The 57,671-nt window shown below is 40.2% G+C and carries 51 protein-coding genes, 1 tRNA gene, 2 CRISPR repeat arrays and 1 riboswitch (1 of these 55 running past the window's edge); of the genes, 25 read left to right on the top strand and 27 right to left on the bottom strand.

All coding sequences use genetic code 11. The features are described 5' to 3' along the window. Positions 1-352: the 5' end (the start) of a hypothetical protein gene (locus CC97_RS15010; RefSeq protein WP_044975893.1), read on the bottom strand. It extends 782 nt beyond the left edge of the window; only the first 352 of its 1,134 coding nucleotides appear in the window; its start codon is at positions 350-352; the stop codon falls past the left edge of the window. Then, positions 333-2,039, bottom strand: coding sequence for a hypothetical protein (locus CC97_RS15015; RefSeq protein ID WP_044975895.1), 1,707 nt, complete (start codon positions 2,037-2,039; stop codon positions 333-335). Before CC97_RS15015 ends, CC97_RS15010 begins: the two co-directional genes overlap by 20 nt. Before the next feature lie 358 nt (positions 2,040-2,397). On the opposite strand from CC97_RS15015, the gene CC97_RS15020 reads away from it, so the two are divergent. From CC97_RS15020 to cas6, 6 genes are all read left to right on the top strand, one after another. Further along, a complete protein-coding gene (locus CC97_RS15020) occupies positions 2,398-2,598 on the top strand; it encodes a hypothetical protein (protein WP_044975897.1) in 201 nt (66 codons plus the stop codon). Positions 2,599-2,627: 29 nt separating this feature from the next. Then, positions 2,628-2,975, top strand: coding sequence for a hypothetical protein (locus CC97_RS15025; RefSeq protein ID WP_044975898.1), 348 nt, complete (start codon positions 2,628-2,630; stop codon positions 2,973-2,975). Between the two features lie 15 nt (positions 2,976-2,990). Then, positions 2,991-4,730, top strand: coding sequence for a TM1812 family CRISPR-associated protein (locus CC97_RS15030; RefSeq protein ID WP_044975900.1), 1,740 nt, complete (start codon positions 2,991-2,993; stop codon positions 4,728-4,730). Positions 4,731-4,750: 20 nt separating this feature from the next. Continuing rightward, entirely contained in the window at positions 4,751-5,374 is a 624-nt protein-coding gene (locus CC97_RS15035; protein ID WP_044975902.1) for a TM1812 family CRISPR-associated protein, read from the top strand. A 14-nt stretch (positions 5,375-5,388) separates the two neighbouring features. Further along, on the top strand, positions 5,389-6,381 hold the full coding sequence (locus tag CC97_RS15040) for a hypothetical protein (RefSeq protein ID WP_156036931.1): 993 nt from the start codon (positions 5,389-5,391) through the stop codon (positions 6,379-6,381). A 222-nt stretch (positions 6,382-6,603) separates the two neighbouring features. Next, on the top strand, positions 6,604-7,098 hold the full coding sequence (cas6, locus tag CC97_RS15045; protein ID WP_044975906.1) for a CRISPR system precrRNA processing endoribonuclease RAMP protein Cas6: 495 nt from the start codon (positions 6,604-6,606) through the stop codon (positions 7,096-7,098). Positions 7,099-7,163: 65 nt separating this feature from the next. Here cas6 and CC97_RS15050 read toward each other — a convergent pair whose 3' ends face one another. From CC97_RS15050 to cas1, 7 genes are all read right to left on the bottom strand, one after another. After that, positions 7,164-9,026 carry a TIGR03986 family CRISPR-associated RAMP protein gene (locus CC97_RS15050; protein WP_044975908.1) on the bottom strand — a complete coding sequence of 621 codons (1,863 nt, stop codon included), beginning with the start codon at positions 9,024-9,026 and terminating at the stop codon, positions 7,164-7,166. Between the two features lie 17 nt (positions 9,027-9,043). After that, a complete protein-coding gene (csx19, locus tag CC97_RS15055; protein WP_044975909.1) occupies positions 9,044-9,544 on the bottom strand; it encodes a CRISPR-associated protein Csx19 in 501 nt (166 codons plus the stop codon). A gap of 144 nt (positions 9,545-9,688) precedes the next feature. Further along, positions 9,689-10,810: an RAMP superfamily CRISPR-associated protein gene (locus tag CC97_RS15060; RefSeq protein WP_081850145.1), complete on the bottom strand. Its 1,122-nt coding sequence runs from the start codon at positions 10,808-10,810 to the stop codon at positions 9,689-9,691. After that, positions 10,801-12,750 (bottom strand): RAMP superfamily CRISPR-associated protein, encoded by a 1,950-nt coding sequence (locus CC97_RS15065; RefSeq protein WP_044975913.1) that lies wholly within the window; start codon positions 12,748-12,750, stop codon positions 10,801-10,803. Before CC97_RS15065 ends, CC97_RS15060 begins: the two co-directional genes overlap by 10 nt. Beyond that, positions 12,747-14,267, bottom strand: coding sequence for a hypothetical protein (locus CC97_RS15070; RefSeq protein WP_044975915.1), 1,521 nt, complete (start codon positions 14,265-14,267; stop codon positions 12,747-12,749). Before CC97_RS15070 ends, CC97_RS15065 begins: the two co-directional genes overlap by 4 nt. A 92-nt stretch (positions 14,268-14,359) precedes the next feature. Then, complete coding sequence (gene cas2 / locus CC97_RS15075; protein ID WP_044975918.1) at positions 14,360-14,635, bottom strand: CRISPR-associated endonuclease Cas2; 276 nt, start codon at positions 14,633-14,635, stop codon at positions 14,360-14,362. Continuing rightward, positions 14,628-15,581 carry a CRISPR-associated endonuclease Cas1 gene (gene cas1, locus CC97_RS15080; RefSeq protein ID WP_044975920.1) on the bottom strand — a complete coding sequence of 318 codons (954 nt, stop codon included), beginning with the start codon at positions 15,579-15,581 and terminating at the stop codon, positions 14,628-14,630. Before cas1 ends, cas2 begins: the two co-directional genes overlap by 8 nt. A 212-nt stretch (positions 15,582-15,793) precedes the next feature. Next, positions 15,794-16,943: a CRISPR direct-repeat array (repeat unit 37 nt; unit sequence GTTTCAAACACCCATCGGTGAAGGGGGTATACCAAAC). A gap of 275 nt (positions 16,944-17,218) precedes the next feature. On the opposite strand from cas1, the gene CC97_RS15085 reads away from it, so the two are divergent. Both CC97_RS15085 and CC97_RS20330 read left to right on the top strand, forming a co-directional pair. Next, positions 17,219-17,482 (top strand): hypothetical protein, encoded by a 264-nt coding sequence (locus CC97_RS15085; RefSeq protein WP_044975922.1) that lies wholly within the window; start codon positions 17,219-17,221, stop codon positions 17,480-17,482. 933 nt (positions 17,483-18,415) lie between these two features. After that, on the top strand, positions 18,416-18,556 hold the full coding sequence (locus CC97_RS20330; RefSeq protein WP_156036933.1) for a hypothetical protein: 141 nt from the start codon (positions 18,416-18,418) through the stop codon (positions 18,554-18,556). 133 nt (positions 18,557-18,689) lie between these two features. Further along, positions 18,690-19,312: a CRISPR direct-repeat array (repeat unit 37 nt; unit sequence GTTTCAAACACCCAATGGTGAAAGGGGTATACCAAAC). Between the two features lie 371 nt (positions 19,313-19,683). Here the strand turns inward: CC97_RS20330 and CC97_RS20335 are convergent. The 9 genes from CC97_RS20335 to CC97_RS15120 form a co-directional block, all read right to left on the bottom strand. Further along, on the bottom strand, positions 19,684-19,860 hold the full coding sequence (locus CC97_RS20335) for a hypothetical protein (RefSeq protein WP_156036934.1): 177 nt from the start codon (positions 19,858-19,860) through the stop codon (positions 19,684-19,686). Between the two features lie 232 nt (positions 19,861-20,092). Then, entirely contained in the window at positions 20,093-20,518 is a 426-nt protein-coding gene (locus CC97_RS15090) for a PIN domain-containing protein (RefSeq protein ID WP_044975925.1), read from the bottom strand. Next, complete coding sequence (locus tag CC97_RS15095) at positions 20,515-20,730, bottom strand: type II toxin-antitoxin system prevent-host-death family antitoxin (RefSeq protein ID WP_044975927.1); 216 nt, start codon at positions 20,728-20,730, stop codon at positions 20,515-20,517. The genes CC97_RS15090 and CC97_RS15095 overlap by 4 nt, the downstream gene beginning before the upstream one ends. 168 nt (positions 20,731-20,898) lie before the next feature. After that, a complete protein-coding gene (locus tag CC97_RS15100; protein ID WP_044975929.1) occupies positions 20,899-22,035 on the bottom strand; it encodes a PDDEXK nuclease domain-containing protein in 1,137 nt (378 codons plus the stop codon). A 168-nt stretch (positions 22,036-22,203) separates the two neighbouring features. Then, the gene (locus CC97_RS15105; RefSeq protein WP_044975931.1) at positions 22,204-24,174 is read right to left on the bottom strand and encodes a dockerin type I domain-containing protein; all 1,971 of its coding nucleotides are present in this window, start codon (positions 24,172-24,174) and stop codon (positions 22,204-22,206) included. A 155-nt stretch (positions 24,175-24,329) separates the two neighbouring features. Continuing rightward, on the bottom strand, positions 24,330-24,488 hold the full coding sequence (locus tag CC97_RS20340; RefSeq protein WP_156036935.1) for a hypothetical protein: 159 nt from the start codon (positions 24,486-24,488) through the stop codon (positions 24,330-24,332). After that, positions 24,481-24,708, bottom strand: coding sequence for a hypothetical protein (locus CC97_RS15110; protein WP_044975933.1), 228 nt, complete (start codon positions 24,706-24,708; stop codon positions 24,481-24,483). Before CC97_RS15110 ends, CC97_RS20340 begins: the two co-directional genes overlap by 8 nt. A 227-nt stretch (positions 24,709-24,935) precedes the next feature. Beyond that, positions 24,936-25,304 carry a hypothetical protein gene (locus CC97_RS15115; protein WP_044975935.1) on the bottom strand — a complete coding sequence of 123 codons (369 nt, stop codon included), beginning with the start codon at positions 25,302-25,304 and terminating at the stop codon, positions 24,936-24,938. A gap of 150 nt (positions 25,305-25,454) precedes the next feature. After that, complete coding sequence (locus tag CC97_RS15120) at positions 25,455-25,787, bottom strand: helix-turn-helix transcriptional regulator (protein ID WP_044975937.1); 333 nt, start codon at positions 25,785-25,787, stop codon at positions 25,455-25,457. A 221-nt stretch (positions 25,788-26,008) separates the two neighbouring features. Between CC97_RS15120 and CC97_RS15125 the strand changes: the two genes are divergently transcribed. The 6 genes from CC97_RS15125 (at position 26,009) to CC97_RS19100 (ending at position 30,152) form a co-directional block, all read left to right on the top strand. Next, the gene (locus CC97_RS15125) at positions 26,009-26,266 is read left to right on the top strand and encodes a hypothetical protein (RefSeq protein WP_044975940.1); all 258 of its coding nucleotides are present in this window, start codon (positions 26,009-26,011) and stop codon (positions 26,264-26,266) included. Then, positions 26,196-27,461, top strand: a complete 1,266-nt coding sequence (locus tag CC97_RS15130) for a hypothetical protein (protein ID WP_156036937.1) — start codon at positions 26,196-26,198, stop codon at positions 27,459-27,461. Before CC97_RS15125 ends, CC97_RS15130 begins: the two co-directional genes overlap by 71 nt. Positions 27,462-27,479: 18 nt before the next feature. Then, a complete protein-coding gene (locus CC97_RS15135) occupies positions 27,480-27,953 on the top strand; it encodes a hypothetical protein (protein ID WP_044975942.1) in 474 nt (157 codons plus the stop codon). A gap of 77 nt (positions 27,954-28,030) precedes the next feature. Further along, positions 28,031-28,648 (top strand): DUF6591 domain-containing protein, encoded by a 618-nt coding sequence (locus tag CC97_RS15140; protein ID WP_044975943.1) that lies wholly within the window; start codon positions 28,031-28,033, stop codon positions 28,646-28,648. A 77-nt stretch (positions 28,649-28,725) separates the two neighbouring features. Further along, positions 28,726-29,109, top strand: coding sequence for a PH domain-containing protein (locus tag CC97_RS15145; protein WP_044975945.1), 384 nt, complete (start codon positions 28,726-28,728; stop codon positions 29,107-29,109). Positions 29,110-29,432: 323 nt separating this feature from the next. Then, complete coding sequence (locus CC97_RS19100) at positions 29,433-30,152, top strand: helix-turn-helix transcriptional regulator (protein WP_049962955.1); 720 nt, start codon at positions 29,433-29,435, stop codon at positions 30,150-30,152. Between the two features lie 58 nt (positions 30,153-30,210). On the opposite strand, the gene CC97_RS15155 is transcribed toward CC97_RS19100, so the two are convergent. Then, complete coding sequence (locus CC97_RS15155; RefSeq protein WP_044975947.1) at positions 30,211-30,696, bottom strand: hypothetical protein; 486 nt, start codon at positions 30,694-30,696, stop codon at positions 30,211-30,213. A gap of 333 nt (positions 30,697-31,029) precedes the next feature. Between CC97_RS15155 and CC97_RS15160 the strand changes: the two genes are divergently transcribed. From CC97_RS15160 to CC97_RS15195, 8 genes are all read left to right on the top strand, one after another. Beyond that, positions 31,030-33,543, top strand: a complete 2,514-nt coding sequence (locus CC97_RS15160) for a dockerin type I repeat-containing protein (protein WP_044975949.1) — start codon at positions 31,030-31,032, stop codon at positions 33,541-33,543. 311 nt (positions 33,544-33,854) lie between these two features. Continuing rightward, the gene (locus tag CC97_RS15165; protein ID WP_049962956.1) at positions 33,855-35,894 is read left to right on the top strand and encodes an endo-1,4-beta-xylanase; all 2,040 of its coding nucleotides are present in this window, start codon (positions 33,855-33,857) and stop codon (positions 35,892-35,894) included. Positions 35,895-36,189: 295 nt separating this feature from the next. Continuing rightward, complete coding sequence (locus CC97_RS19105) at positions 36,190-38,586, top strand: CotH kinase family protein (RefSeq protein ID WP_049962957.1); 2,397 nt, start codon at positions 36,190-36,192, stop codon at positions 38,584-38,586. Positions 38,587-38,792: 206 nt separating this feature from the next. Further along, entirely contained in the window at positions 38,793-39,377 is a 585-nt protein-coding gene (locus CC97_RS15175) for a hypothetical protein (RefSeq protein ID WP_044975951.1), read from the top strand. After that, entirely contained in the window at positions 39,370-39,792 is a 423-nt protein-coding gene (locus tag CC97_RS15180; RefSeq protein ID WP_049962958.1) for a DUF1893 domain-containing protein, read from the top strand. Before CC97_RS15175 ends, CC97_RS15180 begins: the two co-directional genes overlap by 8 nt. A gap of 83 nt (positions 39,793-39,875) precedes the next feature. Next, positions 39,876-40,856 (top strand): tRNA-dihydrouridine synthase, encoded by a 981-nt coding sequence (locus tag CC97_RS15185; RefSeq protein ID WP_044975954.1) that lies wholly within the window; start codon positions 39,876-39,878, stop codon positions 40,854-40,856. Beyond that, the gene (locus CC97_RS15190; RefSeq protein WP_044975956.1) at positions 40,849-43,920 is read left to right on the top strand and encodes a leucine-rich repeat domain-containing protein; all 3,072 of its coding nucleotides are present in this window, start codon (positions 40,849-40,851) and stop codon (positions 43,918-43,920) included. Before CC97_RS15185 ends, CC97_RS15190 begins: the two co-directional genes overlap by 8 nt. After that, entirely contained in the window at positions 43,917-44,969 is a 1,053-nt protein-coding gene (locus CC97_RS15195) for an aldo/keto reductase (protein ID WP_044975958.1), read from the top strand. The genes CC97_RS15190 and CC97_RS15195 overlap by 4 nt, the downstream gene beginning before the upstream one ends. A 108-nt stretch (positions 44,970-45,077) precedes the next feature. On the opposite strand, the gene dnaJ is transcribed toward CC97_RS15195, so the two are convergent. The 6 genes from dnaJ to ppk1 all read right to left on the bottom strand — a co-directional run bounded on the left by dnaJ (position 45,078) and on the right by ppk1 (position 52,449). Further along, positions 45,078-46,250 (bottom strand): molecular chaperone DnaJ, encoded by a 1,173-nt coding sequence (gene dnaJ, locus CC97_RS15200; protein WP_044975960.1) that lies wholly within the window; start codon positions 46,248-46,250, stop codon positions 45,078-45,080. A 183-nt stretch (positions 46,251-46,433) separates the two neighbouring features. Continuing rightward, complete coding sequence (gene dnaK, locus CC97_RS15205) at positions 46,434-48,293, bottom strand: molecular chaperone DnaK (protein WP_044975962.1); 1,860 nt, start codon at positions 48,291-48,293, stop codon at positions 46,434-46,436. Positions 48,294-48,379: 86 nt separating this feature from the next. Next, positions 48,380-48,964, bottom strand: a complete 585-nt coding sequence (grpE, locus tag CC97_RS15210; RefSeq protein ID WP_044975964.1) for a nucleotide exchange factor GrpE — start codon at positions 48,962-48,964, stop codon at positions 48,380-48,382. Continuing rightward, the gene (locus CC97_RS21110; protein ID WP_347493876.1) at positions 48,957-49,289 is read right to left on the bottom strand and encodes an HrcA family transcriptional regulator; all 333 of its coding nucleotides are present in this window, start codon (positions 49,287-49,289) and stop codon (positions 48,957-48,959) included. Before CC97_RS21110 ends, grpE begins: the two co-directional genes overlap by 8 nt. Further along, positions 49,267-50,004, bottom strand: coding sequence for a heat-inducible transcriptional repressor HrcA (gene hrcA / locus CC97_RS15215; protein ID WP_242848178.1), 738 nt, complete (start codon positions 50,002-50,004; stop codon positions 49,267-49,269). The genes CC97_RS21110 and hrcA overlap by 23 nt, the downstream gene beginning before the upstream one ends. A 291-nt stretch (positions 50,005-50,295) precedes the next feature. Next, positions 50,296-52,449 (bottom strand): polyphosphate kinase 1, encoded by a 2,154-nt coding sequence (ppk1, locus tag CC97_RS15220; RefSeq protein WP_242848179.1) that lies wholly within the window; start codon positions 52,447-52,449, stop codon positions 50,296-50,298. Between the two features lie 213 nt (positions 52,450-52,662). Here ppk1 and CC97_RS15225 point away from each other — a divergent pair. The 3 genes from CC97_RS15225 (at position 52,663) to CC97_RS15235 (ending at position 56,024) form a co-directional block, all read left to right on the top strand. Further along, a tRNA-Leu gene (locus tag CC97_RS15225) sits at positions 52,663-52,744 on the top strand. A gap of 211 nt (positions 52,745-52,955) precedes the next feature. Next, positions 52,956-53,041, top strand: a riboswitch (cyclic di-GMP riboswitch). Between the two features lie 537 nt (positions 53,042-53,578). Further along, positions 53,579-54,289 carry a type II secretion system protein gene (locus CC97_RS19110; protein WP_049962959.1) on the top strand — a complete coding sequence of 237 codons (711 nt, stop codon included), beginning with the start codon at positions 53,579-53,581 and terminating at the stop codon, positions 54,287-54,289. A 628-nt stretch (positions 54,290-54,917) separates the two neighbouring features. Then, complete coding sequence (locus CC97_RS15235; RefSeq protein WP_044975968.1) at positions 54,918-56,024, top strand: vWA domain-containing protein; 1,107 nt, start codon at positions 54,918-54,920, stop codon at positions 56,022-56,024. A gap of 165 nt (positions 56,025-56,189) precedes the next feature. Here the strand turns inward: CC97_RS15235 and CC97_RS15240 are convergent, their stop codons facing one another. Together CC97_RS15240 and CC97_RS15245 are read right to left on the bottom strand one after the other, a co-directional pair. Further along, on the bottom strand, positions 56,190-57,095 hold the full coding sequence (locus CC97_RS15240) for an SseB family protein (protein WP_044975970.1): 906 nt from the start codon (positions 57,093-57,095) through the stop codon (positions 56,190-56,192). A gap of 348 nt (positions 57,096-57,443) precedes the next feature. After that, entirely contained in the window at positions 57,444-57,665 is a 222-nt protein-coding gene (locus CC97_RS15245; RefSeq protein WP_044975972.1) for a hypothetical protein, read from the bottom strand. Positions 57,666-57,671 lie beyond the last annotated feature (6 nt).

The raw sequence follows: 57,671 nt of genomic DNA on the forward strand, positions 1-57,671 counted from the left end.
CAGTTTTGGTGTCAGAAGTAATGCTGGTGTCTGAATTGATTTCTTCTATTATATCGGCGATTGAATCTATTGATTCAGCTACAGCCTTTTCATCTATTGCAGATACAGCAGTGATATCCGCTTCAGGAGTTATTATAGTTTCTTCCGAATCAGAAACTGGTTCTGATGTATGATTATTTTCATCGGTCAGCTCTTCAGAACAGTCATTTGACAATACCGGATTTTTAAGTTCTGTTTTATCAGATTTTCCTGAAGATTTATACTTGGCCTTATGAAATTCTGTAGCCGTTTCTACTATATTTTCAACTGTTGTTTCTTCCACGGATGAAAGATTATAATATTTTTTTTTCATTAACGCTGTATCCATAGAATCTTGTGGATGCAAATATACCATTTAATGATTTCAAAAAGTTCATAAGTGACGTGCATTCATCAAGATTGTCTGATACAAGAAGAGAAAATTCAACTTCATTTTCGTCATATCTCTTAATCTGAAAATCAAGAGTATTCATCAATGAAGTGATATTTTCTTCTTCTGAAAGGAAACATGAGAGATAATAGAATGAAGTTTTGTGTTTTCCGTATATATAGAAAGCAGAAAAATAATCATCAGTCAAATAATCCGTGCCGATAACAATGCCTTTAGAGAAAAAATCTAAATAAAAATTCCTAATCACCAAGTATCCAATTCTTGTGAGTATGATGTTGGAACTGTTTTCTTCATCTAGTGGAATAACATTTGCATGTTCAAGATCCCATGGGTTTTTAGCTGCTGTTGTAAATCGTTTAAACCAGTCAGCATTTGTTTTTTCTTTAAGACAGTTGATAGCCTTGGATGTAAGGCAATATACAGGTTCAAATCCTTCAATTGTGTCTTTGCGAATATATCCCAGTTTAAATAATGAATCCAGCATCAGTTTATAATCAAGATCGACGTTTGCGTATTTATGCCCCTTTTTCAGAATGGATTCAGTTACATAATGGAATTTTGTGAAAGCATAAAGGATAAAACCATTACCTTTCCCGTATTTTTCAATATCTTTCTTAAAGGTTTTCTGCGGCGTTTTCTTTCCGTCATCTTTATCTTCTACGTTCGTGGAATAACCTTCTCTTGGTTTAACTGTGATGTTAAAAGAATTGAATTTTTCAATTTTAAGTCTTTCTGATTCGTCATCCGAAGCATCGCCGGCAGATGACGCAGATTGATCTTCAACAGTTGCTTCCATCGGTTGAGTGGCATTATCATCGATGTCGGTTTCTGTATTCATGGCAGAATCTGAACAATGGGCAGCACTTGTTTCATCTGAAGACTGTTCAGTTATATTGTCAGCTGAATCCAATTGTTCAGATACCGGCACTTTCTCTTCATTTGAATCATCAGTATCTGACATTGATTCGAACGAAAGCTGAAGCGGTTCACCTGAGTTTGCTGCGATAAATTCATCAAGATCTGTCATCAGTGATTTATCAATATAAAGATTATCCTGAAGCAATAAGAGTAATAGTTTTTTACTGTCAGAGAAAATACTTTCTTTTCTGGAATATTCGAGTTTATCATCGCGTGAACTGTCATCGACTATCCGGTAAAACTCTTCATACGGTTCAACAGCCTTGGTGTATTCGTCAAGTGTCAAATCTTTGTCATTCAGTTCTTTAAGCTGTTCTGAATACTCATCAAGATACTTCTGGCATTCTTCAACTTTGGAACGGATGCTTTTGAATTTTATGATAATATATTTCGCTTTGCTAAGAAGCTTTTTTTCTTCGAGCTGTGCTTCGTAACTTTCAACATTTGATATAACTTCATTAAGTGAATCAGAACATTTTTCGCCTGGAAATATCTCAGGATAATCTTTCTTGAGTGTATCCTGAGAATTTTTGAGTTCGAGAAGTGTTTTCATCGTACTCGAAATAACATCCGGATTAACAATGCTTTCAGTCTTTATGTTTTCACTTATGAAATCAATGCTGCGTTTTAGTGAATCAAGACATTTAGCGATAGAATCAAGAGTGTTACGTATTTTAGCTGTGTCTGACATTTATTTATCCCTCCTGTTTATATCATAAAGCGAACGTGCTTTTCTTAATAGAATAATTATAGCATATCGATTATAAAATTTCAATAAAATCGAAATAAAATATGCAAACTGTTGCATTGGAGGTGAAAGCGTGTTTTTGAAAATGACAAATGATTGGGTAAATAGGCGTTAAGTTAAAGTGACTGCGTTGTGAAAAATGAGAAAACTAAAAAAGATTTTTGTATTTATCACTTAACATAAGCAGAAATTTTATATTATATAAACAGAAGCCGATAAGATGGAACGGATCCGAAATATCACTGTCAGCTAAATTAGGAAGTGACAAATCTGAACTACATATTAACAGGAGGAACTTAAAATGATGAAAAATAAAAGTGCGTGCATAACTTGTCCTTTTGCTGTTCAGTCAATGTTAAAAGGAAGCCAGTGCGAACATTGCATACATAATAATGTGGAAACAATGATGATTGTAGGCGAATATACCGCGAAGACTGTAGACAGAATTGTAGAACGAATAAAGGAATTTGCACAAAAACTATTGAAAAATCCGATAAAATAATATATAATATACAGAAAGGATGATGCTGTTTGAAAATATTGTGGGTATCACGTCATAAAATGACTAAAGAACAGATTGATGATTTAACAAGGATCTATGGTGAGGCAGAAATAATTCAGGTCGATCAGACGATAAACAGAGCAGAGGATATATTAGCAATAGATGCAGATGTTTATGCAGTTGTTCTTCCGATTGATATTATTGCTGAATTAAAAAAACAGACAGAAAAAGATGTAATAAGACCCGTATCAAGCAGAGTGAAATCAGATGTAACAAAAATCAATCCGGCAAATGGTCTTATGGAATCAGAGTATATCTTCAGGCATGAAGGCTGGCAGCGTATAAACAGAATAGAAATCGATACTGAAATTTTGTGATAAGGAGTAAATGACATGGCAAATATAATTATTATGAATCTAAGCAAGTTACCGCCAGCTTTGCCGAAGAATTCGACTGATAATAAGGATGACTCCAAGACTCCAAATGAAGTTGATTATGACGGTGGGAAATTTGGCGTGATCAAGGGGTTATATACCGCTGACGCTCCGTTAAAGTATCTTATAGAGTACATAAAAAGTAAAAATGAATCTGTAGATAAAATACTTACTGTTGTAACAGATGAAGCTAAAACTGCTTTTGTTGCGTTAAGGGAAATGTTAAAAGTTTATGATCCAACTGTACCTGAACCAATAGAAATACCAGGTGAGGATCAACTGAAAACTGTACAGGAGATAATTGATAAAGTTGAGCCGAATGATAAAATTTATATTGAATCTACCGGAGGGCTCAGGAACACTACATATACTCTTATGACTATTGTAAGAATTCTTGAATATTCTGGTGTTACATTTGAGAAAGCGGTATACTCAAATGTTGGAGAAAAACGCATAGAAGATATTACATCTACATACCGAATGTTCAACCTCATAAATTCAGTTAATAGTTTTACTTCTTACGGAAGTGCATCTGAACTGGAAAGTCTATTTAAAAATAATGATCATGAAATAATAAGCGAAACCATAGCTGCTATGAAGGATTTTTCAGATGACATTACGTTGTGCCGCACATCACGTCTGGATTCTACTCTTGAAAGGCTTAATGAGTGTTTGATCAGACTGTCAACTACTAAAGTTACCAGTAAGGAAGCAATATTATTCAAATCACTTTCCAAGGTTATCAGAAAAAAATTCTATATGGATAAAGATAACCGGAAAATTGAATATACTGATGTTGTCAGATGGTGTCTGGATAATAAGCTTGTTCAGCAGGCAGTAACGGTTTTTACAGAAAAGATGCCAAAGTATTTTTTTGATCATAATCTTTTTACTGTTGATGAAAACGAACTTGAAGTAATCAGAGAAAAAAATAAAAAAAGCAGCTTCGGACTGGAATACGAATTGTTTTACAGTGGATTGATGACATCAGTTCCTGTTCCAGATTATGCAGATGATTTTCAGAAAATTGTTAAAGCCGCTGACTTTGAAAAGAAATCAGTAGTTTTAAAAAAGAGTGACGAGAGAATTATATATGAGGCTCTGTGTGAATGCGAAAATATAACTACATTCCGAACTCGTATAAGCAGTAAAAAATTCGGGCATAAATATGATATTGATACGCTTAGAGATAATCTGGATAAATACTTCAAAGTTAAAACGTTATTGTATGATTCTAGAGGGAATATCCGAAAAATCAATTTTGAAGAAGAATTAAAGGATTATCCTGAAATAAGTGAATGGTTCTTGAAAATTAAAAATCCTAATACTGTAAAAGGATTCATTTCATCGGTAGTTAATGACGGAAAGATTTGCGAAGAGTTATTAAACTTTAAAACCGAATACAGCGATAATCATTTGAATTTTATTTCATGGATAGACAAAAAAAGTGACAGATGTATGTATTCACTGAATACAAAGGCGACCGTTGATGAATGGAAGTCAATATTTATGGATATATATTATATCAAGACTTTTATCAGAAACAACCTTAATCATGCCAGCGAAGATGAAGTTGATGACGAGAAGATAAAGTTTTTCTCATCCGATTCACGGTATATTATTAACACTGATTTTTCAGTGGAGTATATAATTAAAATTCTTAATGAAGCACTTAATAAAATTGAAAAAATTTCATAACAGAAAAGGAGTAATTAATCATGAAAAAGTTTTATACAATCAGTCCGTTTCAGAATCCGGAAACAATGAAAGAAGGGGTTGTATATACCCCTGAAAACAATCCGGATCTGGAATTTGGCGCAACCTCATTTCCTATTATCCCTGTTATTAATGCCTATGCTCAAAAAGGTGAACAGATTGAGATAATAACTATTACGTCTGAATCTACAGCTGGTTTTGATAATGCAGAGAAAAACAAGGAAATATTCATTCAGTCACTGGAAGATTTAAAAAAGCAAAAAGGTTTTACTTATCATGAGACACCTATTACAATACCTTTTAGCAGTGATATTGATACACAGATTGAAATGTTTTCGAAGCTGATAGATACTGCTGCTGATGAAGATGAGATATATGCAGATATCACCTATGGAACAAAAGTAATGTCTCAGGTGCTGACAATGAGCATCAATTATGCATATAGGCTTCATAGTAATGTTACACTTGGCTGTATAGTATACGGTGAAGTTGTTCATAATCCTGGAGAAAAGAAAGGGAAGATTTATGATGAAACTTCAATGAACTATATGGATGAGATCGTAAGACTGATGGCAGAAACAAAGATCAAGAATCCGACTGAACATATCAAGAGAATGCTTAAGTAATGGTGGTGATTGATATGAATAATAACAATGATGTTGAAAAAACAGTAAACGAGTTTGCTAAAGACTATTATTATGCCCGCAAGTCCGGTAATAAAGCAGTTATGGATAAGTGCAGAAATGCTATTATTTTAAAGATATATGAGCCAAATGCTTTTAGCAATAAGATCGTAAAAATAAGAGAAAATTACAACGAAAGTTCTGTTAGTTTTTCAAGGTTTTCATTTTGTGGTTACGATAGGAATGATGCAGTCAGTGATCTTACTGAGTTATTTATTAAGTTCATTGAAAAATATGACTATGATAAAAATCCAAATTTTGCTGCTGCATTTATTACTGCAATAAAGTGGGATATGAATAATAAGCTATCTAAAGATAAGGAAAGAAATAATTCAGAAAAAACTGACGATAAAGAAGCCAAGAAGCGGATACCAAGGGCAGAAAAGATTTCTGATATCGTTTGCGATGAATCCGGAGAACATTCTCTTTTTGAAAAAGTAGCAGATGAAAGTGAAAACATTGAAAACTTAGACCTTGACAACTCGCTGGAAACAATGAGAATAAAACTTATTTCGGTTATCACACTGTTTTATAAAAGAAATAAAGGCAAATCAGCTAGTCAGGTTAAGTATAGTTATTACAGGATCTTTACTACTGAAACGGTTGTTAAGGATATTCGTGAAAACAGTAATACCGGAATCTATGATTTTATGAACAAAAATGAGATCATGCAGACCCTTGATTGTGATTATATAAAATTCATTGCGTTCACTGATATGGAAAAACTCGAAGATATAATAAGCATGGCAATAAAAAAATACAGCGATATTATCAATGGTGCAGAAGACAAAATAATTATACTTGACAAAGAACCAAGGGTTATAATTGCATACAGAACAGCAGCAAACCTTGATGAAAAACAAGTAACAGCCGCCAATGTTTCTTTAATGAAGAAGAACTACAAGCAGGAAATAGAAGATATATTTAAGGAAAATGAGTTAGCATGTTAAAACAATATGATTTTGTATTCAGAACATCTGAAGTTGATAACATCCAATCAGAACCGGCAGTAAAAATACATGGAATTCTGATGCATAATATTCCCCAGACGGTCGCTCAGAAGCTACACGAAAACAAGTATCATCCGTTTTTCAATTTACTGTGTTCCTTCATCTGATCCGGAAAACGTTATAACTCGTATATCTTCACTTTCTTCAGAAGCAGACAGCGTTTTGTATGCTGCCTATAACCTTGACAAGGTGAAAATATCAGGACTGAAACCGGCAGAAATTATTAAACGCGGAGAAATCCATGAAGCAGATTATTCTGAGATCGCTGACAGTTTGTCAGGCAGTAAATTCAGACTGAATTTTATGACGCCTTCAACGTTTAAAACCGGAGGAACAGAGACAGGTTTTCCGGATATATCAATGCATTTTCTTTCAGTAATAAGGAGAATCAACGAATTTGAAGGTCTGAATATTTCTTTTGAAGATTTCAGAAGAGCGTTTTATAAATGCAGGATATTTGATTGGAATTTTACAAACTGTAAATATAACATCAGCGGTCGTTTGATTTCAGGAATGACGGGATACACTGTAATTGGTTTGCCGTCTGATACGGAGGTCGCTGCGCTTTTGAAGAAGATATTTGTGTACGCTTCTTTTTCCGGTACTGGTGCAAGAACCGGAATAGGTATGGGCGGTTTCTTTTTCGACGCAATGTGATTCACTAATAGTTATAATAGAAAAATGGTCCTTCCGGATTGTGACGTCCGGAATGACCGATTTTTTTATGTCTTATTTTCTTTCGGTGGGTAGTATGTAGGAAGTGAGAGATCATCGGCATCAATAGGCGGAAGCACGTTTCTGATATTCCATGCTGTGCCGGTACCGGTATCTCCGCGTCGGTTGTCAGTAAACCATTGGTGAATAGCGTTAGCGTTTTTATTCGTTGGGGGGGCAAAAACGTTATCAACAACAGGGTAACTGATAGTATAACCTTTTGCGGTATCTGTATTTGTAATAAGCATAAAATCTTTAAAGTATTTTTGTGATGTATCAAAGTGATTTTGCTTGATCAGTTCATCCGGATTTAGCTTATTGATGGAGTAGCTGAGAGTATCTCGTTCGAAGTTTCGGACTTCAACATCATTTACAGTAATTTTTACACTTCCAAGCCCTAATGGTTTGCCATGCCCCATCATAAACTGTTGTTTACTGTTGCTTTGGTTTTCACCAAGAGTTAAAGTCCATACAAGTTTTTCGAGCTGTTCGCTTGTTATATTTTCAAAATAAACATCAAATACAAACACATTTCCTGGTTTAGCAAGTTCCATGGAACAGTTTCTATTAGTTTTAGAACTATCATTATAATCATTCTTTGTAATATTAGGATGATGTAAATAAAATTTACGCCCATTTAGTTCAATGTCACATGACTGTATTTCTTCAGTCAGATTATTTTCATCACCAATATAATTGGTGATTTTGTAATCGTAAGTCCAGTATCTGCAATCACCTGGCTTTCGACTGTAAAATTCAGAAGAAGTAATTTTAGGCGAAGAAAGTTCATACAATAAAACATCTTTTTCTGAATAAAACTTTTCGGAAGAAAGGTAAGCATCGGAAAATCGAATTTTAGAAGCATAAGCCTTTTTGTAGGCTAACGTTCCGAACAGAAAACAAGCTTCGCATATCATTCCATTTATTCCGTGACGACAGCTTTTATGAGTACCTAGGAGATCTGATACACGATTTTTATAAACAGTGCGTCCAGATTGTGAAGGTAACAAATAAACATATGTTTTGCCGTCTTTATCAGTGGCTTCGTAATAAAAAACTGGATAAAGTATCGAACTGCTTGCTTTTTTTAAAGGGATAACCTCTTTTTGGAAATTCGGTTTGTATGGATCTGAATTTAAAACATCTTTTGCTGTTTTATCAGTTGAATTTTTTCTGTATATTTCTAAATTGATATTATAGTCTTTTATTGCTTTTTCAAGGTTGCAGCAGGATACTTGTTTTCCGGCTTTAATGACATAATATTTCTTGATTATTTTAGGATTTGTGTTTGGTTTTAATCCCTTTTTCTTTTCTTTATTGATTCGACTTTCAAATTCAACTTCGGATTCTGTTCCATACCAAGTGCGTTTTAATTCAAGTTCCTGAGGCTTGTATTCATTAAATTCTTTAATATTTTTGTATTTTTTCATTTGAGCACTATAAAGTACATATCGCCCTTTTTCATACTTGATAATTCCGGGTTTTCTTATCGCAGAGCTTCTTGATGACAATGTTTCGAAATCCTCATTATATACTGAAAAACAACCATTGCTTAAAACTTCGTATGCTGATCTGATCGCTCCGCGAATCTGACTTCCAGGAATAACAGGGTTTCTGTTAATACGATAGAACGGATAATGATAATGAGTGATTATTATTTTTTTGCCTTTTTTCTCTATAGGTATTTCTTCCGCTTCTTTCTGTTCTGTATCTGGAATAGCCAAAGGAGTTTTCACTTCAATTTTACAGTTTATCTTTCCGGTTAGAGTACCTTTTTCATATTCATTGTACGGATGCCTTACAACTTCATCACCTAAGCTAACAAAGTTGTAAGGATTAATAAAACGGCTTGGCTTTTTCTTTTCTTCCATTGAAACATCAGCTCCTTTTAAAAGATACTTACAATTCTGAAATCTGTTATTTCTGCGATTCCGTTTTCAGAATAATCGATATAATTTCTTATCTTCAGTTTTTTTGCATCCTCAATAGGCAGTGAATATTCTCCACCGCCTGTAGTTATGTAAGTTTTGCCGGATGATTTGGTTGTATCGATATCAAGAAACTGGGTATCATCCAGTATTCTGTTTTTGAAGTCCTTTTCAAATTCATCTGTCAATGATTCGAGTTTGCTTTTAAAGCAGTGATCATCGATTATACGACATATAAACTCCTGATTTATATCAGGACGTGAATACTTAATTTCACAGTCTGCGTTGAATATACGCATTTCAAGAAGCTTTGAAGGATCGGTGATTATATCATCACATGTAACACATTTAATGCTGTCAGTGTACATGGCGTATATGTAACTACCTTCACATTGATTTTTAACTTCGTTTATTATATCGTCTGCTTTAACTTTTCTGATCTCTTTGACATATAATTTCATGTTCATGCCTCGCTTTTTAATAGTTTATCTATATTCTCAGCATTGAGATACTCAGTACGGTTCTCACCATTGATAAATATATTTGTAACTTTAAACATACCTCTTCCTATTGAGGTAAGACCACCGATTGACAGGTAACCGTAATTAAGATCGAGAATAACTGCAGAGAGTAAGCGTCTGTTTTTTCTCATCTGTGTTTTTAGGTATAGTTATTAATAGGGAGGTAGTTCCGTTACAGCATGTTTCTTCTGTGTATAACGCACGCGATTGTGCTCCGGAGGTGAAGCGGTCAATAGCTGTTCTTGTTATTATCTTTTTCGTATTGTTTTTTATTGTTGATTCAGAAAAAATTATTTTTGAGGGCATAGTTTTTTGAGATTTTGTTATAACATAGCCGAATAATGCTTTGGTCGTTTCGATATCTGATAATTCTTCAAAACGACTTCTGAAGGCTCCAGCCCAGGTCGTGCCTGGGATAACAGCTTCCCCATTTCTAAGTTTCATCATTCTGTAATCCGGAACAGCTTTATACACTTTTTCTCCGTTATCTTTTATTCTTTCTACTTCACCAATTTCCGTAGTATATTCTCTTATTGAGAGTGGTCCGTTCTGTTCGAGACAGATTTTTATAACATCTGATTTTTCGTTTGTATTGCTGATTGTAACTATAGGCATTTCATTCCATGCAGCATTATCAAGAGGATCAAATTCCAGCCATGCTTTTTTTCCTTTAGGATCTGAAAAATCAAATTCAGCTTTCTGCATACGGCTTATTTCCACTATGCCATATCCTCTGTTTGTTTTCCTGCCGAAACGTAAAGCGGAAGATGATACTGCTTCGGCAAGTTTTTCTATATCAGACTGAAGAATTTCATTTTCTTTAGTTAGTTCGATGATGGTAACAAACTCAGCACCTGGTTCTATTACCTGAAAATCAAACTTGGCATTTTTTATAGCTACTTTATTTTTTAGCGCAACACTGTCTCTAACTTTAACAAAAGATTTCTTATCGAGATCAGCATCGTAAAAAATAACATGGCTTGATTCAGAAGAATTTCCGTTAATAAAACCGAAAATGTTTCTGCGCTTTTCTATATCAAACCAGTGTCCCAATACACCAGCGATAGTAGTAGCCGGTATATATGGTGATCCATCAAGTCTGGTGATAACATCGCTGTCAGACTTACGGTTTTCACCTGATCCTACAGAAAGAGGAGAAGTCAGTTTTAACTGCAGTCGATAATAAGTATGTTTCATTATTTCCATTCCCCCTGTTTCTTCATGTATTTAGCGATTGCAAGAATAATTATCAGATACTCTCTAGCTTTTTCCCACCCCTGTTCTTTTACATAGTGTTCAGCATGGGCGTTATTAATTAACCTTATTGCGTTTTTTCGGGTGTTCTCAATTCTGATGCTATTGAGTCTGTTCTTAAGATTATTTAGATTAGAAGCTTCTTCAGTCATAAGAGTTATTCTTCCAATTGCTGAAGGAGTAAGGCTGCGTATTGTCCGGTAATTATCTTTTGCGTATTTTATCGCTTCGCTTCTCATATCTTCTTGTTGCTTAATAACATTAGCAAGTTTGTTGATATTTGCTGCTGTATCTGAGAACGCTTCACGTTTTTTGTTGAGTGAACGACTGTTGTTCAAGAAGTTTTGAGCATCGAATATTCTTACTTTTCCGAATCCTTCATTTAGTTTTTCACCAATGTATATTACAGAATCAAACTCTTTTCCGGAAGCAGAGCATACTATAACAGTTCCGGCTGCAAATACTCTTTCATGTGGTCGCTGCATACGCATAGAAGTATTGAATCCTGATACAGTATGATACTTTATATTGCTTGATCTGTGAATTTCAGTTTGGTTAATGTCAATACCGAGTGCATTTATAAGAACAGCTGGATTTGATGATACAGTTCCGGTCTCATCACGTAAAATAACATCTGATTCGAGTATGAACATTACATTGCTGCTGACTTTAATTTTATCGTTCTTCAGTTCGGTTATTTCAAAAGCTTCAAGTTCGCATTTTGAATACTGAGCTGTCTTGCTTCGGCCAAATCTTATATCTGTTTTTATCAGAAGATCGGCAAGAATATTTATAGTTTCTCCGTCAGCAGTGATCGAACCTCTGAAATACTGACCTTTGGATAAGCAGGTCTGAGTGTATAGACCCTGTCCTTTTGAACTCAGATTATTATGATAAACTATTTCAGTTTCGGCTTTTTTTACTTTCAGCTGTGAATTGATATAACCGTCTTTTAAAGGCTTTAAAATTTTTCCCTCTGTTTTCTCAGTTACGAGATTGTGTATTCGTTTGGTTTCATCTGTTTTATCTTTTGCGAATACACCCGGAACAGGTATGTACTCATTTAATTCTTCATCAGTTACATAAAGATTCGAAAACTTTACATCATTATTCATGAATATTTTTCTGAACTGATCATCAATATTTCCGTTATTGTTTTTCAGGTAAGCCTGTCCTAGCAGTCCCATAACAGATGTGCCGCTTATATAATCCTGAGTTAAATTTACACCCTTACCAGGAATCATCAATGTGTCTGTATTTTTCACAGCATAATTAAGAACATAAGTTTTTTCCTGACTGCATTTGCTGAAACTGAAATTGTTTTTTGATTTTTTACTATCTACAAGCGAACACTTAACAACTCCGAAGCCTCTGTTTCTTTTATACCCTATATGACGCATTGCCTTGCAGATATCATAAAAATCATCTTCATATTCGGGAATTTCAACATCAGAAAAGAAAACAATTTTGCTTTTTCTATCCCACGGCAGGCTGTTTTCAAGAACTCTGGTGAATCTTAATGAATTGGCCTGGGCACTTCCGTTTTCGTTTATTGCAGTTGAAGCTTTTACAGATGTAAAAAGTTCTGTAACAGTCTTAGGATTAAGATGTTTTTTTGATATTTCACTTTCAATAGACTCGATATTTTCTAAGACAGCATCAGATATTTTTAATAAACCACTTTTACTGTCACCTGTTATTCCGAATATTTCATCTATATGATTTGCTTCAATATAAACAGCCGCATCGCGTAAAACACCTTTGAGTCTTTTAGCTGGAATATAAGGAATTCCAAATTTGTCAGTGCAGATATCTGTATCTATAACACTGCCAAATCCGTCCCCGTCAGCAGCACACAGATCAGAACAAAGTTCTATCTTTATTCTTTTCATGGTTGTTCATCCTCCTCTGTAAACCATATATCATAAACAAGAGAAACATCATAAACAAATCTTTCGAAATGATTTGTTATTTTATCGTCGCTGGAGTCGAGATCATCATATTTCTTTTTAAGAGATTCAAAGGAATCGTGGTATCTTGAAAGAATTCGTTCTGCTTCAAACGCAAAGTATGATGCACCTTTGAAAGAACTGTCACGCAAAGCTTTGATATTCTGTCTGCCTATAGCGGATAGATCTTTTGCATCGTCACAGAATTCTTTAAACCGTTTCAGTTCGTATGGTCTGTTGGTATAGTCTGCTTCCTGTTCAGCTCTTATTGTTTCAAGATCATTAACGATTCCACTGTGACAGTAATGAAAATCAATATAATTATCTTTACTTTCATTTTTTCTGGTTTTTTCTTTGCCGGTTTCGCAGCATGCTTCAGCAATTTTATAAATTTCTGAAAAAGGATCATGGCTGTGGAATATGGCGATGCCTGCACATGAAGCATTTGGAACTCCGGACACAAGAGGTTCTGAATTGTTAAGAGATTCAAAATATTTAAGAACTATATCTTTGGCAGCTCTTGCGTTACAGATAATTGTGATTTCATCGCCGCCACCGATGATTTTCCTGTATTTGTACCGGTCTTTAAGTTTGTCTTTCTTTTCTTGCGTTAAATCTTTTTTCTGGTCTATTTTATTTCTCGTTTCTTCAAGAAGTCTTTCAATTGACTTTATCGGATCATCTACAAAAGCTTTATTTGTATTCTGAGAGAATGCTCTGAGTTTATTTACGCATGTATCATAGTCGTTAATTCCGTGTGTTAGTGATTTTATTTTATTACCCATGGCATTTCCGTCTATGTAGATGACAGCAAGAAGACTTTCAGTATTTTTCTCCAGTACAAGAGAATCAAGAAGGGCAGTCTGTGAATCAGGATCTAGCGTACAATATTTGTTGTAAGCGTCTATTTTATGAAGTGATTCACATGAATAAGACTGAAACTGGTTATCCTTTTTTTCTTTTTTTACGACAGGCATCCAGGTGTTTCTGTCAAGCTGTGTAAACGGGAGGGAGTTGCATGGAAGTGAAAAAGAGCCTGTGTTTTTCTGCTTTTGATTTTCCTCATATAGTGCGCCTCTGTCTTTATTGAAATCGCCTGTGTATTCAACGCACGAGGCAATAACACTTATTGTATATGTTTCATCAAGAAGCATTTTTGAAAAGATTTTATTTGCTTTAAGGTAGATCTCTTTGCTTTTATACAGTACGTAAAGATTACCGCCGCCTTCATAGATTACAGTACCGTCATCTGATGAAGTTTCAAATTCTTTTACTGAGAAGGCTTTGCCTTTCCACTCGCTGTTGATGGTTATATCGTAATCCAGACATTTATTTATAAACATCTCATAAACATGAGAAAGCAGTGCCGAACCACCTGATATTTCTTTGATCTTGTTTGTACGGTATATATATTCCTGTTTGCTTCTGCAGTCATACAACGCAGTTATTAGTTTGCTCATTTTTATTCACTCCTTGTGCGTAAAATATGTATATAATAACTATATTGTATCAAGAAAAATGTGATGTGTCAAGATGTTTGTACTAAAAATGATTACAGAATCAGAACTTCAGGTGGTTTATCAAATGAAATATCTCCTTGATTTATAATGTGTACGCTTTCCGGCATTTTATATATTCGTATTGAATCTTCTTCTTTTGTTGTGCGTTCAAGTGCTTTGATCGCAGTCTTTTTTGATTTGTCACTAAACAGGCATTCAAAAGCGGAATACTGGATCCTGTATCCGTATTTTTCAAGGATCTTAACTACTTTTCTACGTCGTTTGTCATCACAAACATCATAGATCACAAGAAAATTCCTGTTAAGCATAATAGTCACCCCGTATAAAAGGAGTAAAACATTCAGGTTTTTCGTTCTGCAAAGCATTTTCATAAGAGTAGATCATCTGGTTAAGCAAGCCTTTAAAGTCGTTTGAAAAACCGTTTAAAGTGAATATCCGTTCAGATAGCTTTTTATGAAATTCAGATATTATCATGCTTCGTAAGCGCTTGGATATATATACGCTTCCGTCTGTATTGAATTCAAAATCATCATCGTTAATATCTGAATCAAGGACTTTAACGGCAGTTTTATCACATAGTTCACAGCGGAGACTTTCCATAAGATCTGAACTTAAGGCACAGTGACCGTTTCTAAGTTTATGAAAGAAACCCACAGAAGGATTCATGCCGTGCAAACTTATCAGTGATGAAAATTCACGGTATAACATGCTGTAAACAAAGCTTAAAACAGAGTTTACCGGATCGGTGCAGGGATGTTTGATTCTTTTAACAAATCCATATTTCTCATTGAATTTGTTTTTTAATTCTGAAAAGTATAAAGAGGCATAAGCTCCTTCAACACCCATGAGTTCTTCTTCTGTTTTTGCTTTTTCAATGTCGGATTCTTTAAATGCCTTCATTTTATTTACGTATTCCAGCTGATTAACTATTTTGGCTTTAATGTTTTGTTTCGATAGTTTCAGCCGTAATGCTGCCTTATCAAGAAGGGCAAACTGATTTTTTACTTTCATCACGGATTCAGTTCCGTAACCATTTGCCTGACATATGAACTGTGAAGCAGAAAACCATGAGATGCTTATACCGGCTTCACATAGTTTACATATGGCTTGAGATGTAATCTGGACATTCTTGTTTAATGCCAGATTATCGATGCTGTCTAACGGAAATTCTTTGCTGGCTCCGGCTTCAGTAACGACGAGCCGGTTTCCCTTAATACTTAACTTGCTTTCGTAATTGTCTACGTACAAGTTCATAAAAAAGCACGCTCCTTTATATAAATAATATTGGTACTTAATAATAGTACCTAATTATATAATATAAAAAAGTATGCAGAGTTAAGCGATAATAAATAAAAACAGCGTCCCGTGTATGGAACGCTGTTTTTTAACAGTAAAAAATATAAATTTCATTGTCAGATAGTCATATCAAATATGTTTGAGGACTTCGATATCGACTACAATCAGAAGTTTCAAACACCCATCGGTGAAGGGGGGTATACCAAACTCAGCACGCAATTCAGAGAGCTATATCTGCACTTAAGTTTCAAACACCCATCGGTGAAGGGGGTATACCAAACTCTTAAGCCGGAAACACTTAATCGTGTGATTAATGTTTCAAACACCCATCGGTGAAGGGGGTATACCAAACGGTCTCACGGTTTCGTAATCATCAAATGGATACCAATGGTTTCAAACACCCATCGGTGAAGGGGGTATACCAAACTACACGCAAATGGTACAGAAAGATGGTCAGATGAGGAAGGTTTCAAACACCCATCGGTGAAGGGGGTATACCAAACTTTAAACCGGATAAAATAAATGTCGATGGTAAAACCATTGTTTCAAACACCCATCGGTGAAGGGGGTATACCAAACGCAGCTCAGATGCCTGGAGCAACAACAACTCCTCCGTTTCAAACACCCATCGGTGAAGGGGGTATACCAAACGATATTCTAAAATGAATATTGAAGAATTTGAAAGAATCGTTTCAAACACCCATCGGTGAAGGGGGTATACCAAACTGTTTATTTTTAGTGAGAGGTGTTAAGAGATGATCACGTTTCAAACACCCATCGGTGAAGGGGGTATACCAAACGGCAAAGGTTCTGAATTAGAAGGAGCAGTAAATGCTGGTTTCAAACACCCATCGGTGAAGGGGGTATACCAAACGCGCATAATATATGCGTCAGTGAAAAACACAACGTCTTGAGTTTCAAACACCCATCGGTGAAGGGGGTATACCAAACTTCTTATCTGTAATTGTAGCACCGGCTAAATTAAACGTTTCAAACACCCATCGGTGAAGGGGGTATACCAAACTTTCCAGACGGATTTGATGATGTGGATTTCTATTCGTTTCAAACACCCATCGGTGAAGGGGGTATACCAAACAACCCACCCATATTTATGTATACAAAATATGTATACGAGTTTCAAACACCCATCGGTGAAGGGGGTATACCAAACTGTGTGCTATATGGGGTGCTGATAGAATAGCATATATGTTTCAAACACCCATCGGTGAAGGGGGTATACCAAACTTTACATGGCGAGACAAAGAGGAGGAATAATTTCAATAGTTTCAAACACCCATCGGTGAAGGGGGTATACCAAACCCCTCGTAATTACGCACTTTCAAGTGGCTTCATCTGATTTGTTTGTAAATCCCCCTGAAATAATGACAAACGCCCTCTGACGATACTTAAATTATACCACATATTTATGGCTGTGTAAATAAATTTTTCAGATATCACTTAATATCAGATGAAACTTTATATTATATAAACAGAGAGGTTAATCGGAATGACGGAACTTGATCCGGGACACTTTTAACCTCGGAAACAATATGTCATAAATTGAAAATTTCATGAATAACAGGAGGAAAAATAATATGATCAACGAAAAGACAACAAGAGCAGTACATGGAATTATCGGACTAGACCCTACAAAGATGAAGATGCCGAATTTACCGCTTCCGGCACTTGGTTCCGGACTGTTCTGGCATACTATAGCAGCAGGAGGCGGATATAGGGTAGAAAAGAATTCAATAACAAAATGCTGCAGAATAATAGACAGGTACGGAATAATAAGAAGTTGGGGAACAGAAGAAGCAATGCTAAGATTATTCTGGCAGATGTTATGGTGCAGACAATAAGCCGATAAAAATTTATTTTTTATTTATCGCTTAATCAGAACAGAAATTTTATATTAACAATACAGAGGACAAAAAACAGTAATGATTTCAGAAAGGATGATTTTTTATGAACGATAGTACTTATATCACAAGCTCAGTAGCGAATCCCATGATTATGAAGAAGATATACAACAAGTTAAACAGTAAGGATATCAAGCCACTTTCGTAAGCAGCTTACCGACATGAACTGAAAAACGGAAACGAAAATTTTTTCAGATATCACTTAACATCACCGGAAAATTCATATTATATAAACAGAAGGGAGCTGATTGAAATGATGGTACTTAATCCTGAATATCTGTAAAAGCAAACTTAAGAAGTTACAAATCTAAAACTATGTATAAACACAACACAGGAAAGGAAGTGATGGTATGCCAAGCATAGATGTAAGCGTAAGCTGGTAGTAGAATGATAAGATCTTGAACAGAAGAGAGGGGAACAGTATGCCAAGAATCGGTGTCGAAGTTGAGTGGTGACGAAACAAAAATCTGTAGTGAAAGACAGGTGGAATCGATGAAATACCCTACAATGGAAAACGCAATAAAGACAATAATAAGAGTGATCGCAGGCAAGTAATCAGAAGTAAGCTCCTTGTTTAGCGGAAAGAAAGTGATGATATGCCAAGTATAGATATAAGCTGGTAGGCGAACGATAAAACCGAACTAAAAGAGAGGTGAACAGTATGCCGAGTATCGATGTAAGCGTAAGCTGGTAGTGAAAGACAAAAGTCGAAATGAAAGAGAGGTGAACAGTATGCCGAGTATCGATGTAAGCGTAAGTTGGTAGTGAAAGACAAAGGCCGAAACGAAAGAGAGGTGAACGGTATGCCAAGTATAGATTTCAGCGTCAGCTGGTAACAGAGCAGGAAAACAGATTCAGATCGGAGGTGAGATAATGAGCAACGAACAGGAAACAAGAAAAGAGGAAAAGCAGGAATACGAACACAAGGAAAGCTACAGCTTCAGCTACGAAACATTTTCAGAACTATTCGGTGACGTCAAGGAAGCGCTCTTTAACATCGTATTCATGAAGTGATCAGAATAAAGCATAAACAAAAGGCAGTAGTCCGTGCAAGGATTGCTGCCTTTGTTGCGTTTATAGATAACGAAAGCTTCGGAAGGATAATTACATAAACACCTATGTAAAATATCTATCCGAAGCTTTTCCTTTTTCAAACACCCAACGGTGAAAGGGGTATACCAAACTTTAATATCTTAAACTTTGATAATGTTTTTAATCCGTTTCAAACACCCAATGGTGAAAGGGGTATACCAAACACTCTGCTCCGGGTAGATTAATGACAATCTCTGCAAAGTTTCAAACACCCAATGGTGAAAGGGATATACCAAACGCAGTGAAGAAACTGAAATCGATGCTGGATCTGAGATGGTTTCAAACACCCAATGGTGAAAGGGGTATACCAAACTGCAATTAAGAATTCTATGGTGGATGCTGCTGATGAAGTTTCAAACACCCAATGGTGAAAGGGGTATACCAAACGGTAAGAAGACAGTAGCAGAGAAGTGTCAGAGAATCTAGTTTCAAACACCCAATGGTGAAAGGGGTATACCAAACATTAAAAGTAAGTACATTTTACTCCTCCTATGGGGTTTCAAACACCCAATGGTGAAAGGGGTATACCAAACGAATGAGATAGGTTCGCCCTTGTCTGCGTGTTCCGTTTCAAACACCCAATGGTGAAAGGGGTATACCAAACAATATGGTATGCAGTATACATAGTATTCGCCATACTCGTTTCAAACACCCAATGGTGAAAGGGGTATACCAAACCCCTCGTAATTACGTGCTTTCAAGTGATTTCTTCTGATTTGTTTGTTAAATACCCCTAGAATAATGACAAACTCCCTCTGGCGATACTTAAATTATACCACATTTTCGGGGGTGTGTAAATAAATTTTTCAGAAGTCACTTAACTGGTCGGGAAATTTAATACTTATATATCAGAGCCTCAAAACAAATACTTGATGTAAATAAGAAACCGAGTCGTTGAAAGGAAGTGATGGTATGCCGAGCATAGATGTAAGCGTAATTGGCAGTGTAGTTCATCGTAATAAAGTTAAATTAAAGGCAGTGTTCTGTATTAGGAACGCTGCCTTTGATTTGTATTAATAGATGACGAAAAATTGCTTGTCAGTTAAACCTCAGCTCTTTCCGGCTGAAACAAACCAGTAAGGATTCTCGAATACAGAGAACTTCCAGCCGACAGATCCTCTTACCACTTCGTACGCCGGTCTGTCAGATTCCTTTACCATTTCTTCGTGGAATCTGTAATGTATTGTATATGTTCCACCCTCATGTATCTCACAGCTGTCGATCACATCTTTTTCATTGCTGTGCCATAAGCTGTTTATTATGATATCTTCTGTTTTTCTGTTTTTGATATCATCTTCAGTTATACGACCGTTTTCAAGTTCGGAACGGAGTGTTTCGTCGACTTGATGTCTGTTAAAGTAACCGTCTTTTCCATCGTCGTATGCATAAATATCAAATATCAGCGATGAACTGGTTGATTCTGTGATATTAACAGATTCCCATGTTTTCTCAAAGAGGTCAGTCTTTTTCTTTGCCGATCAGATCAATAAATTCTTCCGGAGTACAAATCTTTACATCAGATTTGCTGTAGTCTTTAACGTTCCTTGTAATAATGCATTCAGCATCAGATCGTCGGGCTGTTCTGACCATGACTGCATCTTCAAAATCTGAAATATCGGAAATAAGAGCATTACGGCAGTCTTCACCTGTTGTGTCCATTATTCCGAAAATAATGAGCAGTTTGTTAAGTATGCTTCTGGTTTGCTTGTCGTCATGAAAATGACGGTGCATTATGTAGTAAATATCCGTAACCGATTTTGCCGAAATATAGCCGCCGAATTTTCTGTTTGCGGCCATGAGAAATATTTTCTGAGCATTTTCGGCAAAGCCCGGTCTGCTTTGAAGAGCATCTATTATAATGCATGTATCGATAAGCGCTTTCATATATTGCCGAGCCTTTCTTTCAGTGCTTCTTCCGGGATTATATCATCAGGAAGTATGCCGAAAAGAGATTCCGCGATATCCACTCTGTCCTGATTAGGATTAGTAAGCTTTGCGATTATTTTTCCGTTTTTAGTTATATAAATGTCTTCTGTTTCAGCAAGAAGCAGATATTTTCCAAGGTTCATTTTTAATTCGGTAGCTGTAACTGACATGATCGCCCCTCCTTTAATAATTTTCTCTGATTATATTATACCATAACAGAACGATTTTATCAATAAATTGTTCGGTTTTTACTTCCAGATAGTTCGATTTACATTAAAAAGATACCGGCGTGTCAGCGACACGCCGGTATTATCGATAGAGCACCTTCGGTGCACATTTTATATTATCTCTGTTTGCTCGTTATTTTCCTTCTGAAGCAGATAAAATTCCTTTTGAGTTTTTATCTCTGCACGAAGTTCTTCTTCAGTCGGCAGATACAACTTGTATTTGGAAGCGAAAAGCTGCTCGTTTCCGTGTAAAATGGAGTACTTAGCGATATCTTCATCGGTATCAGCGCAGAGAACTATTCCGAGAGTCGGGTTATCGTCTTCTCTTTTTTTCAGTTCATCGTACATTCTGATATACATATCCATCTGGCCAACGTCCTGATGAGTTATTTTTGTTGTTTTCAAATCGATAAGAACAAAGCATTTCAAAATATAGTTATAGAAAACCAGATCGATATAATAATCTTCTTTTTCGGTATGAATATGCTGCTGCCTTGCAACAAATGCATATCCTTTGCCTAATTCCATGAGAAATTTCTGAAGATTGCTTATTATGCTCTGTTCAAGATCTGATTCATAGTATGAAGAGTTTTCCTGCATCCCAAGGAACTCAGCAATTACCGGATTCTTTATGAATTCCAGCTTGTCCTGATATGGTGATGTCAGTTCTTTCATTTCATTCTCGACCCCGGTTTTGTCCTGAGTTTTAAGCATTCGGTAGTAGTACTGTGATGAGATATTGCGCTGTAGGGTACGTACGCTCCATGTCTGTTCATAAGCCTCTTTTTCGTACCAAGAACGAGCGCTTTCATCTTCTACCTGCATTAATTTTTCATAATGTGACCAGGATAAAAGAGATTGATCAACTGGTTTGATATCCTCTGAATCATTGGAATACCGTTGAATAGTCGACACATCGATGGAATCAGTAAATTTTGCAGACAGTGTCTGCAAAATTCGAGGAAATGATTTGTAAAAGCAGATACAATTGTACAATGATCTCTGCGAGAAACCTTTTCCGTATTTTTTTGTAAGCTCATCTGCTAACAAGGAGATGAGCTTATTTCCGTATTCAGCTCTTTTTTCACCTTTTAATTCTTCTTCACAAATACGTTTTCCAAGCAGCCAGTTTCGAATTACCAGTGTTGAATTTACAGCTTTGTAAGCAACTTTTTGTGCGCTGTCAATTATTTTACAGGCGTCTTTGACTATATTATCTGTGTTTTTATATTCAATTAATTCGTTCATTTCATATCTCCTCGAATTGTTTTTCTATTTTTAGTATATCATGAATGAATATTATTATCAATAAATCGTTCGGTTTTTATTATCCGATAGTTCGATTTACATAAAAAAGGTACCGGCATGTCCGCGGACACGCCGGTATTATCGATAGAGCACCTTCGGTGCACTGGGTTATTTCATAAGTTCATACTTCATAATGCAAAGATCAGATACATCAACTCTGCCGTTCTCATTCATATCCGCAGCATCTTCAGAGAAGGGTTCGGCAGTTTCCATACCGAGAAGATATTTCTGCAGTAAAAGTACATCGACGGAATCAAATCGGCCGTCATTGTTGATATCGAATCTTATTTTCTCACTGTTCTGAAGCTTTTCATAATCGGAAAAAAGAAAGAAATCTGCACCGAGGTCATTTTTGTCTGTGCTTAGGGCTATCTTCCGGGATGCTTTCCCATTGTAGTAATAGAGATCATATTCACCGTCACAGGTCGTACTGTAGATAAAACTGTTTTCAGTGACCGGACAGATATCGGAACAGTCGTATTTATCTGAATTACAAGGCAGGAAAACGAAATCGCTGCCATCGTATTTTACAAGCTGGTCGCAGCGGTTATTTGCACTTGCCCATCTGGTGAAATAAAGGTCATTTCCGCTTACTATTGGATAATAAGCATTTACACCGGTTTCGTCAAAAATCGTTTCTGTCGCTCCGGTTTCAGTATCAAGACGCCGGATGCATCCGATGCCGTTTTCATATGCGGCGAAATAAACAGCTTTACCGTCAGATGAATAATACGGCATTGCTTCTTCGGTAGCATCATCAGTCAGTATGGATACCGTTCCGGTTTCTGTATCGATGACTGCAAGATCGTATCTGAAATCGCCGATGCTGTCATCCCAGTGGCCGCGTTTGAAAATTATCGACTTTCCGTCAGGCGACCATTTCGGATCTTCGTTCCTGAATCCGCTGTTTTTTGTAAGATTGGTGATCTTTCCAGAGCGTGATAAATAAATATCCCATTCGTCGGCTTTGCTGTCGATGGCCATGAAAGTGAATGTATCCGGAGCGGTACCGAAACTGCCGTTCATTGCATGATGAAAATCACCGGTTATCTCTTTGACATTTCCGTCCGGATCTTTCAGATACAAAGTACTGTCGAGATCGGCGTATCTGCCGTAGCTGTGCCAGAGAAGCCAGCCTTTCGGAAGAACTGCATATTCCTTTGCCCATCCGTGATCTGAATATGATTCATGCTGCGGTGTGTCTCCGCTTTCGTGGAACGGTGTTATTTTTACATAGTCGATAACAAACTCAGTGGTATCAAAATCAGGAGTTCCGGCCCAGTTTTTAGGGAACCAGAGTCCCAGCCAGAAGCGGCTTTCATTTGTCGGGATGAATTCAAAGGATGTGTATTTCAGTTCGCCGTCAAAGTAGTATTCGACTCTCGGTGTTTTGGAATCGCTTCCGGTATGCCAGTCAAAGCGGTAGGTGTGATATTCACCGTCTGTCTGAGGTCCGCAGTTTACCGATTTTGTTTTGTAGTCATCTTCGGTCGTCCACGTTGTACACAGTACATGATCAAGTGTGATCTCATCTTTTTCATTCCGTCCCGGAAATTCAATATCGATCTCATGATTGATGATCCTAAGGTCGTCGCCTGTATGGTCTTCTTCGTATTCAAACGTCCACATTGCCGAACAGCAGCCGGTAACTGGTGCGATCTTCGCGCGTATCTCATAACTGCCGGAACCGAAATATTCTCTGGTGGCTATTGCACCGCCGCATCGTTTTCCGTCCTCACGTCTTTCAAGATCACGGCTGATTCCGCGGACAGCACCTTCGTACTGATCACCGAGGCCGGTAAGCACGAGACAGCCGTCCTGCAGAGAAACATTTTCCGGAATGACACCGCCGTTGTAATCGACAGTTTTTCCGTCCTTTTCGATAGTTCCGCCCCAGTTCTTTTCGGCAATGAGCCAGTTGTCAGTGTTCAGAGCGTTTCCGTCAAAATCATCGAAAAACACATCTTCCGCGACAGCATTTCCGGACGGAACTGCCGTCATAGTAAATGCCGCAGCTGTCGCAGCAGTAAAAGCTGTTTTTTTTCTTACTGTTTCAGATAAAAAAATCCCCTTATTCATATGAGAAATCCCCCTTTTCCCTTTGTGCTTATATTGTAGCACAGATAAACGTGAGGAACAAGGGGGAATGTTCATAAAAAATGTACCGGCGTGTCCGCGACACGCCGGTATTATCAGTAATGCACCTTTGGTGCATATTTTTTATTACCAGTCGGTTATGTGGTTATCGTTTTTTTCTTTTCGATGTTTCGCTTTTTTTCAGCAGCTTCAGCTTCTAATCTGGTTATTTCAGCACGGCATTCTTCTTTTGACATTCTTTTAATTTCATCAGGGATGATGATTCTGTCATCAATAAAGTATTCTTTCTCAGCCATTTATAACATCTCCGCTTTCATTGTCTAGCCAGTACATATCTTCTAATTCTGTACCGCTTCTATGTTTCAAAGCATTTTTTGCACAGATGTAAAGTGATTTATTAACATTTGGATTATCTGTTGCGTTATCAAATTTCCGTTTGTATTCTCCGCTTTCAATATAAGATTTATTTACAAGCGTATCTTTGTTGCGACCATATCGTTGATTCTCTAATATCACTTTATCACTTCCTACTTATATTATATCAGAAATAAGTTAATTGTCAACGGAATCAGAGGTGTGCTTTTTCGCATAAAAAAAGGTACCGGCGTGTCGCAGACACGCCGGTATTATCGATAGAGCACCTTCGGTGCACATTATTTATTCAGTAGCTCATCAAGCCTTCTGAACCAAACATATCTGCACTGGCTAATGGCATCATAATGTTTTTCACCACCTGTCAGACGTTATCTGAGTCTTATCTGTTCAAATGTCAGATCCGGCTCGTCGGTGAATTTTAACCACATATAGTTTGTCATGCTCCGGCCGTGAGACTTCCGGCAGATCTGAAGCGGATCGTAGAATTTCAGTCCGTAATCCTTAAGAAGCTCCTCAACGCCTATTCTTGTTCTCGGAAAGCACCGCTTTTCAAGATAGTTCATAACATCATGAAAATTACCGGTCATGTTCCAGATCTCATACGGTATAAGAGGATGACGTTCGGTTGCATATCTTTCATATTCAACTGTATTCTGTGCATCATAAGGAACCCAGGTTATTTTCAGCTGCGGTTCTTCAAAGTTCATTATTGTAAATCCGAATCGTTCTTTTTCCATAGTTTATTCCCTCATATGCAGTTTTTCTTTCTCTTATTATAGCAGAAATAACTTAATTGTCAATGTAATGAGGAGATTGAAAAGGTACCGGCGTGTCGCTGACACGCCGGTATTATCGATAGTGCACCTTTGGTGCACCGATTCATTTCGTCACTCTATGGCTGCATCAACAAACATTTTTACTACAGAAATAAGGTTGGAACGATGTTTGTCAGGACATTTCTGATACAGAGCAGCAAGAGTACTTAATTCGTTATTAGAGCCGTGTTCCTCGCCGAATAATAAGTAATCGACATTCATGTCCAGTATATCTGAAAGGTTTGCCAGTGTTTTCAGAGATACACCTTTGATTCCCAGTTCAATATCCGAGCAGAATTTCGGAGAAACATCCAGTTTTTCAGCTAATTTTTCTCTTGTTAATCCATATAGTTCTCTCTGAGTCCTGATACGACTTCCTATCTCCTTGTAGTTTAGTTCTTTCATCACTAAAAGTTCTCCTTAATGAAGTTGATACCTTTATTTTAATGAATTTCAACTTAACAATAAATGAACTGACAGTGTTGACAAAATACAACTTTTAGTGTATAATACATATAAAGAACTTTAAATGTTATGTCTTTTTAGCTGTTATATCTATTGAGACATATGGACGGATGAAGTTTATGATAAAAGGGGAAACATTCTTAATATTGGGGGAATGAAAAATGAAAAAAGCAATTGCTCTTGTGACATCATTAATGATTATTATGGCACTTTCATCGTGCGGACCGACAACTTCTGAAACTGTAAATAATGATTCAGAAAAAACATCAGATGAATCTGTACCTATGAATTCTGTTGATGCTGAAGAGTCTGAAGAAGATACTGCAGACGTGAAGGAAGAAGATGATGATGAAACGTCGTCCAATTCGAAAAAAAACAGGGGCCAAAGAAAAAAATGGACTAAAAGAAACTACTATTGAAGAAACTGTTTTAGTTGATCAGGACGGAATAAAGATAACAGCAACGGATCTCACATACTCTTCATATAGTGCTGTGCTCTCTCTGGATCTTGAGAATAACAGTGATAAGGATTTAGACATTATCTGTGGTTCTTTAGGTTACTGCAGTAATTCAGTGAATGGAGTAATGATTGAAGACGGGTTTTTTAACTGTACTCTGAATGCCAATAAAAAAGCAAAAGAAGAAGTGTCATTTGATTTTGATGTGCTTAATGTTATGGGTATAGACGAGATTGCAGACATAGAACTTGGAATATATTCTTCAGATGATGATTATAATGACGTATATTATCCGATTTCGAAGATAAAAACAACTGCAGCTGATAATTATGATTATGGAAAAGTCAATCCTGTGGAAGGAATTAAGAATAGTGGCGTAGTGGACGTTCTATATTCTTCAGACAGTGAACTTTACAATGAAAATGACTTGAAAATTGTTTCGGAGCTGCTGGTTAAAAAAGACGATGATCTTCCATATCTTTTGATTGAAGTGAAAAATGATTCTGATAAGCAGGAAATTGCATATATCAGAGATATCTATATAAACGGATTACAGGTATCTGATTCAACATGGTCAGGAACATCCATAAATCCTCACAAAACGGCATTGCTTGATATTAAACCTGATTCTGTTTTTGATAAAGAATACTGGACTAATTATGGAATTAATGAAGTGAGCAGTATAGGATTTTCATTTTATCAGGATAATATGGAAGGTGATAATGAAACGGAACCTGTTGAGATTACAGTTCCTGTAAAATCGGAAGGTAGTGAGCCAGATACCTCAGGTGATGTTGTTTACGATGAGGGTGGTGTACGTATCATATATAAAGGATTCGGTGATGGCGAATATTCTATGTACAAATATCTGATGCTTCTTGTTGAAAATAAGAGCGGTAAAAGCATTCGGGTCGATGAAGAAAACAGTTCTCTGTCAGTGAATGGCTATATGATTGGATCAAGTTCAATGTATGAATATATAGATGATGGTAAATATTATGCGTGGCTGATTGAGATATCGAATAATGATCTTGAAAAGAATGATGTTAAATCTTTATCAGATATAAATGAGATTGAATTTGACATAGAACTGCAGGATAAAGATAACTGGAGAGATAAAACTAACGCTACTGTTACCATTAAGCCGTCTCATTAAAGCCAGGGGGATTTGAATATGAACGCTAAGAAAACAACATTGCCATTCATTATAATGGTGATAGGAACATTATTAATGATAGGGTCATTCTTTTTACCCTATACAACGGCTAAACTATCATTGTTTGAGTTTTTTAATACTTATCGGGTTGAAGCAGGTAATAAAGCAAACGAGCGGGATGTTAGATTGATTTGTATTATATGTACAGTTATTATAGGAGCAATTGCGTTCTTTGCGTTTTTTGTATTGTTATGTACATTACTTCGGGCACCTATTGCAACAATTGTATTTACTGTTCTCGAATTTGCTGCTAACAGTGTACTTTCATGGGATTTTAAAGAAAGACGTGTGGCAGGTAGTTCATATAGTTTTAGTATAGGATATTATTTGCTTGAAATATCATTGATGGTTATCATTGCTGCATCAATTTGGTTGCTGGTTATGAAAATAAAGAACAAGAAAGCGTTAAATATTTCTGAAAGTAGTGTCTGACATTGCTTAAGAAAAGATTATAGTAAGAAAAAGTTTATGGTAAAAGGAAAAACAAATTAATACAGGGGGAATGTATAATGAAAAAAGCAATTGCATTTGTGACATCATTAATGATTGTTATGGCACTTTCAGCGTGCGGACCGACACCTTCTGAAACAGTCAAAAATGATTCAGAAAAAACAACGAAAGAATCTGTGCCGGTGAATTCTGTTGATGATGAAGAACATGTAACAACAAAAGCTCCGGAAAAGGAAGAGCAGGAAACTACGACAATTACAGAAGCTCTTACAGAAGCACTTACGGAAGCAGAAACAGAACCGGAAGAAGAGCACATCGAAGAAACTGAAACTACCGAGGCGGAAACTGTTCTGGATCTCTCGCAGTTAAGCGATATCAAAGAAGCAATTGAAAACGGAGATTACAGTCTTGTCACACCATCGTTCAAAGCTACTATGGATGAATATGAAGCGTTCTACGATGAATATATCGGATTCATGAAGAAATACACGTCCGGAGATGGTGATTATCTTTCAATGCTTAACGACTATATGACGATGATGGAGCGGTTAGGCGAGTGGGGTGAAAAAATTGATGCCATGAAAGACGATGAAACGCTGTCTGTTGCTGATCAGGCGTATTATCTTGTGGTAACGACGCGTGTACTGAATAAATCGGCAACAGCCTTGACCGAATAAAATAAATAGCGTAAAATAGTAATGTATCAGATCATCTTAACAAATTTTTGATCTGAACAGATAAGGAGTATGAAAATATGGCAGTCAATTTTAATCAGAACAGCGTTTTCAATCTGAAACCGATTGATACAGCAAGTGTACGAAATGAAGTAAATGGTCTGTTGATTAATGGGGAAGAAATACTTTGTGCATTTCAGACTATCAGAGATCAGCTTGTCTTTACCAACAAGCGAATTATTTCGATCGATGTTCAGGGCATAACCGGAAAAAGAAAGTCTTTTGCAACAATGCCTTATTCGAAAATTCAGTTTTTCTCGATACAAACACCAGGGTTTATTGAACTGTTTCCGGATTCAGAACTGTATCTTGTCTTTTCAAGCGGATTTACTGCAAAGTTTGAATTCAAAGGTCAGGTGGATATCGGAAAGATCGGACGTATTATTTCAGAGTATGTTCTGTAATATACTGAATCTTAGCAGGGAATAGTGTGATATTCAGAGAGCAAATGTAGTTTGACTATCTGAAAGGCTGTACGAAAAGGCATGGACTGTTAAAAAAAGTCCTTAATACAACGAAATCAGCATATCTTACTTACGTAAATACGTGGGTTTAGATGTGCTGATTTGCTTTTAATGAGAGCTTCTTAACATTTTCTGTTTTCAGATGTGCACTTCACATTGTTGAAATTCCGGTTTGACAATGTTGCAACAATATCGTATAATTATAGAAAACATTTGATATAACAGATAAAAACTGAATTTCAGCAAATGAAAGGGGTATCGTAATGTCTGATTTCAGCAAACGAATTACCGATATAATGACGAGAAAAAATCTTACTCAGAAACAGCTGGCTGAACTTGCTCATGTTACGGAATCAGCAATGAGTTACTATGTTAAAGGTGAGCGTACTCCGCGGGCAGATGTTCTCAGAAGGCTTGCGGGTGCATTAGGGGTTACTGCCGATTATCTTCTCGGAGAAAACAAATCGGCACCGCTTCCGAAAACGGAACTTGAGTATCTGCAGGGATTTCTTGCATTGATGAACAATGAGCAGCTTTATAAAACTGAGGATCTTCTCCGCATAGTTTTCACTGATCAGTTTTACGAGTATGATCTTATGGCAGCAGGAAGCAGAATCGAGCCGATAGATATAAGATATATGTTTCGTGACGAAGCAATCGATCCGGAAGAAACTCCGGTAATAAAATTTTATGCCGATATTACAGGCGTTGATAAAACAGGCATAACATTTACTGACGGCAGCAGGATAGATTTTGAAGAATGTGCACGGAATAGCAAATATGAAAACTCAAAATGTGTAGCTGCCAGAAATATATGTTTTAATCCTCCGTATTTTGATTTTCTGACAACAGGAACTATAACACGGCTTGTGTTCTGCAGTACTGATACTGTGTTTTTTAAAAAGAAAAGGATAGATGAAAATTTTGTAAGATTTCAGTTTGAAATAAATCATATGGGATACACAACATATGATCTGACATAAACAGATTCCCGTGACTGCAGATCAGCTTTTCATAAGATCGTTCTTATACGTTTAAATGTTATGCACCTCCGGAGGCGGCTATACGTTTTTTTACTTTTTCAATATCGGCTTTTATTTTATCCACCCATTCATCATCCGGCCCGCCTATGTGAAAAACATTGAAACCGTAGGTCTTTCCGTTTTCCACTACGGAAATATCGTCGTCTACATGAAGGTCGATGCGGTATTTGCTCGGATATTTTGACGGCATTCCTTCGGAGTGTCCGGCCTGAACTTCACGTTCATGTCTGGCTCCGTTTACAATACTGTCAAGTTTTATTCCGTAGTATTTAAACAGACCGGTTATGTATTTCTCGGAACGGAATGATGTGGTATAGATCCACAGTTCGATCTTCTGGTCACGTATGTAGTTTAAAAGCTCCACAGTACCTGCACGCAGTCTGTCTTTGTAGATGAAGTTGAACGGAAACTTCGGCGCAGGTTCGGTTTTGAATTTCTGTTCTGAAACAAACAGGGTATCGTCAAGGTCAAAAGAAATTCTCATAAATGCCACCTCGAAAATAATAACGGAATACTATGCTTATGCAGCTTTAAGGAAACGCTGATCTGTCCAGCGATTTTTGACACTGCTCTGATGATTTCATTATAACCGCAAATTATAATTATGTCAAGTGAAAATTTCAAGAATGTTAATTAAATGCTGCCAGCCTTATAATTATTGCATGAAATCGCTGCTCTGGATTTGTTATCAACTTACAAACTTTCATCCGGATAAAAGTTTTTAAGAAAAACATGAAGATAACCGGCGGGTTCGTGTGTATAATATATAGCAAACGAAATCATATGAAAATCAAACTGCAGAAAGGATGAATATATAATGAAAAAAACGAAAATAATGCCGGTTATGACCGCTGCTCTGCTGGCATCTTCATGTGTGCTTCCGGCTTTGGATGATATACGTGCAGTTAATGCCCAGGTTACTGAAGATGCAGTGGAGTCACTTGCACGGGAACGTGAGGAATTTTTCGGTGAACTTAAAAGATTTGATGACAGCGGATATTTTGAGGCGGCGTTCAGTGACTATCGTGAGATCATCGGTACGGGTGGTTCCGGTTACAGCGATGAAAATTTCAGAGGAAAATGTGTTCCGTATATCGGCAAATGGAACAGCAGAAACTATCTTCTTCTGACTTTTCCGGAAGCAAAAGATGAACTGACTGTTACCTTCAAAAGCTGCAACGACGATGCAAGAACGGAGATCCTCAGGGCTGTCACTGCTATCACAGGCGGTACATTTGATACGTATTACGTGTATTCAACCGGGATCGTGCTTGCGGATGATATCACATCTGAGATGTTTGACAAGGTAAAGGAAGTACTCAAGCCGTATGTTGATGAGGGTAAGATAACGGATATCGGCTTTAACGGCGAAAAAGTAAAGTATAAGGATTACACCTTTTATTTTGACAGGCTCTGTTACAACTATAATTCTTTTAGAGAAAAGGAAGACTATGATTTTGCGTCAGTTGCGGAATTTCTTAAGGGAAAGGGCGAGAACTGCCGTATCATAGTCAGTGAAAGAGACGACGATAATAAAATGTACGTTGTTGAAACGGAAAAGGATACGCCGGAGGAAAGATGCCGCATAGGAAAGCTTATTTTTGATGAGTTCGGATATGAGTTTTCACTCGGCCTTGAAAGAAATGCTCCTCTTTACGATTACAGGACGGAAAATTTCATTCCGGAGTATTACACCACATCACCGCCTGAGATCCCGAGTCCGATAGCGCAGGACGATAATTCATGGGTTCCGAAACATCCGTCTGTACATCCGGCAGCTCCGCTGGCTTCACCGACCAGCTATGCACAGGCAGCAGAGCCGGACTATGACAGTATCGTTTACGGTGATCTGAACGGCGACGACATAGCTGACGTTACGGACCTGTCGTATCTTTCACTGTATCTTATCGGTGACAGTGACATTACAGATGTAAATATTCTTGAAGCCGCAGATGTTCAGAATGACGGCACAGTGAATTTAAGCGATCTGGCACTTTTCAGACAGTACCTTTCAAAGAAGGTAAGTTTCATCGGCAGAACAGTCGGTGTGACCGATATTACAGATAAGTGTACGACAGTGCACACGAATGGCAGCCACTATACTGGTGACGGTTTCATGGTATCTTCAATGAAGGACTATCAGGAATATATGGCTTCAGATGAGCATCAGCCTGATCAGATGAAAGAAAAGGGGCTGGAAGTCAGTGAGGAATTCTTCAAGGATCACAGACTTGCTGTCATGATCGACAAATCACTCGGATGCAACGGCGTGAAATATACTCTTACTTCCGTGAAGGAAAGTGAAAACGGGGACGTTCATCTTTATTACGACAGATTTTTCCCGTCGATGCAGACAGAGATAGCCGGTACCATACATTACATTACCGTTGTTCCGGATAATCCGCAGAACGGAAGCAGAACGTATGTGCATTACAATGATATACATGAGCATACAAATCTGACAGGAAGCTGCAGACTTATTAGTACAACTTCAGTAGAGCATACTTCAGATATTGTGACTGAACAGCTTTCAGGAATAGTATCTTCCATGGATGAGTTTAATGAGAAGATAACCTCAAAAGGTATAAAGCCGACCGGCGCCATCGAGAGATTCGGTATTTCAGAAGATTTCTTTAAAGACAATTCACTGGTTTACTTTACAGCATTTGAGGGCTGTCTCGGACCGGCATACCGTATTTCGAATCTGGACATCGATTATAAGAAGAATCTTAAACTCACAGTTGAACGTTATGAGGTAACAGGATTTGATATGGCCTCACCTTCACAGGAAGAAAACTGGTTCCTCGCAGCGGCAGTTCCGAAAACAGTACTTGATCCGGCAGCGGTTGAATCGTTCAGTGCTGAGATCAGAAACAGCGACAGAGTATATTCACTTTACAGTGATCTGAACACGACAGCACTTGTTTCGAATTCAGAAACGGAATTTGTTTTTGAAGATAACTTTAAAGATCTTATCTTTACTGACAGCTGGTTTGAAATGATCAATGAATCACTGAAAGGCAGATACAGTCATCTGAAAGATGAATTCATAACAGAAGATTTCTTTGATGACAATGCACTGCTTGTAATAAATCAGCCGGCTGAAAAAACAAACATAAAGTACAGCATTCTGAACCTTTCAGTTAATAATGACGGTACACTTGAAGTGCTTATAGGAAGATTTGTCAATGCAGAAGAAAAAGCTGAAGACAGTAACCGTGAGTGGCATCTGGCAGCTGCCATTCCGAAAGATAAACTTGTTCTTGATAAAAATGCAGGTATAAAGATCACTTATCATACGCAGCAGGCACTTCTCGGCTCATTCTCGTAAACAGCTGGTAATCCCGCCTCCGGATTTCCGGTTTGATCAGTGTTTCTTTAGCATAGATTGACTGAAAGGACCGCAAGAATTGACTTTGGATTGTTATGTTTTTATGGTAATATAGATTATGCGTGAATAACAATAATGATTGTGATATTTATCAAATCATCCTCACGGAATGAGTATAAGTTGTTGGATGTTTGGTAGAAAAACGAATTGATTATTGCATGTTTTATAGTAATTTGATATAATAATCAGTAGGGTAATTAAGTTCACATTTTTCAAATTTAATATAGTAAATAAATCAGGAGGCTTTTTTAATGAACAATTCAAAAAGAATCATAGCAGGTATTGCAAGCCTTGCAATGCTCGCAGGTGTAGTTGCTGCATTCCCTGTACAGCCTGAAAAGGTAAGCGCTGAAGATGACGTAATTTTCTCAGCAGACTTCGAAGACGGCAAGGAAGACGGATTTTCAAGAAGAGGCGAGGACGAAACAGTTGAAGTTGTAAGCGAAGGTGCTCACGGCGGAGACAACTGCCTCAGCATAAGCACAAGAAAAGAATCCTGGAACGGTCCTCAGGTTGCACTTGATGACGTTATCGAGGCTGGTACACAGTACATCGTAACTGCTTACGCAAAGACACCTTACTACAGCAAGCTTACACTCAGCATGCAGTTCGATGATGCTGAAGGCACTACACACTATGACAACGTTCTTCCTCAGGACTGCAAGGACGGAGACTGGCTCAAGTATGAAGCAAAGGTAAGCTTCCCTGCAGGTTCAACAAACAAGTTCCTCTATTTTGAAGCAGCAGATGCAAACTGCACTATCTTCGTTGATGACTTCAAGATCTCAAACGTTCCTGACGTTGCAATTGAAGATCTCACTTCACTCAGAGCTTATTACGCTGACTACTTCAAGATCGGTACAGCTCTCACACCAAGCGATCTCGCTTCAAAGCCTTTCATGAAGCTTGTTGACAAGCACTTCAGCGGAAGCATCACAGTCGGCAACGAACTCAAGCCTGACTATGTGCTTAACAACAAGGCTACTTTAGCTTATATGGAAGAGAACGGCGACGATGAAAACCCGCAGGTTTCCCTCGCATCAGCAAAGCCGGTTCTTGACTACTGCGTAAAGAACAACATTCCGTTAAGAGCGCACACACTCGTATGGCACAGCCAGACTCCTGAATGGTTCTTCAAGGAGAATTACGATGCAAAGGGCGAGTACGTTTCAAAGGAAAAGATGCTCAAGCGTATGGAGAACTACATCAAGAACGTTTTCGCCGCACTTGCAAAGGAATATCCTACACTTAACATATATGCATGTGACGTAGTAAACGAAGCATGGCTTGAAGACGGTACACCTCGTAAGCCTGGTCATCCTTCTGAAAGCAACCAGTGGGGCGCTTCTGACTGGGTAGCAGTATTCGGTGACAACTCATTCATCGACTATGCATTCGAATATGCAAGAAAGTATGCTCCTAAGGGATGCAAGCTCTACTACAACGACTACAACGAATACATGGACAAGAAGAAGCAGATCGTTGAAATGGCTACACGTCTCAAGGAAAAGGGCGTTATCGACGGTATCGGTATGCAGGCTCACCTTGACTGCAGACAGAGCATGGATGCTGCATTCCCTTCACCTCAGATGTTCGAACAGGCTGTTAAGGAATATGTTGCTACAGGTCTTGACGTTCAGATCACAGAGCTTGACGTAACAGTTCCTGAAAAGTCAGGTGACCAGTATTTCGAGCACCAGGCTAAGTACTACGATGCTATTATGAACGTAGCTGAAAAGTACAAGGACAACATTTCAGCAGTAATATTCTGGGGCGTAACAGACGACAACAGCTGGAGAGCTTCTCAGAATCCGCTTATTTTCGACTCTGAATTCAAGGCAAAACCAGCTTACTATTCAATTATCGAAGGACTTACACCGGGCGAGATCCCGACAAATGCTCCTGTTCCGACACAGACAGCTCCTTCAGAATCACCGTCACCGACTGTAAAGCCGACTGAATCAGCTTCACCAACTGTTAAGCCGACTGAAACAGCTTCACCTACAGTAAAGCCAACTGAAACAGCTTTACCAACAGTAAAACCAACTGAGTCAGCAACACCTGCAGTTACACCCACAGAAAAAACAGTGGCTTACGGGGACATTGATCTTAGCGGCACTATTGACGTTACTGATCTTACTCAGCTCTCGCTCTACCTCCTCAAAGATGTAAAATTAAGCGAAGATGAGAAGAAGTGTGCAGACGTAAACGCTGACGGAAACATTGATCTTACTGACCTTGCTACTCTCAGACAGTTTATCTCAAAGAAGATAAGCAAACTCGGTGCCTGATCTCTGCGCCGGACGCATTAAGAAAGCACCGCGCCTGTTATAAACAGAACAGTTCACGACCTGATGAACCGGTTTTACCGGATCTTCAGAATGATCAGCTATTTTTACTTAATGTTATATAAAAGCCGGCTTTTATCAGCCGGCTTTTTCAAAAATAAAATCAGCGTTTTTGTGGTGAATTTATGACAAAAAAGTGAAACATGTTGACTTAAAACTGTGAGTTAGTGTATAATGAAGTTAATGACTGAAGATCCGGAAACGGAATAATTATTTATTAGTAACGGGAGTGATTTTTTTGAAAAGAACAATTGCGGGACTTGGAGCTCTTCTCATGGCAGCTTCAATGTCAGTGACCGTACTGGCACTTGCTAAGGGCGATGCCAACGGAGACGGCGCTATTTCGTCCAAGGATATTACCAGGGTCGGTAAGATACTTATGGGCACAAAGGAACCGGAAGGCGAAGAAACAGCTGCCTGTGATGTAAACGGCGACGGAAAGATAAATCTTGTTGACTACATCCTTGAAAAGGAACTCGTAATGAAGGAACTCGGCTCAGAGGTCGTAACAGGTGTGCCTGAGTTTTCTGCTGAAAGCGGTTTCTATAACAGCAGCTTCGATCTTACATTATCAGCAGGTGTAGGTTCAAAGATCTACTACACAACTGACGGAACAGATCCGACAACTTCATCACAGCTTTACAGCTCACCTATAAAGATCACGAACAGGTCGAATGAGCCTAATCTTTATGCTTCAGGATACGCTGTATCAAACGACAAATACACACCGCCTGCAGTTACAAAGGGTACTGTTGTAAAGGCTATTGCGGTTGACAAGGACGGCAATGTAAGTGATATCGTAAGCCAGTCATACTTTACAGGTATCGACATCAACCAGCAGTACGGCGGCTTCCCGATAGTGAACATCACAATCAGCCCTGACGACTTCTTCGACTACGAGAAGGGCATCTACGTACAGGGTAAGATCTATGATGAGTTTGTAAAGTCAGGTAAGCAGAATCCGATGCAGTCATGGCTTGACGAAGCTAACTACACACAGCGCGGCAAGGAATGGGAGAGAAAGGTTTACTTCGAACTCTTCGAAAATGACGGCAAACTTGCTCACAGCCAGTACCTCGGCGCAAGAATTTCAGGTAATGCAACACGTTCATCCATCGTAAAGAGCCTTAAGTTCTACTCACGCGATGAATACGGCAAGAAGAACGTCAAGTACGATCTCATACCGGGCAACACAATGCAGCTTGACCGTACAACACCTATCGACAAGTACAACAAGTTCCGTATAAGAAACGGCGGTAACGATCTCGGACACGCACAGTTCCGTGACAACTACATCCAGAGCCTTGTTTCAGATCTTTCATTCGACACACAGGCTTCACGTCCGTGCATAATGTTCATCAACGGCGAATACTTCGGTGTTTACACACTTCAGGAAGAATACGACGATGCATATCTTGAAAACAACTACAATATCGACAAAAAGAATGTCATGATCATTGAGTGTGGCAAGGAAGTAGGCGAGGGCGAAGAATCAGATCTTGCATACTATGAAGAACTTATCAATTTTGCAAAGAACAATGATCTTTCAGTTGATTCGAACTACCAGAAGATCAATCAGATGATCGACATGCAGAACTTCATCGAATACTGGTGCACACAGATATTCATCGCAAACCAGGACTGGATGAACAACGACAACAACTACAGAACATGGCGTTCAAGAACCACATCTGACCAGCCTTACGAGGACGGCAAGTGGAGATGGATGCTCTATGATACAGAATACTCAACAAGCCTCTACAGCATGGGCGGCGGCACATACACAGAAGATTCACTTAAGGTCGCTATGTACGGCAATCAGATGGGCGGCTTCGGTAACTGGAACTTCGGCGGCGACTGGGGCGGCGGTAACTGGAACGCAGGTCAGATGGCATTTGCTCCGGGCGATGAACAGCAGCAGGATCCGGGACAGCAGAATCCGGGCCAGCAGAACCCTTTGGGTCAGCAGAATCCGGGCGGACAGCAGCAGAATCCATGGGGTCAGCAGAACCCAGGCGGACAGTGGCCTGGTCAGCAGAACCCGGGACAGCAGTGGCCGGGCCAGCAGAATCCGGGTCAGCAGACAGCTCAGGAACCAAAGGATCACACAGTTCTCTTCTACAAGCTCCTCCAGAACGCTGATTTCAAGCAGAGATTTGTAAATACATTCTGCACTATCATGAACAGCAATCTCAGTGCTGATAATATGCTTTCACAGCTTGAATACTTCACAAATATGTATCAGCCTGTAATGGCAGAAATGCAGAAGAGAGTAAGCAGCTCAAACAACTTCACAAGCGAAGTAAACAATATCAAGACATTCATTCAGAACAGACACAAGAATGTTTATAATTTCCTTAAGACCGACCTCGAACTCACAGGCGAGACAGCTTCAGTTGATCTTGCAGTAAACGATGCAAAGGGCGGCAAGCTTCTCGTTGAAGGCGTTGCAGTAAATCCAAACAGCGGCAAGTGGAGCGGTACATTCTTCACTGACTACAAGGTAACTGTAAAGGCTGTACCGGCTGAAGGATACACATTCTCAGGCTGGACAGGTGCAACCGGCAGCGGTGATTCAATAACAGTAACACCAGGTCAGGCATCAGGTATTACAGCAAACTTTACAAAGAAATAATATATTCTTAATAATCAAAAAGCGGGCACTCCGAAAATGATCCGGAGTGTCCGTTTTTATTGGTTCTGGCTGATTTTTCTTTCCGCTTCAACAGCCTGGAATATAAAGTTCATTTCTTATTTTCTGTTGCATGATCACCTGATAATATGATAGAATAATGTAAGTGATGTTCGTAAAACTTCAAAGTGAAAACGGGGGAAATTATAATGCTTGAAAACGCTCTTACAGTAAGAAATGTGCCGTCCGGCACGAAAATAAAGCTTAAGACAGCCGTGTCCGCTGGTCTAATAGCACTGGCGGTCATTCTGCCGCAGGTCGTTCATGCGCTGCTCGGTATGCCGGGAGGAGTAAAATGGCTCCCTATGTATCTGCCGGTGCTTATCAGCGGATGTGTTCTCGGAACAAAATGGGGACTTGCTGTCGGTGTGCTTTCACCGGTCATAAGTTTCATTGTGACATATGCCGCGGGTAATCCTATGCCGGCGGCTGCAAGACTGCCGTTTATGATGCTTGAACTTGCCGTATTTGCGGCAGTGTCCGGACTTTTTTCGGAGATATTACCGAAAAACGGACTGCTTGCCTTCCCGGCAGTAATACTTGCACAGATCAGCGGACGTGCAGTGTTTCTTGGAGCAGTCGCAGTGTGTCAGAGCTTTGCAGCTTTTACTCCGGCGATGATATGGGGACAGATAAAGACAGGAATTACCGGCCTTGCAGTACAGGCACTGTTTGTTCCGGTCATTGTGATCTGTTTAAAGAAACTGCTCGCAAAGGAGAATCAAAATGACTGATATCGAAACAGCGATAAGAGAACTGGAAGGACATTCAATATGTCTTTGTCGCGGCGGTGAATTCTTTACCGATGACGGCAGAGGTATCTCTCCGATGATGAGGTTTATTTCAGAAGTCAGAGACTTAAGCGGATATTCCGCGGCAGATGTGATCGTCGGCAAGGCGGCAGCGATGCTGTTTGTAAAGGCCGGTATTGTCAGTGTTCACGGTAGAGTAATGTCTGAAAGCGGGAAAGCTTTTCTTGAAACCCACGGTATCCCGTGTAGCTATGACGTTCTGACTGACAGAATAATTAACCGTAAAGGAACAGATATCTGTCCGATGGAGAAAACTGTGGCGGATATCGATGATCCGGAAACAGCATATACAGCACTTGCGAAGAAAATCGCGGAACTCCGTGCCGGATCTGTATAAACAGAAAACACGGATTCCGCGTGAAATATGATCCGTGTGTACCGGCTGATACGCACGGTATGGTGAAAAGATGAGGAAAGCAAATGAAAAAATTCAGTGAAGTGTATCTTAAGAAGCTTCATATAGGAAATATAACTGCAGACTCCAACGTACTTATGGCTCCGCTTGCCGGATATACAAGCTATCCTTTCCGAAGAATGTGCAGAAAACTCGGTGCAGGCCTTGCATTTACCGAAATGGTCAGTGCGAACGGGCTGAAATACAATGACAGGGCGACTGCCAAACTGCTCTATACGGACGAAGCCGAGACACTTAAAGCGGTTCAGCTTCTCGGTTCGGTGCCATCTGCATTTGAATATGCCTGCAAAGGAGAGTATACAGCTGATTACGATATAGTTGATATCAACATGGGCTGCCCTGTGCCTAATATCATCAAGAGTGGGGAAGGCTGTGCCCTGACCCGTGACCTTCCTCTGGCTTCAGAAATAATCGAAGCTTGCAAAAGAAGCGGCAAGGTCGTGACTGTCAAATTCAGACCCGGCATGAACCGGAAAAACATAGTTGTTTCTGAATTCGCGAAGATGTGTGAGGCTTCAGGGGCTGATATGATAACTGTCCACGGCCGCACGAGAGATATGATGTACGACGGAGAACCACTGTACGAATGCATAGAGGCAGCGAAAAATGCAGTGAATATACCGGTGATAGCAAACGGCGGTATTTATTCGGAGGAAGATGCCGTGAAAATGATGGACAGAACAGGCGCTGACGGAGTGATGATAGCACGTTACGGAATGGAAAATCCCATGATTTTTTCTGAACTTACCGGAAAAGAGACCGGAGAAACAAAATATTCACTCATGATGGAACAGATAAACATAGCACAGTCATGCTTTGATGAAACGGCGGCCATGGACTATATAAGAAAACTGGCATCGTACTTTATGAAAAAAATACCGGGTACCAAGGCTCTGAAGCAGGAAATGTACATGTGCGGAAATATGCAGGAATTAAGGAACGTTACAGAAAAGATATTCGGAGAAACGGAGAAACAGGATGCATGAAGATCTCATAACTGAAAACGGGGTGCTTGTAAGTTACACAGGCGGGGAACACAGTGTCACCGTGCCGGAAGGTATTACTGCAATAGGTGCCGGTGCTTTTAAAGGCATGGCATGGATAACAGACATTACACTTCCGGAAGGACTTACAGAGATACAGGAAAATGCCTTTAAAGGCTGCAGAAAGCTTGAACGTATAAATTTTCCGGACAGTCTTGAAACGATAGGAGATCTGGCTTTTCACAGATGTCATTCACTTGTCTCAGTGCTGCTTCCGGATTCGGTAAAAGCTCTGGGAAAAGGCACTTTTCTTTTCTGTGACAGCCTGCAGACCATAAGGGCTTACGGTGTAAAGCGTCTCGAAATGCAGACCTTTGCGAATAATACGGGACTCTGCGAAATATCACTGAACAGTGGTATCGACTGCTCGAATTTTATGAAGGACGTCTTTACCGGCTGCCTCGGAATAAAGAAAATAAATCTTTCCGGCGGATTTTCATATCAGTCGGACAACCTTATGTCGGCGCTTATCTCAGAAACGGATGTTCATCCTGTTGTGCGTGCCATTGCCGGAAGTATCTATCAGTCACTTGAATACGAAGACGGCGTGCTGAATAAACTGAACGTTAATCTCCGGTCATTTGAACTCCCTCACGGGATAAAAACGATAGGAAAAGGCTGCTTCTTTGATAAAAAGGGAATAGTGTCTTTGACATTACCTGACAGTCTTGAACGCATAAACGCCAATGCTTTCGGCAACTGCATAAATCTTGAACAGATAACACTGAAAAATGACAGCGTCGTTATAGATGACGGTGCGTTCAGAGGCTGCAGTAATCTTAAGACTATTGACATCGGAAAAGAAAAATACTCAATAGGCGGAATAAGCTGCGGTGACGATATTCCGTATATCGTAAAACGCATCGGCAATCAGGTCATGAGTGACTTTTATATAAGCGGAAAAATACTCATGTCATACACGGGCAGCGAGGAACGTGTAACGATACCTGACGGTATAGAGATAATAGGCGAGAGCTGTTTCGAAGGAAACGAAAAGCTGGGCCGCGTTATTATGAGCGATACAGTACGTGAGGTTCATGAAAATGCATTCAGAAACTGTGTATGCATGCAGTCTGCAGTGATGTCGGAAAACCTTCAGAAGATATGCCGCAGTGCTTTTGAAAACTGCAGAAAACTGATACGCTTCAACGTTCCTGAAAGTCTTCGTGAGACTGGTGATGCAGCATTCAGAGGCTGCGTAAGCCTTGAAGTTGCCGGATTTGAAACAGGAACATCACCGACAGTACGCGAACCGGAGAGAGCATACGGCAGTGATGACATAGCTCCGTACAGTTTCTGCGATGATAAAACAATCACGGAGTTTGTATGCGACAAACCAGTGGTTATCGGTAAATATGCATTTTCGGCATGTCCGGAACTTAAGTCCGTGGTAATAAATGCACCGGGGTGCATTATTGAAAAATACGCCTTTGAAAAATGTCCGTCTCTTAAAAAGGTGAGCGTGCTTGCAGGCAGAATCGAAAAAGGCGCATTTGCGTACTGCAGAGCTCTTGAAGAAGCAGAGATAAGCGGAGTATCCATGCTTGAAAGCGAAGTGTTTGCAGGCTGCACGTCATTAAGAAAGGTAAAGGTCTCAGAAGAGGTATCCGGGATAGGAAGACGCTGCTTTGATGAGTGCGTGTGCCTTGAAAGCTTTGATCTTACGAACATCCGCGTAATAGGCGAGCGCGCATTTGAACGCTGTGACAGTCTGGCTGAGATCAGGCTTACCTGTGCGGATACAGGCTATCACGCATTTGCCGATTGTTCGGCTCTAAAAACAATAATCACCGATTCCCGTACATCTTTTCAGAGCGGTGCTTTTCGCGGCTGTACATCTGCAGATACGGTAATCCTTGACGGAACAGCATATCATTTCTCGCGTTTTGCACAGAGCATGAACAGTGCCGGAAACCAGTATCCGTTAAGAGTTCAGGAGATCATAGGCAGCGTGTATTCCTGCTTTGAGGTCGATTCAAAGTACGGCATTGCAAAATACACAGGAGATGCTTTAAAGGTGCGTATCCCGGACGATATAGTTTCAGCCGGGGACGAGGCTTTCCGTGACCATCTTCGTGTAACGGATATAATCTTTCCGGCTGGCTTTAAGCACAGCGGCAAGCTGACGTTTGCGGGAACAGGCTGGCTTGAAAAAAGACGTGCCGAAGTCCGTTACAACATCGTAAACGGTCTGCTCATAGATGCAGTCGGCTGCGGTGAAACGGCTGAGATACCTGATGAGGCTGAAAGGATATGCAGCTGGGCATTTGCCGGCAATACGGAACTGAAGGAGCTTATCCTTAAAAAGGATCGTATTGCGGTCGATGTATTTGCATTCAGAAACTGTATCAATCTGAAAAAGATACTGTTTTCAGACGGGAAAACATATACGCTTGAAAAAGTATCCGATATCACGGAAAAGGATTATCCTGATCTGGTAAGACGTATATTTGCCGAGTGTATAAACTGTTTCAAGCTGAATAAGAACGCTGTTCTTGAAGAGAGTACAGGCAATATACGGAATCTTGTATTTCCTGGAGGAATACGTGAGATAGCCGATGAGGTCTACAAGGAATGTAATCTTCTTGAAACGATAGTGCTTTCAGATGAGACCGTCAAAATAGGAAAGTCGGCGTTCAAAAGCAGCAGGTGGCTGAAAACTGTACAGAATGCGGGAAGAGTCACAGAGATTGGTGCTCAGGCATTCAGCGGCTGCAAAAACCTTGAAAGTATCGACGTTTCCGATGACCTTGTCACTATTGGAAAAAGAGCGTTTGAGCACTGCTGCAGTCTTAAGGAGATACATTTATCCTCAGAACTTACTGAGATACCGGAAAGAGCTTTTTTCAGATGTAAAAGTCTGAAGAGGATATTGATCCCTGAGTCAGTAAAGAAAATCGGCCCTCAGGCATTTGCCTTCTGTGAGAAACTTGAGGAAGTAGCATTCGCTGACCGTGACAGTGTAGATATTGCTGAAGATGCATTTGCGTGGTGTGATAAACTATGAGATACAGAGAACTCGGAAATACAGGACTTATGGTATCGGAAACAGGTTTTGGAACGATACCGGTACTGAGCGGAAATGTTCCCGTTCTTCCGGATTACTACAGTCCTGATCTTGATGAAGCAGTTGAGATAATGATGTGCGCATACAGAATGGGATGCAATTTCTACGACACAGCTATTCCTGAAGAATACGGCGATGCGGAGTACAAACTCGGTGTTTTTGCAGAGAAGGCAGGACGAGAGAATATCATCATTTCTGACAAGGCAAGATTCATGGACGGAAATGATATGTTCCGCGAAGTTATGAGATCAGCCGAAAATCTTGGTACCGATCCGGACATTTACTTTGTCCATCAGGTGGATGAGGACAACCAGGATGAAACATTCAGCAGATACGGAGCACTCGATGCACTGTGTGATCTTAAGAAAGCCGGCGTAATAAAATATACCGGCATTGCAACACATTACTACAGTGTTGCAGAACGTTCCGCACGTGATGACAGGGTGGACGTGATACAGACCAGCGGCAATATAATGGAGCGCGGTATAATCGACCGGATTGCGGAGAAAGATATTTTTAAAAGCAAGGGACTCATTCTGAATAAAGTGTATGCAGCCGGATGTCTTCTTAATGTGTTCAGTCCGGCCGAGCTTATTGGAGGCATCCTTCACTGGCCTTTTTCCTGTGCACTTATCGGAATAGGGACTGTCGGACAGGCAGAAGCAGCAATGAAAGAGGATTTTTCCCCTCGGGAGTTTTCCTTTGAGGAGGTCATAAAAAGACTGTCAGAGCATTTTACACCTGTCGGCTGCACAAGATGTCAGCGCTGCGTGTGCCCGAAAGGATACGAAGTCCATATCATGCTCAGACAGTATAATTATTATCATCTCGGAAAGCACTACTGGGCAAGGAAAAAACTCAGACTCAACATCGAAGAAGTATATGAAAGCTGCATGAAGTGCACGGAAAGACAGTGCATGAAAGACTGTCCGCGTAAATTAAGGATACCTGAACTGATTGAAATGATACACGATTTTGTAACACGGTGATAAACAAAAACAGCCCTCTCCGTATGGGGGGAGGACTGTAAGAAGGGGTTACGGGGCGAAGCCCCGTAACCCCTTCACTCTGCAATCCGGCGAATCCGGATTGCAGACTTAATTCTTATCTTTGAAACGTTCCTTGAATTCCTTGAGCTTGTCAAAGAAATTCTTCTTCTTCTCGTAATTCTTGTCTTCAAGTGAAGCTTCGAATTCCTTGAGGAGTTCCTTCTGTTTCTTGTCAAGGTTCTTAGGAACTTCAACATATACTTTAACGTACTGGTCACCGCGTTCTGAACGCTGGAGCTTCTTGACACCCTTGCCTTTGAGTCTGAAGACTGTACCGGTCTGTGTGCCTTCGCCGATCGAGTACTTGACATTGCCGTCGATAGTAGGAACGACAAGTTCATCACCCATTACAGCCTGTGCATATGTGATCGGAATCTCGCAGTGGATATCATATTCCTCACGTTCAAAGAGAGGATGATTCTTTACACGTACACCAACATTAAGGTTTCCGCTTGGTCCGCCGTTTACACCGGCATCACCCTGACCGCTTACGCGGAGCATCTGTCCGTCATCGATACCTGCCGGAATGTCAACTGAAAGTGACTTTGAAACACGTACACGACCGTTGCCGCCGCACTTTGAACAAGGATTTGAAACGATCTTTCCTTTGCCGCCGCATTTTGAACATACTTTCTGTGATGAGATCACGCCGAAAGGAGTTCTCTGAGCGACCTTGACCTGACCTCGTCCGTTACATTCAGGACAGGTCTGCGGAGTTGAACCGGCTGATGCGCCTGTACCTTTACAGTCAGGACATTTGTCGAGACGGTTGATCTTGATCTCGCGCTTAACACCCATGCAGGCTTCCATAAATTCAATTGTAACGGTTGTGTCAACGTCCTGTCCGCGTCTCGGTGCATCGGCACGTGATCTTGTGCTGCCTCCGAAGCCGCCGCCAAAACCGCCTCCGAAGAGGTTTTCGAATATGTCACCCATGTCGCCGAAAGGATTGAATCCGGCACCGCCGTTAAATCCGCCGCCGCCGTAGTTAGGATCAACACCGGCATGGCCGAACTGGTCATAGCGTTCCTTCTTTGACGGGTCTGAGAGGACCTCATAAGCTTCATTGACTTCCTTGAACTTTTCTGCACAGTCCTTGTCGTCAGGATGAAGATCCGGATGATACTTTCTTGCGAGCGAACGATAAGCTTTTTTTATCTCATCTGCACTTGCGTTTTTCTGTACGCCAAGCACTTCATAGTAGTCTCTTTTGTCAGCCATATGTTCCTCCGTTTTATTGCATAAGTTATGGAAACACTGATTTGAACGGAAATCCGCGCTTCCTTTATTTAAATGATAAGATAGCAGTCCGGTTCACCTGGACTGATGTGCTTCCTTATAATACAAGGACAGAGCGGATGAGTGATCCGCCCTGAAATCCTGTTTTAAAAATTCGTATTATGATCAGGCTTCTGTGTAGTCAGCATCAACTACGTTGTCATCCTTCTTGTCGTTTGCGTTGCCTGCATCAGCAGCACCGCCTGCAAATCCGCCTGCAGCAGCATTAGGATCCTGACCGGCAGCTGCGCCTGCAGCCTGGTAAACCTTTGATGAAAGATCGTAGAATGCCTTCTGGAGTTCTTCTGTCTTAGCCTTGATGTCGTCAACATTGTCAGCCTTGAGAGCAGCCTTGAGAGCTTCGAGCTTGCTTTCGATAGGAGCCTTGTCTTCAGCGCTTACCTTGTCGCCGAATTCGCCGAGAGCCTTTTCGCACTGGAATACGAGGTTTTCACCGTTGTTCTTTGCGTCAACGTCTTCACGTCTCTTCTTGTCTTCTTCAGCGAACTGTTCAGCTTCCTTGACAGCCTTGTCGATATCTTCCTTGGACATGTTTGTTGAAGCTGTGATAGAAATGTTCTGTTCCTTGCCTGTGCCGAGGTCCTTTGCAGAAACGTGTACGATACCGTTCTGGTCGATATCGAATGTAACTTCGATCTGTGGGATTCCTCTTGGTGCAGGAGCGATACCGTCGAGACGGAACATACCGAGCTGCTTGTTATCCTTTGCGAATTCACGTTCACCCTGGAGGATGTTGATGTCAACGGCGCTCTGGTTATCAGCTGCAGTTGAGAAGATCTGTGACTTCTTTGTAGGAATTGTTGTATTTCTTTCGATGATCTTTGTGCATACACCGCCCATTGTTTCAAGGCCGAGTGAAAGTGGTGTTACGTCGAGGAGGAGGAGACCTTCCTTAACGTCGCCGCCGAGTACACCGCCCTGGTAAGCAGCACCGAGAGCAACGCATTCGTCAGGGTTGATACCCTTGAATGGATCCTTGCCGATACGCTTCTTGACAGCTTCCTGAACTGCAGGGATTCTTGAAGAACCACCAACGAGGAGAACCTTGTTGAGGTCGCTTGCTGAAAGACCGCTGTCGCTGAGAGCCTGGTCAACAGGTCCCATTGTAGCCTGAACGAGGTCTGCAGTGAGTTCGTTGAACTTAGCCTGTGTAAGTGTGAGGTCGAGGTGCTTAGGGCCTGAAGCATCAGCTGAGATGAACGGGAGGTTGATGTTTGAAGTTGTTGTTGATGAGAGTTCGATCTTAGCCTTTTCAGCAGCCTCCTTGAGTCTCTGCATAGCGAGCTTGTCGCCTGAGAGGTCAATACCTTCTGCCTGCTTGAACTCTGCAACCATCCAGTCGATGATTCTCTGGTCGAAGTCGTCACCGCCGAGACGGTTGTTACCTGCTGTAGCAAGAACTTCTGTTACGCCGTCGCCCATTTCGATGATGGATACGTCGAATGTACCGCCGCCGAGGTCGTAAACCATGATCTTCTGGTCATCTTCCTTGTCGATACCGTACGAAAGAGCAGCTGCTGTAGGTTCGTTGATGATACGCTTAACTGTAAGACCAGCGATCTGACCAGCGTCCTTTGTAGCCTGTCTCTGTGAGTCTGTGAAGTAAGCAGGAACAGTGATAACTGCTTCTGTAACCTTTTCGCCGAGATATGCTTCAGCGTCAGCCTTCAGCTTCTGAAGGATCATTGCTGAGATCTCCTGTGGTGTGTACTTCTTGCCGTCTATATCTACCTTGTAGTCTGAACCCATGTGACGCTTGATGGAGATGATAGTCTTGTCAGGGTTTGTGATAGCCTGATGCTTTGCTGTCTGACCAACAAGTCTTTCGCCGTTCTTTGTGAATGCAACTACTGAAGGAGTTGTTCTTGCACCTTCTGAGTTAGGGATAACTACTGAGTTACCGCCTTCCATAACTGCTACGCATGAGTTTGTTGTACCTAAGTCAATACCAATGATCTTTCCCATAACTGATTCATCCTTTCAATCTGAATGTTTATATTTGTTTATTGTTTGTTTGCGTTTTAATATCCTGTCATCAGAATGATCTGTGATCAGGCGGTTACTGCAACCATTGCAGTTCTTATTACTCTGTCGCCGAGTTTGTATCCCTTCTGGAATACCTCGCATACAGTGTCAGATTCGGCGTCTTCGCTTTCCACCTGCTTGATGGCGTTGTGGAAGTTCGGATCAAATGGTGCGCCGAGTGCTTCTATTTCTGTTACTCCGAGCTTTTCGAGAATGCCGTTGAGCTGAGTGAAGATCATTTCAACACCCTTCTTGAAGTTTTCATCCTCGCACGGAGCATCGAGTGCTCTTTCGAAGTTGTCCAGAGCGGGGAGGATAGCGCCTATTGTTTTTGCTGCGGAATCTCCGTATGCTTCAGTTTTTTCTCTTGAAGTTCTCTTTCTGAAGTTGTCGAACTCAGCGAAAAGTCTCATGTAATTGTCCTTTTCCTTTTTAAGTTCTTCCTCAAGTGCAGTGACTTTTGCATCAGCACTTTCTTCCGGCGATGCTTCAGAAGTTTCCTCCGCTGTTTCTGCATTTTCTGCGGCAGCTTCTTCTGCTTCGTTTTCAGAAGCTTCGTTCACTTCGAGTTCCTTTTCTGAAGTTTCTTCTGCGTGCTTTTTCTTACTCATTATTGTCTGGTTCCTTTCCCGCAGTTTCCGGAATTTCTCCGGTAAGAACATCTGTTATCTTCTGCGTAAAATACTCTATATAAGGTATGATCTTTGCATAGTTGAGTCGCATCGGTCCGACTATTCCGAGTGAACCGGCTTCCTTGTCACCCTTGCGGTACTTTGAAACTATCATGCTCGAGTTGCCGATTATGAAGTCGTCATTTTCCTCACTGAACATTACCTGTATTCCGCTGAAACTGCTGTCAAGGAACTCAGCAAAATCATTTTTGTGTTCAATGAATCTTACTATCTCGTTCTTGTCAAAGTCGCTGCACGAGATCAGGTTGTTTTGTGCCGCTTATCGTAAGCTCATTGTGGAGAAGATCCTGTGAAAGTTCACACAGACCTTTTACCAGCGGAGCAAGGGTAATCATATAAGCACCGAGTGCTGTAATAAGTTTTTCCATTCGTTCTTCCGAGAGTTCCTCGATTGAAACACCCTGAAGATTTTCCTGAATGTAATGTGAAAAAAATGCGAGCTGTTCTTCATCAAGATCAAATTCAAGTCTGCATGCCTTGTTCTTGATACTGCCGTTTGATGTGATAAGCAGTATAAGGTAAAGACGCTTGCCGGTCGGAACAACATCAACCTTGGTGATGACTGAAAACTTAGGTGCGGAATTTGCAACTACAGAAGCGCATTTTGTGAGTTCCGCAAGAGCTTTTCCGGCACTTTGAATTATTGATTCTTCAGTGAGGTTTTCCTCTTCACCGAGCATTGCATCAAGTCTCTGACGTTCGCTTTCCGAGAGTTCCTCGACTGTCATCAGCTGATCTATGTACAGGCGGTATCCGTTGAATGTAGGAATTCGTCCTGCCGATGTGTGCGGCTGTTCAAGGTATCCGAGCTGTTCGAGAACAGACATGTCGTTTCGGATCGTGGCTGCTGAAACGTTGATGCCCGGTACTTTGGAAATGGCCTTTGAACCAACAGGCTCGCCTGTAAGAATATATTCATCTACAACAGCTGCCAGTATTTTTAGCTTTCGTTCATCCATCTGAAAGCCTCCTGATTAGCAATATTGGTTCGTAAGTGTTAGCACTCTATCTCTCTGAGTGCTAAATATAATTTAACATTATTTAAGGCGAATGTCAATAGGTTTATTCATCTTTGTTAAAACTGTCAAAGTAGATGCCCGAAATTTGAATCTGATGTTATTTGTGCACAAAAAAAGCGTCCCTTTTTTGCGGGACGCCGTAATGATTTTATTATCGTTTTGATGGTTACTCATTAGCACTCCCTTTACGGGAGAGATAAAAGTGCGGATACGCTGCGGTTTTAAACGAGGCTACTGCATAAGAAATGATTTATAGAAATCAGAAAATCCGCTGTCGTCCGGTTTTCTTTCCGCAGGTGCTGATGCGGCTTTTTCTATAGCTTCGGTCATGAAAGTATCCTGTGCGCTTATGTTCTTTCTGCGGACACTCTTTCTGCGGTACATTCCGTCTGAACCCTGGATCCTTGCCTTGGTGTCATCTGAAATGAGAGTTTCAAAAATGTTCACAACGCGGTCCTTTATGTCCGGGTCATACACCGGTACTGCTACCTCGACGCGCTTGACAGTGTTACGGGTCATGAAGTCAGCGGAACTGATGTATACTTTTCTTCTCTGCTTCGTTCCGAAAATATAGATGCGGCTGTGTTCAAGGAAACGGCCTACTATGCTTGTCACACGTATGTTATCAGTCTTTCCCTTTACCCCTGAAATAAGGCAGCACAGGCCTCGTATGACGAGTTCTGTTCGTACGCCTGCCTGTGAAGCTTCGGCGAGTTTGTCGATTATGACTTTGTCGGAAAGTGAATTTATCTTTATGCCGATGTATGCCTTGTTTCCGCTTCTGGCCTGCATTATTTCCTCGTCGATCATTTCAATGACCTTTGACTGCAGGCATAACGGAGCGACCAGCAGGCTGTCTGACTTCTTCACGAGTGAGCCGAGTGAAAGTGCGTTGAAGACTTCAAGTGCTCCGGCAGCTATTTTTTCATTTGCCGTCAGAAGTGAAAGGTCGGTGTACAGTTCGGAAGTCTTTTCGTTGTAGTTTCCGGTGCCCACCTGTGTAATGTACTCGAGTCTGCCGCCTCTTCTGCGGGTTATAAGCAGAAGCTTTGAATGGACTTTCAGACCCGGCGGTCCGTATATAATAGTACATCCGGCATTCTGGAGACGTTTTGACCAGCCGATGTTGTTCTCCTCATCGAATCTGGCGCGCAGTTCTACCAGTACGAGAACGTCCTTGCCGCGTTCGGCCATGTCCACCAGAGCCTGAATTATCTTGCTGTTGCGTGCAAGGCGGTACAGCGTTATTTTTACCGATACCACATCAGGATCCGCTGCAGCTTCGTTCAGCATGCGGATAAAAGGCTTGATGCTTTCGTAAGGGTAGTGCAGGATTATATCTTTCTGACGTATCTGCTCTGCCATCGGTCTGTTTTCGTTTATAGCAGGGGAGTGCTGCGGTGCGAAATGCATGTAGCACAGCTCCGGCTTTGAGGTTTCAAACATCGACTTTATCATGAATGTAAATGAAAGGTCGAGCGGAGCCGATGCGGAAAATACCTGGTTTTCACTGATTTCAAGGCGCTTGCACAGATACTTCACCATTTCACTTCCGGTTGCGCCGCATATCTGCAGACGTACCGGTGCGAGCTTCTTTCTTTTCTTGATCAGTTCTTCCATTACGTCGCGGAAATCAAAGTCGTTGTCAAGAAGCGAGTCGTCATCCTCGCTTATGTCAGCGTTTCTCGTGACGCGTATTATCGACTTTTCAAGAACGCTGTAGTTTTCAAATACCTCGGAGGCGTATTTGAGTATCACATCCTCGGCAAGTACAAACCGGAACGGCCTGCGGCTCAGCTGGATGACGCGCTTTATGCGTTCGCTGACCGGAAGCAGCCCGATTTTGTTGCCCGATTTCGAATCGAGGCGGACTGCTATATAAAGTTCCTTGTTTTTTATAAAAGGAAGGGGATGGCGCTTGTCGATTATCAGCGGCGAGAGTACGGGCTGTATCTCCGCTCTGAAATATTCACGCAGAAAAGCGTCTTCCTCATCTGTCAGCCTGTCCATCGAGACCTGCTTTATATCATGCTTTTCAAGCAGCTTCATTATGTCGCGGTAAGCCTTGTCCTTCTGCGGTTCCGTCTTCCTTACCCGTGCAAATATAGAATCGAGCTGCTCGCGGCTCGTCATGTTGGTTTTATTCTCCCGAAGCTCCGGATCCGTCAGAAGCTGGTCGAATAATGTGCCCACCCTTACCATAAAAAATTCATCAAGATTTGACTGAAAGATCGCTGTAAAAGTCAGTCTTTCAAGCAGAGGAACCGTTGTGTCCAGCGATTCCTGCAGTACGCGCTGATTGAATTTCAGCCACGAAAGTTCCCTGTTATCATAAATGTTTCCGGCCATTGTTGTCACCCCAGTTTTATCATAATTAACGATCATATATAATCACGCCGCAGCGTTACAGTCTGTTATACTATATAGTATAGTATAAAAAGTGTTGTTTCGTCAAGAATAATGAGTGGTTGGTATTAACTTTTATCTATTATTCACAAAGCAGAGGCCGGGTATTTGGCTATAAAAATTTGACGACTGCAGAACTTGACAAAATGACGATTAAGGAGTATAATATTGTTTGTGTCGTATCCGGCATATGCGGGTGTGGTGAAACTGGCAGACACGCCAGATTTAGGTTCTGGTGCCGCAAGGTGTGCAGGTTCAAGTCCTGTCACCCGCATTGAAAATAGACAGACTGCTCGTGTCAGATTATTATTCTGATGTGGGCAGTTTTGTGTTTATTATGCCTCGATAAAAGTCAGATAATCAGACGTTGCTTTGTATAGATACGATAGTGCATGAATGTGCAACTGTACGAAAACAGACTAATATTTGCAAATTCATTGACATTTCACAATCGGAGTGTTATACTAAATACAGTAGTTAAGTTGAAAATAATTTGGCAAACTTGTTGAAAAGCAAGGACGCAAAGCTAATGGGTCTAAACCTTAAAACGGTATGACAGCCAGCTGCATGATATTAAATGAAATCTTAAGGAAACGCTGATTTATTCATAAATCAGCGTGGGGGTTCGGGGCGAAGCCCCGTAAATCCCACCTCCGGAAATCCAGCGAAGCTGGATTTCCGATTTAATCAGTGTTTCCTTAAAAAAGATGAGAAAGAAAAGTAAACTGTGATCAATTATTAAAAACTGAAAGCAGAACTTAACTGATCAGGGCTTAATAAAGCGGGATATCATTTAAAATTGATTTTCAAAGGCTGATACCGTACGGTATCAGCCTTTTTGTGTCACTACTGTTAATGAAAAAAAGATATACAGCAGATACGGATTTTCCGGATCTGCTGAACGGGAGTTAAAGGGGCTTAGCTCCGAATGCTCTGCTGATAAATATATCAGCACTTTCAGAAAAACACTGGCAGATAAAGATGCACAAGGATGAAAAGCATCAGTTCCGGCAGGGGGATAATATCCGGGAGCTTGCAGTGTTCAGGAAATATGCAGGAGATCTGAGAAGATCCGGGCTGTGAAATATGACAGACAGGAGGAGTCGTTATGAAGAAGGAAGAGTATTACGAAGAGCAGTACGAAGAACGGTCGGAAAAGAAACTTCATGGTTTTACGCTTATTGAGCTTATAGTTGTAATTTCAATCATTGGCATTCTTGCCGCTATCATTGTACCTACTATGGTAGGATGGATGGAAAAAGCTAATAATACTGCAGATGCTGAAAATGCTAGAATTATGTGTGAAGCGATACAGGCAGAAGCAATGTATGAACCTAACTTCGAAGTTTTTACAAAAAATCCGTGGAAATATTCAGTAGGTGGTCAGGATCCTGATGATCATGGATATATATATGTCGATAAAAATGAAGTTCGTGTAAGCAGTATAAGAATAGCGGAGTTATTGCAGGAAAATGGATTTATTACCTCGGCATCTGCTTATACTACCAAAAAGAATGCGGTAACTGAAGATGGTGTTGAAGTAGCGGCAGAGTATGCCTACAGAAGACCAGTATGTAATAATATGCTTTGTAAATCAAATAAAACATGGTATCGCTATCAGGTAAATGTATGTTATCGTGACGGTACGATCAAGTTTACATATGTTGCAGTATCGAAAGACGGTGAGATAAAGAATGATACAAATCAGAGTAGTAAGAACAACACGCGTGATCCAGTTGCGTCCGCTAAATTCGCCAGGATGGCTGGTGTAGGAGAAGCTGATAAGATCACTTCACTCGGACCGAATTCAACTCCTTAATTATTTACTCAGGACAAACCAAACAGGCTCAGTATAGTAGACGTGATTGAAAACATCATTCAGCGCTGAGTAATAAACAGACATTATCTTATGCACACATATACATACATGGGCGTTCCGCTTGGCGGGGCGCCTTTTTCCTGTGTCTGAGAATTTAGTTTTTGTATCCAATCGTCCGTAATTGTACTTGTATTTGATTTCGCAATTTCGGGAAAGTACAAATTAGGATTTACAATAACATTCAATAATAATCTGTAAACACTGCTTTGTAATTTGTGCATATAGCATATAAAACCGGATGATTTGCTGCGCACTAAACAGCAAAATCTATCTATTGACAAAATGATTTTGAAAGAGTATAATTAAACTTAATTAAATTAATTAAAAAAGATGTGTATTCAGCAGATTTGCTGTTTCCGTCGGATTTTATTCGATTTTATCAGGGATGAACGGGAAAAACAGGGATGGGTAAAAACTGTTGTGTGCACGAGAGAAAAAGGAGAAGTAAAAATGAAAAAAAATCAGATCTCTTATTGCTTGTGTAGCAAGTCTTTGCATTGTAAGCACATGCGCTTTCAGCGTTTCAGCTGCAGAAGACAACCAGACTTTAAACGGCCCGGCAGTAACAATGTCAAACATTGAAGACCTTTCAAACAGTGTTATCAATGTTACTCTTCCAACACAGCCGTCATATCAGGCTGAAGCAACACAAACCCAGGCAGTTGTATCAGATGCCGCTGTTACATCAGTTTCAGGCGACATTACAACAACAGTAACAGGTACAGAAACAACAGTAACAGGGCTTTCAGCACCTGCTCTTACAACTACAGCTACAGAAACTTCTTCTGAAGCAGTTACATCAGAATCTGTAACAACTGTATCAGAGGCTGTTACTACTGAAGTAACAACATCAATTACAACAGGACAGTATTCCAATGCGATCGTTATCGGCCTTGACATTTCAGGAAGTATGTCAGGTGAACCTATGAAAGCTATGAAGGAAGCTGCTATTGAATTCTGCAAATATACTCTCAAGAATGATCCTAACGCAAGAATCGCTGTAGTTCCTTTCGGTACATATGCTGAACTTGGTGTTTCACTCACTAATGATGAAGCTGCACTTACAAGCTACATTGAAAATATGTCTACAAACGGAGTTACAAACTTTACTGATGCTTTCGACACTATAATGCTCGAACTTCAGAACAGCTCCGGCGAACGCAAGAGCGTTGTATTTATGGCTGACGGTGTTCCGAATGAAGGTGTTTCAGACTACAGTGAGGAAATGAAGGCTAAGTATCCTGACAAGGGATATAACTCATATGCTCTCGGCGCTCTTAAGGAAGACAACGAAAAGATGAAGCCGAATGCAAATGTATATACAGTAGGTTTCTTCCACAAGCTCAGCGGCTCTTCAAAGGATCGCGCTGTAAACCTTATGAAGGACCTTGCAAGTGATCCGGTACAGTACTACGATGCTGACATCAAGACACTTAAGGAAGTATTCGGACAGATCTCAGAAGATATCGTTGTAACAACAGTTGCATATAATGCACCTGATGATGCAACAGCAAATACAGCTACAGAAAAGGCTGCTGAAGGCACAACTGCTGCAGCAACAGACAAGACAAATGCCACACCTAAGACAGGTGATACAAGAAGCGCAGCTCCGTTAGCAGTAACAGCTGTCGCTGCTGCTGCAATTGTTGTTCTTGTAAGAAAGAAGAACGACTGATAAAGTTCTCTCAGAAAGCGAAAAATGTGAATAAATAAAAAATTCCGGATCACCGTTGTGATGATCCGGAATTTTTGTTTTTTAAAGCTGTAAACAATTATCGGATTCAGGTACGGGGAGGCGGGTTTTCGCTCCGTCACTCCCGTATCTGTAATAATTCAGCGGTCACGCTTCGTTTTTCACTATGTACATGAAACCGGAAGGATTGATAATAAAGCCGTCAGCATTCGATGCTGCGTCCTTAAGCGCTGCGTGGTCCATGATAACAGCGTTCCATTCATCCTTTGAATAGAGCTTTGTGAATTCGCGCCAGTCAGTAAATGCTGCGACAAATCCTTTTTCGAGCTTTAAAGGATTCACTACTGCGATCTTTGAAGGTGTTTCTCCTGTTATTTTCATAACTTCGCCGTCGGCAAGATGGCGGTCGGTCTGAACAGGAACAAGGAAGTGTGATGTTTCGATCAGTTCTTTGATTTTTTTATCGGCTTCAGCAAGGGCAGGGTGCTTTCCGTCGCTTGCGTATGACACTTCAAGTGATGTCAGTACAGTGAACATGAGTTCCGGATTCATTTCAGACGGAGCTTCGCTTTCAGTGCTGACACTGAGGATATCTTTGAGAGAAACGGTGACATTAGGCTGGCCGTTGTCTACAATGAACTGCTTGACGCCGATTCTGTAAAGTTCAAACATTTCATCAAGAATGGCTTCGTTACCGGTGAATGTTTTCATGGTAAGCGGTACGCCTTCCTTGAAATAGTGTTCGTGTGCAGCCTTTGAGAATTCCTTTTCGGTGAATACCCATGCACATCCTCTTACATCGATGTACGGATATCCTGTCATGACGTGGTAGGCTACATACAGTTCTTCTGATCTCATGAGTCTGAGGAGAACGGATGAGAATACATACTGCCTTTTCTGTGCCCATTCTTCGTTTGAAGCATCTTCTTTCTGCTTTGCAATCACGGAAGCGTAGAGAAATATCAGTTCCTGAACTGAAAGTTCAAGCATGCTTTCGTCAGCAGGACCGTTAAGATATTTGTCGAGAATATTTTTCTTCTGGCTGTCTGTCATGTGATGACCTCCTGTAATATATTGATTTGATTGTATTTCTGCGGTTATACGATCAGTATGGTGTGCAAAGTTTTGCGGTAAATACTGCACTGCAGATCCGGATGATGCCTGAACCGGTGTTAAAGAAAAAGCTGCATGCGTAACATGCAGCTTTTTAAGTAAACGTAATTGTTTTTAAACGAAAATCAGATATCGAATTCGCCGCGGTCTTCGTTATTTACAACGTAGAATGCCTTGCTCTGATTAGTATTGATGTAAACTTTGATATCAGCTATTTCGCCCTTGTTTGAAGCGAGCCAGTGCTTCTTTGCGTTTTCTGTGATATCAGAGATTGAAAGCTGCTTGCCGTCAAATTCTACAAAGCTTGCTTCCTTTGCCTTTTTTTACTGACTTTGAAGCAGTTTCCTTTACCTTGGATGCAGTTTCTTTTACCTTTGTAGCGGTTTCCTTAACTTTATCCTTGACTTCCTTGGCAACCTTTGAATCCTTTACAGTTTCTTTAACTTCTGCAACGATGTTGTTTTTTGGAGCTGCTGTTTTCTTAGCAGTTTCTTTTTCTTTGTTTGCCATACCAAT

This window comes from Ruminococcus sp. HUN007, assembly GCF_000712055.1.
GTDB lineage: Bacteria > Bacillota > Clostridia > Oscillospirales > Ruminococcaceae > HUN007.

Coding starts and splice junctions, on each gene's coding strand:
- csx19 (WP_044975909.1), bottom strand. CDS start 9,544: ATGAAATTATATGTCAAAGAGATCAGAAAAGTTAAAGCAGACGATATA.
- CC97_RS15115 (WP_044975935.1), bottom strand. CDS start 25,304: ATGGAAAAAGAACGATTCGGATTTACAATAATGAACTTTGAAGAACCG.
- dnaK (WP_044975962.1), bottom strand. CDS start 48,293: ATGGGAAAGATCATTGGTATTGACTTAGGTACAACAAACTCATGCGTA.
- hrcA (WP_242848178.1), bottom strand. CDS start 50,004: ATGGATGAACGAAAGCTAAAAATACTGGCAGCTGTTGTAGATGAATAT.
- CC97_RS20330 (WP_156036933.1), top strand. CDS start 18,416: ATGAGCAACGAACAGGAAACAAGAAAAGAGGAAAAGCAGGAATACGAA.
- CC97_RS15095 (WP_044975927.1), bottom strand. CDS start 20,730: ATGTCAGTTACAGCTACCGAATTAAAAATGAACCTTGGAAAATATCTG.
- CC97_RS15175 (WP_044975951.1), top strand. CDS start 38,793: ATGCTTGAAAACGCTCTTACAGTAAGAAATGTGCCGTCCGGCACGAAA.
- cas1 (WP_044975920.1), bottom strand. CDS start 15,581: ATGAACTTGTACGTAGACAATTACGAAAGCAAGTTAAGTATTAAGGGA.
- CC97_RS15100 (WP_044975929.1), bottom strand. CDS start 22,035: ATGAACGAATTAATTGAATATAAAAACACAGATAATATAGTCAAAGAC.
- CC97_RS15120 (WP_044975937.1), bottom strand. CDS start 25,787: ATGAAAGAACTAAACTACAAGGAGATAGGAAGTCGTATCAGGACTCAG.
- CC97_RS15245 (WP_044975972.1), bottom strand. CDS start 57,665: ATGGCAAACAAAGAAAAAGAAACTGCTAAGAAAACAGCAGCTCCAAAA.
- CC97_RS15180 (WP_049962958.1), top strand. CDS start 39,370: ATGACTGATATCGAAACAGCGATAAGAGAACTGGAAGGACATTCAATA.
- CC97_RS15015 (WP_044975895.1), bottom strand. CDS start 2,039: ATGTCAGACACAGCTAAAATACGTAACACTCTTGATTCTATCGCTAAA.
- CC97_RS15035 (WP_044975902.1), top strand. CDS start 4,751: ATGAAAAAGTTTTATACAATCAGTCCGTTTCAGAATCCGGAAACAATG.
- CC97_RS15160 (WP_044975949.1), top strand. CDS start 31,030: ATGAAAAAAACGAAAATAATGCCGGTTATGACCGCTGCTCTGCTGGCA.
- dnaJ (WP_044975960.1), bottom strand. CDS start 46,250: ATGGCTGACAAAAGAGACTACTATGAAGTGCTTGGCGTACAGAAAAAC.
- CC97_RS15165 (WP_049962956.1), top strand. CDS start 33,855: ATGAACAATTCAAAAAGAATCATAGCAGGTATTGCAAGCCTTGCAATG.
- CC97_RS15195 (WP_044975958.1), top strand. CDS start 43,917: ATGAGATACAGAGAACTCGGAAATACAGGACTTATGGTATCGGAAACA.
- CC97_RS20340 (WP_156036935.1), bottom strand. CDS start 24,488: ATGGCTGAGAAAGAATACTTTATTGATGACAGAATCATCATCCCTGAT.
- CC97_RS15155 (WP_044975947.1), bottom strand. CDS start 30,696: ATGAGAATTTCTTTTGACCTTGACGATACCCTGTTTGTTTCAGAACAG.
- grpE (WP_044975964.1), bottom strand. CDS start 48,964: ATGAGTAAGAAAAAGCACGCAGAAGAAACTTCAGAAAAGGAACTCGAA.
- CC97_RS15065 (WP_044975913.1), bottom strand. CDS start 12,750: ATGAAAAGAATAAAGATAGAACTTTGTTCTGATCTGTGTGCTGCTGAC.
- CC97_RS15030 (WP_044975900.1), top strand. CDS start 2,991: ATGGCAAATATAATTATTATGAATCTAAGCAAGTTACCGCCAGCTTTG.
- CC97_RS15185 (WP_044975954.1), top strand. CDS start 39,876: ATGAAAAAATTCAGTGAAGTGTATCTTAAGAAGCTTCATATAGGAAAT.
- CC97_RS15105 (WP_044975931.1), bottom strand. CDS start 24,174: ATGAATAAGGGGATTTTTTTATCTGAAACAGTAAGAAAAAAAACAGCT.
- CC97_RS15240 (WP_044975970.1), bottom strand. CDS start 57,095: ATGACAGACAGCCAGAAGAAAAATATTCTCGACAAATATCTTAACGGT.
- CC97_RS15085 (WP_044975922.1), top strand. CDS start 17,219: ATGATCAACGAAAAGACAACAAGAGCAGTACATGGAATTATCGGACTA.
- CC97_RS15235 (WP_044975968.1), top strand. CDS start 54,918: ATGTCAAACATTGAAGACCTTTCAAACAGTGTTATCAATGTTACTCTT.
- CC97_RS15125 (WP_044975940.1), top strand. CDS start 26,009: ATGAAAAAAGCAATTGCTCTTGTGACATCATTAATGATTATTATGGCA.
- ppk1 (WP_242848179.1), bottom strand. CDS start 52,449: ATGATCGTTAATTATGATAAAACTGGGGTGACAACAATGGCCGGAAAC.
- CC97_RS15070 (WP_044975915.1), bottom strand. CDS start 14,267: ATGAGCAAACTAATAACTGCGTTGTATGACTGCAGAAGCAAACAGGAA.
- CC97_RS15040 (WP_156036931.1), top strand. CDS start 5,389: ATGAATAATAACAATGATGTTGAAAAAACAGTAAACGAGTTTGCTAAA.
- CC97_RS15050 (WP_044975908.1), bottom strand. CDS start 9,026: ATGGAAGAAAAGAAAAAGCCAAGCCGTTTTATTAATCCTTACAACTTT.
- CC97_RS15140 (WP_044975943.1), top strand. CDS start 28,031: ATGAAAAAAGCAATTGCATTTGTGACATCATTAATGATTGTTATGGCA.
- CC97_RS15145 (WP_044975945.1), top strand. CDS start 28,726: ATGGCAGTCAATTTTAATCAGAACAGCGTTTTCAATCTGAAACCGATT.
- CC97_RS15060 (WP_081850145.1), bottom strand. CDS start 10,810: ATGGAAATAATGAAACATACTTATTATCGACTGCAGTTAAAACTGACT.
- CC97_RS19100 (WP_049962955.1), top strand. CDS start 29,433: ATGTCTGATTTCAGCAAACGAATTACCGATATAATGACGAGAAAAAAT.
- CC97_RS15090 (WP_044975925.1), bottom strand. CDS start 20,518: ATGAAAGCGCTTATCGATACATGCATTATAATAGATGCTCTTCAAAGC.
- CC97_RS15135 (WP_044975942.1), top strand. CDS start 27,480: ATGAACGCTAAGAAAACAACATTGCCATTCATTATAATGGTGATAGGA.
- cas2 (WP_044975918.1), bottom strand. CDS start 14,635: ATGCTTAACAGGAATTTTCTTGTGATCTATGATGTTTGTGATGACAAA.
- CC97_RS15190 (WP_044975956.1), top strand. CDS start 40,849: ATGCATGAAGATCTCATAACTGAAAACGGGGTGCTTGTAAGTTACACA.
- CC97_RS15130 (WP_156036937.1), top strand. CDS start 26,196: ATGAAACGTCGTCCAATTCGAAAAAAAACAGGGGCCAAAGAAAAAAAT.
- CC97_RS19110 (WP_049962959.1), top strand. CDS start 53,579: ATGAAGAAGGAAGAGTATTACGAAGAGCAGTACGAAGAACGGTCGGAA.
- CC97_RS15020 (WP_044975897.1), top strand. CDS start 2,398: ATGATGAAAAATAAAAGTGCGTGCATAACTTGTCCTTTTGCTGTTCAG.